We start from the raw sequence: 57,671 nt of genomic DNA on the forward strand, positions 1-57,671 counted from the left end.
AAGGAGATAATACGGGAGTAGATGTTGATGCCAAAAAAGATAATAATAATGGTTTGTCTATAAACTATAATAATGATAATGGTTCACTTTCTACACCAATAAAAATGCTTCTTGTTTTAACAGTTTTATCATTAGCTCCAGCAATTTTAATTATGCTTACATCGTTTACTAGAATCATTATTTGCCTTCATTTTGTGAGAACAGCTATTGGTACACAATCCGCACCTCCTAATCAGGTGTTGATTGGTCTTGCACTGTTTATGACTTTTTTTATAATGGCTCCAACGTTTACAAAGATAAATGATCAAGCGATAAAGCCATTAGATAAAGGTGAAATAACTCAAGAGAGGGCTATAGAAATTGCAGAAGAACCATTACGTGAATTTATGTATGGACAAACTCAGACAAAAGATGTAAAAGCATTTGTAAAAATGTCAGGTAAAGACATAAAATCATATAAAAGTTATGATGATATTCCTTTTACAACACTTGTACCTGCATTTATTTTAAGCGAATTAAGAACTGCATTTATAATAGGTTTTTTAATATATGTGCCATTTATAGTAATAGATATGGTAGTTGCATCGGTACTTATGTCTATGGGTATGATGATGCTACCACCGACAACGATATCATTGCCGTTTAAAATATTGTTATTTGTACTTGCCGATGGATGGAATTTAGTTATTTTAGGTGTTTTACAAACGTTTCAATGACAAAAAAGATTTATTCACATGGAGAGTTTTAAATATGTGAAAAGTTTTTAGGACAAAGAGGTTTTTATTGACTGAGAAAGAGGTGGGGAGAAAATGATTACAGAAGGAATTATTCTAGATATTGCGAGAGATGCTATTTTTACAATAATTATGGTTTCGGCACCTTTATTATTAGTTTCTTTGATAGTAGGTTTAATTATCAGTATTTTCCAGACAGTTACATCAATTCAAGAGCAAACACTTACTTTTGTGCCAAAAGTTATTGCAGTTTTTGTAACAATGCTCATTTGTGGTTCATGGATTTTGAATGTTATATCAAATTTTATGATAAATCTATGGTCACAATTTAGTTATTACATAAGAACAGGTAAATAGCTTATGGTTACGTATGGTGTAACATTAGGTGATGTAGAAAAGTTTATATTGATTCTAGTTAGAATTGCATCATTTTTGGTAGTAGCTCCTTTGATTGGTGGAAGAGATGTTCCTAATAAGGTTAAAATTGGATTTACAGTTGCACTTACAATTTTTCTTACACCAATAGTTGATGCTGGAAAATACACGAGCTCTGGTGTAATATCTTATTCGACGTGTATAGTATTGGAGACTTTAACGGGACTATTAATGGGATTCGCAGCATATATTTGTACATTTATTGTTGTTTTTGCGGGCAATGTCATAGATATGGATATTGGTTTATCGATGGCAACGGAGTTTAATCCAATAACTAATACAGAAGTTACAATAAGTGGAAATTTATATTTATATTTTATAACATTGATTATGATTGCATCGAATATGCATTTGTATATAGTTGGAGCAATTATAGATTCATTCAAATTAATTCCGTTGGGGGGAGCACAGTTTCAATGGAATCATTTGTTAAAAACAATGATTAAATATATGTGTGAGTCGTGTGTAATTGGATTTAGAATATTTTTGCCTTTTTTTGCATGTATAATGATTTTGAATTGTGTTTTAGGTATTATGGCAAAAGTAGCACCTCAGATGAACATGTTTGCAGTTGGTATTCAGATGAAACTTTTAGTTGGTTTGGTGGTAATGTTTTTAATAGTTTTTTTATTGCCAGATGTAACAGAATTTATCACAGATGAAATGAAAACAATGATTAAATTAATAGTTGAGGGAATGAAATCTAAATGATGACAAATGAAATTATCAGGTATTATAATGAAAAATCTAAATCAAATGAAATTACCTGGTATTATAATGACAGAACTAGAAAAATAGATAATAAATTAGAGCTGAATTTACAGCTTTTTGCAGGTGATAGTGGAGATAAAACAGAACCCGCAACTGCAAAAAAATTAGAAGATGCAAGAAAAGAAGGTAAGGTTGCAAAGAGTAAGGAATTAACGGCTGCTTTTGATCTTATTACATTGTTTCTTGTTATGAAATTTTTTTTATCGTATATAGGAGAACATTTATTAAATATATTTAAGATTGTTTATGGCGGAATAGGAAGGTATGCAGATGAAGAAGTAAATAAATTTTCTTCAAAAGTAGTAATGTCAATGTTTATGGATGTAAATATTGAGATGTTATATATTGTCTTACCGATTTTTATTTTTGGATTCGTGATCACTTTTTTATTAAGTGTCGTACAGGTAGGCTGGAAAATAGCTCCTAAAACATTACAACCTAAGTTATCAAAATTTAATCCAATTAATGGTTTTAAAAGAATTCTTTCAAAGGATTCCTTTTTTGAATTGTTTAAATCAATAATTAAAATTGGACTTATTTTTTTGATAGCTTATTTTTCTATAAAAGATGAAAGAGAAAAAATTTTTATTTTATATAAAATGCAGTTAAATCAGGCTTTAACTTTGGTTGGAGATATAATTGTTAATACAGGTTTAAAAATAAGCATATGTTATTTGATAGTAGGTTTGAGTGATTTTATTTTTCAGAAATTAAAATTTAAACGTGATATGAAAATGAGTAAGCAAGAAGTTAAAGATGAATTTAAGAATACAGAAGGAGATCCACAAACAAAGGGTAGACAAAGACGTGTTATGCAAGAAGCATCTCAGAGAAGAATGATGCAAAGTGTACCAAAAGCTGATGTTGTAATTACAAACCCTACACATTATGCTGTTGCATTGTCATATGATAAGGAATCAAAAGGAGCTCCAATTGTTGTAGCAAAAGGTGAAAACTATTTAGCACAAAAGATTAAAGAAGTTGCAAAAGAAAATAATGTAGAAATTGTTGAAAACAAGCCATTAGCTAGAACGCTATACGCTAATGTGGAAATAAATGAGGAAATACCGCCAGAACTCTATCAGGCTGTTGCTGAAATTTTAGCAAGTATTTATCATAAGAGAGAAAATAACCGATAAAAAACAATAGGAAAATTAGTTAAACGGGAGGGGGTAACGGGCACATGAAAAGAATAAATTTGTCAGATGTTGGAATTGCCGTGTATTTATTATGTGCAATTATCTTCTTTATAGTGCCAATTCCATCAATTCTATTAGATGTAATGTTGGCAATAAATATTTCTATTGCTCTTATTATTTTATTTAATGTGCTTTTCGTAAAAGAAGTTTTAGATATGTCGTTTTTCCCAACGTTGTTGTTATTTACAACAATTTTTAGAATTTCATTAAATGTTTCTTCAACAAGACTTATTTTGTCTACAGGTGATCCGGGAAATGTTGTAAGAACATTTGGTAACTTTGTAGGTGGCGGCGATATGATTATCGGTACCATTGTTTTTATTGTGCTCGTAATTATTCAATTTGTAGTTATAAACAAAGGTTCAGAACGTGTTGCTGAAGTAACGGCTAGATTTACATTAGATGCTATGCCTGGTAAGCAAATGGCGATTGATGCAGATTTGAATACAGGTGCAATTACAGATGAACAAGCTAAAGAACGTAGAGAAAAAATTCAAAAAGAATCTAGCTTTTTTGGAGCTATGGATGGTGCAACTAAGTATGTAAAAGGTGATGCGATTGCAGGTTTGATTATTACGGTTATAAATATTGCTGGTGGAACTACAATGGGAGCAACTCGTCAGGGGTTAGGACTTCAGGAAGCTTTACTCCAATATGGTATTTTAACTATAGGTGATGGACTTTGTTCGCAGATTCCATCTCTTGTGATTTCACTTTCAACCGGTGTACTTGTAACAAAAGGTTCAAATGAAGCCGACTTTAGTGGAGTTTTGGTAAAACAGTTATTTGGAATTCCGCGAGTGTTATATTTAGTCGGAAGTGTATTGTGTTTTTTGGGAATTTTTACACCACTTAATACAGTTTTATTTATTGCATTAGGAGCAGTTTTCTTAGTGACAGGTAAAAAAATTGATTCAATGCTTGGAGTAGAAAAAATCGAAGAAGAAGTGGAACAGATTGAAACCGAAGTGGAAGAAATACGAAAACCAGAAAATGTTGTTTCTCTTTTGAAAGTAGACCCAATAGAACTAGAATTTGGGTACGGTATAATCCCTCTTGCTGATATTAATCAAGGAGGAGATTTGCTCGATCGTGTTGTAATGATTAGACGACAGATAGCTCTTGAATTAGGAACTGTTGTACCAATCATTCGTTTAAGAGATAACATACAGTTAAATCCAAATCAATATATTATTAAAATAAAGGGAATACAGTTAGCAGAAGGAGAGATTTTGTTTGACCATTATATGGCAATGAATCCAGGTTTTGTTGAAGAGGAGATTACAGGTATTCCAACGTATGAACCTTCTTTTCATTTGCCAGCTATCTGGATAAGTGAAGGACAAAGAGAAAGAGCAGAAAGTTTAGGTTATACTGTTGTAGATCCTCCTTCAATAATTGCTACGCATCTTACAGAAGTTATAAGAAATAATATTGCAGAGTTGTTGACTAGACAAGATGTTCAAAACCTAGTAGAGAATCTTAAGGAAAGCAATCCGGTTTTAATTGAGGAATTAACTCCTAAGCTTTTAGGATTAGGAGAAATACAAAAAGTTTTACAGAATTTGCTTAATGAAGGCATATCAATAAGAGATTTGCTTTCGATTTTTGAGACCTTAGCTGATCATGCAGCGGTAACTAGAGATACTGATGTTTTAACGGAATATGTAAGACAAAGCTTAAAGAGAGCTATCTCTAGCAAATACTTCCCTGCAAATGAAGTGACAAGTATCGTTACACTTGACCCTAAGATTGAACAAGAAATTATGCAGTCTGTTAAACAAAGTGAGCAAGGAGCTTTTATAACTCTTGATCCTGAGCGCACAAAAAATATTATGGATGCAGTAGAAAAAGAAGTGAATAAGCTTGAAAGCTTGGGAAAAAGTACAATTATCATAACATCACCTATTGTGAGAATGTATTTTAAAAAGTTAACAGAAGATTATTTTAAAAATTTGATTGTTGTTTCATATAATGAAGTAGATTCGGGTGTAGAACTACAATCAGTGGGGATGGTGACGGCGTAAATGACAATAAATAAATATCAAGGAAAAACAAGGGAAGAGGCGCTTGAAAAAGCAAAAAAAGAATTAGGAGAAAATGTTGTTGTTATGAATGAAAAGACAGTTAAATCGAAGGGAATTTTAAGTGCATTTAAAAGTCAGATGATTGAAATAACAGCGGCAGTAGATGAGGAAAAGGAGAATTATATTAAGGATATGAAACCATTTAAAAATCAGATGAAAACACATGAGAGTATAGATTTATCAGTAGATGAAGAAATTGAAATTCCAATTAAAGAACCTGTTGGAGTTTCCTTCGAAAAAGATACAAATAATTCTTACGATAACGATTTATATCAGAATGGGGTATATTCTAATAATTTGAATAGTACATATACAAATAAAGTTTATCGCAATGAATCAGAGAGCGGATTGTTTAAGAATTTTAAAAAAGAAAAAGAGATTGATAAGGATTTTAGTACGCTAAGAGATGAAGGCGAAGTTAAAGATTTTGTATATAAAAATAGCGAAGCAAAGGAAAAAGTTCAAAAGCCAATATTTGAACAACTAAATGAAAAGGTTGCTCTTGAAAGCATAAAAAAACCTTCTGTAAGAACCGAAGAACCGGTAAAAAGAATTATTCATGGTAAAAACGAATCATCCGAGATAGATGATCGCTTAGAAAATCTTGGGAGCATGTTTGAAAAAAAACTAGGTGGTACTATTGCACAAGAAAAGATGTTTTATAAAGCTCCTACTGCAGAAGAAATTAATTTTGTTAAGATATTATATAAGACTTTGTTGAGCAATGAAGTAAGTGAAAAAAACATCAATCAAATTTTGTGTGAGGTAGAAAAATTTATTAGACCAGGAATCAGTTTAGATACAATTTTATCTAATGTATATCAGAAATTGATTCTTCGATTAGGTACACCTACTACAATTAAGTGTTCTGGGAAAACACCTAAGGTTGTGTTCTTTATTGGGCCAACAGGGGTTGGTAAAACAACAACAATTGCAAAAATTGCTTCAAAATATAAGATGGAAAAAAATAAAAAGGTAGCATTTTTGACAGCAGATACATATAGAATTGCTGCTACAGAACAGTTAAGAGTTTATGCAAATATTCTAGATGCACCGTTATCAATTATTTATTCAGTAGACGAGTTGAATGAAGCTGTCTTGCAGTTGTCAGAATATGATTTAATTTTTGTTGATACAGCAGGATTTTCTCATAAAAATATTGAACAAAAAAATGATACTAGAATTTTAATTAATCAGTTAGATGAGGAATATGAAAGAGAAGTATTTCTGGTTTTGAGTGCAACAACAAAATTAAAGGATTTAATGGAGATATCAGATAGTTTTCATGAGATATCAGATTATAGTATTATTTTTACTAAATTAGATGAGACAACGTGCTATGGCAATATTTTAAATATCAAATTGCATGCAAATGCTGATTTATCGTATGTAGCTTATGGACAAAACGTACCAGAAGATTTATCAGTAATTGATATTCAAAAAGTTGTAAAGCATTTATTGGGGGGAAAATAAACGAAAATGGATCAGGCACAGCAATTACGAGAAGCCATAAATCATAAAAAGCAAAATGCTCCGTTGAAAAAAGTAGCCCGTGTTCTTGCTGTAACAAGTGGAAAAGGTGGCGTTGGCAAATCAAATATTTCTGTAAATTTAGCAGTGGTTTTACAGAAACTAGGGAAAAAAGTAATCATTTTTGACGCAGATTTTGGTTTGGCAAATGTTGAGGTCATGTTTGGAAGTAAACCAGAGTATACTTTATCAGATTTGATATATAGAGGAATGAGCATTAGAGAAATTATAAATATTGGACCTCATGGAATTGGCTTTATCTCGGGAGGATCAGGAATAATTGGATTAAACAATTTAGGTAGAAACCAGATTTTATATATGGTCAAATCTCTTGAAGATTTAAATGAAATGGCAGATTATATAATAATTGATACAGGAGCTGGAATTTCTAATCAAGTGGTTGAATTTTTGAAATTTAGCCCAGAAGTTCTTTTGGTTACAACTCCGGATCCAAGTTCTATTGCAGATTCTTATTCATTACTTAAGGCCTTATATAAAAATCCTGGATATATAAAAGGACACACTAAGATTCACGTTATAGCCAATAAAGTTGTTTCAAAGGAAGAAGGAAACGGCGTCTTTTCTAAATTGAGTTCTGTTGTTACAAATTTTTTGGACGAAGAAATAGACTATTATGGAATGATTCCAGCAGATGTTCAACTAGAAAAAGCCGTTAAGCAACAAAAAATCGTTTCTGAAGTAAATGCGAATGCTAAATCATCAAAAGCATTTAGAGAATTGGCAAATAAACTAATTGATAAAGAAGATGTAACAGATAGGACAAAAAAATTTGGAATATCACAGCTATTTTCAGAAATTTTGAATAATAAATTATAAGATAAAATTCTTTGAACAATAGATTATAGGGCAATATCATAACTTTAAGTTTTAGTAGTGGTTCAAGCTTAAGGAGATAATTTATGACTTTTTTAAAGGATGTTGTTAATCCAGGCGATAAGGTTAAAATTTTTATGAAACAGCCTGTAAAAAAGAAAGATGGAACAGAAAAAGTGTTTTTTGAAACAGAAGTATTAGACATTACAGAAGAAGGAAATATTGCAGTTGCTATTCCAACTAGGAAAACAAAAACTGTGTTATTCCCTTTTAATGTGGTGTTTGTCTTTACTTTTTTTACAAAAAGCGGAATATACAAGTGTGAAATCGAGATAATTAACCGATATAAAATACAGAACTTGTCCTTTATGGTCCTTTCAGAAAAAACTAGAATTAAAAAAATTCAAAGACGAGAATACTATCGTTTAGCATGTACGCTAGATATGAATTACTATCTTTTAACTCAAGAAGAAAGTACCTTGAATTCTGCTGAGGAAATATTTAACAGTATGAGAGAAAATGGAATCGATCGTTTAAGGGAAAGAAAAGCAACCATAGTAGATATTAGCGGAGGAGGGTTGCGTTTTGCTTCAAAGGAACAAGTTGGTAGAGAAAATTATATCTTAATTAACGTGGCACTTTGTACAGGTGAAATGGAAAAAGAGTTTTATATTGTTGCGAAGGTTATTGCGTCATATAAAAACTCTAATGATCATGATATTTATAATCAAAGAGTTGAATTTATTTTTAAGGATAATAAGATTCGAGATGTAATTATTAGATATGTGTATCAAGAACAAAGAAGATCACGCAAAAAGAAAAAATAGGTGGCTCGAATGAGAAAAAAAATTTTAGTTATTGATGACTCTGCACTCCTGAGAAGAGTTATGTGTGATATAATCAACTCAGATAGTAATCTTCAAGTAGTTGATACATGCAAAGACGGAGTAGAAGGATATGAAAAACTAAAAAACAATACATATGATGGCGTGATTTTAGATGTCAATATGCCGAGAATGTCTGGACTTGAGCTTTTAGAAAAGTTGAAGGCTGACAATATTAAAGCCAAAATAATTATTGTAAGTACTGTAGCAAGAGCGGAATCGCAGATTACAATAAGAGCTTTAGAATTAGGGGCAATTGATTTTGTCGAAAAACCACTTAATATTATCGAAGCTAAGGGTGATGTTTTTAAAAATAGATTGCTCGTAATTTTGAATAATTCGATTGTGTCAGATGGTGTAGGAAAAACAAGGCGAAAAGATTTTACGCAGCAGTCTGTTAGTTTTCCACCTAAAGCAAGTAGCACACGAAGAGAGAGACAATCCGATAATTCATGTGTCGAGAAGTTTAAGCCGGTTGAGGTTTCATCAGATAAAAGGCATCAAAAAATTAGACCATCAAAAGGAGCAAAGAACGTATTAATTGCAGTAGCGTGCTCTACAGGAGGACCCAAAGCATTACAAAGAGTAGTGCCTTACATTCCTAGTGAAATTGATGCTCCAATTGTTATAGTTCAGCATATGCCTAAAGGATTCACACAATCGTTAGCAGAAAGACTTAATGAGATAAGCAAGGTAAGTGTAAAAGAAGCAGAAAATGGAGAAGTCCTAAAAAAAGGTGTAGTTTATATTGCACCTGGAGGTAATCATTTAGAGATAAAGAAGGTTTCTGATTCATCACATAAGATTGTTTTTAACGATATGCCTGCTATTGGTGGATTAAAACCCTGTGCCAATGTAATGTACGACTCTCTTATCACATCAGGTTATGACAAAATTGTATGCGTTGTGCTTACAGGAATGGGTGCAGACGGTACAGCAGGAATAACATCTTTAGCATCTAAGAAACCAGTATATATTATTTCACAAAACGAACAAACTTGTGTAGTTTATGGAATGCCAAGGGCAATTGCTTTAACGGGACTTGTTGATGAGGTAGTTCCATTAAATGATGTTGCAAATTGTATTACAAAAAATGTGGGGGTAAAATAAATGGATGTAGGTCAATATCTTGAAATATTTATTGATGAGAGCAGTGAACATTTACAGACTTTAAGTGACTGTATTATGACACTTGAACAAGAGCCTGATAATAAGGATACTATAAATGAAGTTTTCCGTGCAGCTCACTCTTTAAAGGGTATGGCAGGAACTATGGGATTTAAAAGAATGCAACATTTGACCCATGATATGGAAAATGTTTTTCAGGAAGTTAGAAGTGATAAGATTCAAGTTGATAGCGCGATGATTGACTTGCTATTTGAATGCTTAGATGCGTTAGATGGATATCTTGCGAATGTAAAAAATACTTCTGATGAAGGTACTGAAGATAATGAAAATATAATTAAAGAGTTAAATGATTTTTTGGCAAAAGCAAACGGGGAGGCTCCAAAATCATCAGCTCCTAAGAAAGAAGAGAGTGCACCAAAAAAAGATGATGCACCTGCTGCAAGTGGTGGAGAAGATGTACATATTCCGAATCTTGAATTAACAGATAAAGAGATTGATGATATTAAATCGGCTAAAGATAGCGGACATAAAATTTATTATATAGATGTAGCTATTCAAAAAGATTGTCTTTTAAAAGCTGCTCGTGCATTTTTGGTTTTTAAAGCAGTTGAAGAATTCGGCCAGATTCTTGTGTTCCGTCCAAGTTCACAAGAGATTGAAGATGAAAACTTTGAATTGAATTTTAGTTTTGTTTTTGCAACATCAGAAGAATTAGAAAAGATTGAAGCAGCAGCAACTAGTGTTTCAGAAATTGAGAATATAACCTCTATTAGTGTGACAGATGTTGCTATGTTAGATCAGTCACAAGCTAAAGAAGAAAAGAAAGAAGAGCCTAAAGAAGAGAAAAAAGAAACACCGGCAGCACCAGCAGCAACACCTGCACCGGCGGCACCAGCAGCAACACCTGCACCAGCAGCTAAAGCAGGCGCAGCAAATAATAAGAATACAAAGGTTGCTAAACCGGTTGCAAGTAGAACTGTACGTGTAGATATTGAAAAATTAGATGCATTAATGAATCAGGTTTCAGAGTTGATTATTGCTAAGAACTCAATTGTTTCAATGAGTAATACGGATGGAAATGGCGTTAATTCCCAAGGATTCCATGAACAGATTGAGTATCTTGAAAGAATTACAACAAGTTTACACGAATCAGTAATGAAAGTTCGAATGGTTCCAATTGAATCAGTTGTTAATAAATATCCAAGAATGATTCGTGATTTGTCTAGAAAATTAGATAAACCAATGGAACTTACAATGACTGGTGAAGAAACAGAGCTTGATAGAACGGTAGTAGATCAGATTGGTGACCCTTTGCAACATTTGCTTAGAAATTCAGCTGATCATGGTATTGAGTCTAAGGAGATTCGTGCAGAAAGAGGAAAACCAGAATCTGGACATATTTTCTTGAACGCTTATCAGGAAGGAAATAATGTCATTATTAAAGTAGGCGATGATGGCAATGGTATTGATACAGAAGCTGTAAAGAGTAAAGCTATTGAAAGAGGTATAGTTACACCAGAACAAGCAGAGTCTATGTCACAAAAAGAAATAGTTAATTTATTATTTATGCCTAGTTTCTCAATGGCTAAAAAGATTACAGATATTTCTGGTAGAGGTGTAGGACTTGACGTTGTTAAGTCTAATATCGAAGGCTTAGGTGGTGACGTAGAGGTTGAATCTAAATTTGGAGAGGGTTCAACATTTACTGTTAGGTTGCCTTTAACATTAGCAATTATTCAGGCTCTATTGGTTGAAGTACGTGGAGATAAATATGCTATTGCATTAGGTTCAATTCTTAACATAGAGGATATTGCAATTGGTGATATTAAGTATGTAGAAAATAGAGAAGTTATTAATTTAAGAGGAACTGTTATTCCTATTATTAGAATGGATAAGATACTTGGTATTGAACCAAGAGAAGAAGATCCCGATGTATTAACAGTTGTTATTGTAAATCGTGGTGATAATAATGCCGGACTTGTTGTAGATAATTTAGTGGGACAGCAAGAAATAGTTATCAAATCATTAGGTGATTACATTAAAGCAAACAAATTAATTAGTGGTGCAACAATCTTAGGTGATGGTGAAGTTGCTCTAATATTAGATGTAAATACATTAATGTAATCGGGAGGTGAACAATATGTCAGAAGCAAATGTTGCGGAATTTGAAGAAGTTGAAAAAGTACTTACACAATATATTGTAGTTAGAATTGGCAGTGAAAAATATGGAATTGATATTGGATATGTTGACAATATAGTAAGAATGCAAAAGATTACAAAAGTTCCAATGGCACAGGATTATTTTGCAGGCATAATTAATTTACGTGGTGAGATTGTTCCAGTTATGAGTATAAGAAAAAAGATGGGATTGTCAGAAGATGTTTTTACAGGAAAATCGAGAATTATTATTTTAAAAGTTGAAGAAAGAGGAAATCTCGGAATTATTGTAGATGAAGTAAGAGAAGTAATCACATTGAGTGAAGATGATATTGAAAAAGTCAGCAATGGTGGATCATCACATGGTACACCTAAGCAGAGTTTTATTAATGGAATTGGAAAAAACGGCGAGGAATTAATTTCATTATTTGAAATAAATGACATTATAAGTGAAAAAGAGAATTCTAATTCAAATTAGTAATATTTATTAAAAAGAAAGTATTTTACAGGAGGAAGTATGGCAAATTTTTCCTTAGATGATGTTAACAATATGTATATTGATGTTTTAAAGGAACTTGGAAACATAGGTGCTGGCAATGCAACAACTGCAATTGCGAGCATGATTAGCGAAAAAATTGATATGAGGGTTCCTAAAGTAGAACTTATGGAAGCATCGAAACTTGGATCTGCAATTTGCCCAGAAGATGAGACTATAGTTGGCATTTTTTTAGAAGTGCAGGAAGATATTTCGGGAAGTATGATGTTCTTAATGAAAATGCCAGCTGCTCATTATTTGGTAAACAAATTGATGATGAGAGATTTAGAATATAATGAACCTTTTACGGAAATGGATTTATCTGCCTTAAAAGAAGTGGGTAATATTATCGCTGGTTCATATTTATCAGCACTATCATCATTGACAGGTCTTGTTATTGGACCATCCATTCCATCCATTTCGGTTGATATGGCTGCAGCAATTTTAAGTGTCCCAGCAATTATGTTTGGTCAGTATGGAGACAATGCACTTTTTATTGAAACCGAATTTGGCGATGATGTAATGATTGAAGGTTATTTTATTTTAATGCCTGATGAAGACTCATATGATAAGATTTTGGGTGCATTAGGCATAAGTTTGTAAATATAAGGAGCAAATATTTTATGGGAGTAACTCTTAAAGTAGGTATGGCAGATTTAAAAATTGCAAAAGCTCCAGACTCTCTTACTACGTTGGGATTAGGTTCATGTATTGGCTTGACTTTGTATGATCCTGTGGCAAAAGTTGGGGGATTAGTGCATTATATGCTGCCAGATAGTACACAGTTAAAAACTAATACTAATATTGCTAAATTTGGAGATACAGGAATCGTAGAGCTTTATAATCAAATGATAAAACAAGGTGCATCTCCAAGAAGAATGGTGGCCAAAATTGCAGGTGGAGCTAAAATGTTTGGTGGTAGTGGTATTTCAAATATAGTAAATGTTGGGGAAAGAAATGAATTAGCAGCACAAAAAGCTTTAAAGAAATTGAATATTCCTTTAGTTGCACAAGATACAGGATTAAATTATGGTAGAACAGTAATATTAGATTGTGAAACAGGAGATTTTATTATAAAGGCAGTAGGAAAACCTCTTAAGACAATTTGAAGTGTAAGAGGATTTTAAAGAAGGCGGTAAACATATGAATACTAAATACATACCTGCGATTGTTATGCTTATAGGAGGTTTAATTGATTGTATATTTGCAATTATAAACCATCTGAATCTCTTTGATTTTACATTAGAACTGTTAATTGTTTTAGTTGTTTTCCTTGTCATCGGCGAGTGCGTAAGATATGTTTTGGATAGAAATTTAAATAATTTTTCAGATAAAAATGAAGAAGATGATGAAGAGATGGATGAAGACGACGAAGATTACGATGAAGACGACGAGGAGTATGGAGAAGACGATGAGGATGAAGCTGATAATGTGGATTCTTTGGAAGAAGATGATGATTATTAGTTAAAAAGATATAAAGAAAACTATATAGAAAATGAGGGGTTGTGCGATGATGAAGGTAGTAGAGAAAGAAAAATTATGGCAGGAATACTCAAAAAATCCAACTCAAGAGACAAGAGAGCAGTTGATAGTTGAATACGCACAGTTAGTAAAGTTGGTTGCAGGACGATTGAGTATGTATCTTGGATATAATGTCGAATATGATGACTTGGTAAGCTATGGTATTTTTGGATTAATAGATGCCATAGATAAGTTTGATTTGTCTAAAAATGTTAAATTTGAGACTTATGCAAGTTTAAGAATACGAGGTGCCATACTCGATCAGATTCGAAAGATGGATTGGATTCCAAGGACGGTACGTCAACGTCAAAAAAGGATTGATGAAGCTGTCAAACAAGTTGAAATGAGAACTGGTAAAAATGCAACGGATGAAGAATTAGCATTAGAGTTAGGTATTACTGACAAAGAATTAAATACTTGGCAGTCACAATTAAAAGTGACTAATGTAGTTTCTTTAAATGAATTTGAAGAAACAGGACCAGAGCTTGTGATGGATACTCGATGTAATTCTAAATTTGCACCACCAGAAGATGTTATTGCAGAAGATGAATTAAAGCAAAAATTATCAGATTCATTAGGAGTTTTAACTGATAACGAAAGAAAAGTTATTGAATTATATTATTATGAGGAAATGACTTTGAAAGAGATAAGTAGAATTCTAGGAGTATCAGAATCAAGAGTGTCTCAGCTTCATACGAAAGCACTTGCAAAAATGAAAAAAATAATGGGCGATTACTTGAATATTATTGTTTAGAAAAGTGTTAGCATATTCATTTTGTTAAAGGATTAATTTGATAGAACAATTAAAATGGGAGAAGTAATCATGAAAAATCAAAAATTTGAAATAGTTGTTCAGGATAAAATTGCATACCTTAAAGTAATACCACCAGAGAATGCTGGAAAAAGAGTAGATGTACAACAGGTGGTTTACTTTTTGAGTCATGAAAATCTAAATGAATATAATTTAAAAGAATTAACAAGTGTTGTTAATGATGCAACTGATGAAAAGCTAGTAAAACTAGGAGCAACAGAAAAAGAAATTTTTGATGAATATGTAGATTGTGATATTGCTTTTGATAAAATGAGTGCAAAATGTATTTTTTTCCCAGGAACAGAATCTGGGAAGAAGCTGACAAAAAAAATGGTGTTAGATGCATTATCAAATAGTAAAGTCTGTTATGGTATTTTAGAAGATGAAATTGATTTATCATTACAGAATAAAATGTTTTTTAATGAAGTTGTTTTAGCAAAGGGAAAAGAATTAGAAGAAGGAAAGAATGGAGAGGTTAAATATTTTTTTAATACTAATCCAAGTCACAGACCAAGAACAAAGCCAGATGGTTCAGTAGATTATAAGAACTTAGACACAATCAGCCAGGCTAAAAAAGGCGATGTTGTTGCAGAAATTATTAAAGAAGAAGAGGGAAAACCAGGTATAAATGTTTTAGGAGAAGAAAAGGCCCCTAAAGCAGTTAATCCTGCTACGGTTGTTGCAGGAAACGGAGTTACTTTTAATGAAACAGGAGATAAACTTATTGCTGAATTTACAGGACATATTTCTTTAGATAAGGGTGCTGTTGTAATGTCCGAGGTATATGAAGTCGCTTCAGATGTGGATAATTCGACAGGAAATTTGTCATATGCAGGAAGTGTAACTATAAAAGGAAACGTAACAAGTGGTTTTTCAGTTACGGCAAATGGTAATATAGAAATTGAAGGAATGGTAGAGGATGCCTTTATTGAAGCCACGGGACAAGTAATAATAAAAGGTGGTATTGTAGGTAAAGGAAAAGGTGTAATTAAATCAGGCGAAAACGTTATAGTAAAATATATAGAAAGTGCAAAAGTAATAGCAAAAGGCTATATTGAAACGGATATTATTTTAAATAGTGATGTTTCAGCTGGAATAGATGTTAGAGTTGCCGGGAAAAAAGGAATTATAAATGGAGGCGTTGTAAGAGCAGGTAGATATGTAGACGCAAATGGAATAGGCACATCTATGGGTTCTCCTACAACGATTATGGTTGGAATAGATCCAAAAAAAAGAGAAGAAATGTCAAGATTAACTCAAGAGTTAGTAGATAAGTCGGAAGAATTAGAAAAAATTAAAGTAACTGTTACAAATTTTAGTTCAAGAATTAAAAAAGGTGAAAATTTTCCAAAGGACAAGATTCTCTATGTGCAAAAATTGGCTTTGATTTATAAAGAACAACAAAAAGCACTTGTTCCTATGAAAGAACAATTAGAAAAACTAAAGGCAGAATTAAAAGAAGCGGATAAGTCATATGTTGTTGTATCAGGTGATGTTCAACCAGGTACCATAATTATTATTTCAGATTTAAAATATACGGTTAGAAGCAGTACGGCACACTCAAAGTTTGTAAAACGTGATGGTGAGGTTCGAATTGCTGGTATTGAGTAAAGGAGGAAATTATTATGGCTATTACACCAGTTTCCATTAATGGAGTAATTCAAAGACTTGATGATATGAATCATTTAAAACAGCATGAAGAGAGTAAACCATTAGTAGATCAGCAAAACATATCACATGAAGTAGCAAAACAACAAGAGTTGAAATATACTACTGTTCAACAGACACATAAATCAGATCAGCTAGACAAAAAATATGATGCAAAAGACAAGGGTAGTAACGAATATAAAAAGAGAAAAAATAAAAAGAAAAACGCAAGCTCTAAATCAGATGAAGAAGGTGAATTTGGAAAAGTAACAGAAAAAAATTCACATTTTGATATTACTATTTAGAAGCCTTTTTTGAAGTGGCTACATAAGTAAGTTAAAGTATAAATAAAGGTGTGGATTAAGGTTAGGTTTTAAGAGAGAAGGGGAATAATATGGGAACAGTTGAAATTAGTTTAATAGTCATGGGCGTAATTTTTATGATTGCAAGTTTTTTCATTGAAGAGAGATTGTCACAAAATGACATTGAAAAAATCAATGCTTTAAGCGAAAAACAAATGAAAATTGTTATTGAAAAACAAATGAAAAACGCGGATGTTACTATTGATGAAAAAATAACAGAACAGCTTGATTATAATCTCGAAATAGCAGAAAGAGCAATGGAAAAAGAAACTAATAGTAAAGTTATGACTATTAGTGAATATTCTGACACTGTGTTAGATTCAATGAATAAGACTCACAATGAAATTATGTTTTTATACAGTATGTTAAATGATAAACATGAGGAATTAACAAAGCTAGCAGGTGAATTATCTGAGTTTTCTGCAAATATGAAATCAACACAAGATGAGGTGTTAGCGAGACTAGCACAGACGGCAGAAGATGTTGAGGAAAAACTAAACGATACTGATAAAATTGAAGAAGATGAGTTACTTTCTGAATCTATAAAGAATGGTAAAACTAATACAGATAGTGACGATAAATCGAATCATAATGTTGATATTCTTCGTTTACACAAGAGTGGAAAAAATAATGTTGAAATTGCAAAGGAGCTAGGACTAGGTCTTGGAGAGGTAAAATTTGTAATCGGATTGTATCGAAATAATGTTAAGGAGGCGATACAATGAGATTAAAATATTTTATTAGAGGTCTAGGAACTGGCATTTTGTCGTCTACAATTATTTTGATGATTCTTTTTTCAGTGAAAGGGCCAAAAGATTTGACGGACGCAGAAATACTTCAAAAGGCCCAAAAAATAAAAAAAAGTTCAACTGAATATAATTTAAAATTAAAAAAAGATAGCAAAGAAAAATCTACAACAAATAATAAAGATTCTAAAGAATCAACGAAAAAAAATAATACTACAGAATCAAAAACAAATAAGATTCGAAACCAAGGTACTGAAAATGGTCAAGATACATCAAGTAACAAAAATGAAATAACAGTAGTCGTTAAAAAGGGAGAAACATTAAAAGAAATATGTGATGAACTACAGGATAAAGGTGTCGTAAAGAGTTCTGAATCAATGAGACATTTTATGGTTGAAAAAGGATATGATAGTTTTTTACATGCAGGTTCCTTTAATGTGAAAAAAGGTATGTCAGAAGATGAAATTGGCAAAATTTTTTCAAAATAAAAAGGACTATTCAAAAAAATGAAAGGGAGGATTATAAATGAATTCAAGATTAGATTTTAAATGTTCTTCTTGTGGGGAAGAATTTGTTTTTTTAAAAGGTGTAGAAAAATCTAGTAAAGATAAGGTTGCAATTATGAATGCAATAGAGGACTATGGAGAGCCCTTTAAAAAAGAGGTTGAAGAGTCAATTAATAAAACTGTATTCATTGAGGCTATCGCAACATTTAATCCTAAGTTTTGCCCAAAATGTAAACAAATAGTTCAAGGAATTACGATTTCAAGTATATATAAAGATGGTAAAATTTCAATAATTGAGTCTCAATGTCCTATTTGTTCAAGTGAACTAAAAAATATAGATTATAAGTTTCTAAAATGTCCAAAATGTAAAAAAGGACTTTTGAAGGTTAAAGAAGTAGATTGAAAAAGGATTATGTGTTATTATAATTCAGAGATATTATTTTTTCGTTTCTAAAAACGAAAGGAAGAGAGGAGCAGTTTAGTTGATAGCTAAACAAAAGTATTATGAAGTTTTTAGGTTATATGAAAAAAGCTATCAAAAATTATAATGACACTAATCTTGTTATAAAAATAGTTTTTGGTATGCTTGTAGGTGTTTCTTGGGCATTAGTTTTCCATAATTTATTAGGAATTAAAAGTGTCGATATTAGTATTTTAGGAGATATTTTTGTAGGTGCTCTAAAAGCAATTGCACCTATTTTAGTTTTTGTATTAGTAAGTAGTTCTTTAGCATCTGGAGATTCTAAATTAGATTCAAGATTTGGTATGGTAATTTTTTTCTATTTATTAAGTACATTTTTAGCTGCAGTTTCAGCAGTTGTCTTAAGTTTTATTTTTCCACAAAAGCTTATTTTGCATGCAACATCAGCTGTAGGAAAAGCCCCAGAAAGTTTATCCGCTGTAATGAAAAATATAATTTTTAGTATTATTCAAAACCCAATAAATGCTATAATAAACGGTCAATATTTAGGTATACTTTTTTGGGCAGTCTTATTTGGATTTGCTTTGAAAAAATGTTCAAGTAAAGTAACAAAAGATATTGTTGCGGATTTTGCAAGTGCAGTGTCCTTGCTTATAAAATGGATTATTAGTTGTGCTCCATTTGGAATTGCAGGTATTGTATATAATACAATTGTATCAAACGGATTTAGCTCTGTTTTAAAATATGGTAAAGTGTTATGTTTGTTGATTGGATGTATGCTTATAGTTGCTTTGATTATTGATCCTTTAATTGCAGGTGTAACTTTAAGAACTAATCCATATCCACTTGTATTTAAATGTTTAAAAGAAAGTGGAATTACTGCCTTTTTCACAAGAAGTTCAGCAGCTAATATTCCAGTTAATATGGAATTATGTGAAAAAATGGGATTAGATAAAGATATGTATTCTGTTTCTATACCGCTAGGTTCAACAATTAATATGGATGGTGCAGCAATAACTATTACCATTATGACTTTAGCAACAGCACATACACTTGGTATTCATGTTAATATTGGTACTGCTATTATTCTAAGTATTTTATCTGCATTAGCTGCGTGTGGTGCATCAGGTGTAACAGGTGGTTCGTTATTATTAATTCCTATGGCTTGTTCATTATTTGGTATTCCAGACACAATTTCTATGCAGGTAGTATCTATAGGTTTGTTGATTAATGTTGTTCAAGATTCTTTTGAAACAATGCTTAATTCTTCAGGTGATGTAATGTTTGCTGCAACAGCAGAATTCTATCAATGGAAAAAAATTGGTAAACCTTTACCTGATTTTATGACTAGTAAATAAAAATTTAGTGATAATTAAATAAAATTATTAAAAAAATAGTACAAAATAATTTTTATTGTTGAATGGTCGAAAAATATCATTAGAGCTGTAAGCCTATTGAAACAAGGCGTAATTTGTGATAATATATTTTTCGACTAATCACAAATTTTACGATGATTTAATGATGATTTAATATAGTTTTTTTAATATTTGTATAGATAAGAGTTCTTAAGTCTTCGTAAAATTTGTAGAAAAAAAGGAGAATCATACTATGAATGACTTTTTATTATTTATTCTTGCATTAGCCCCAATCTTATGTTTGATTGTGGCATTAACTGGTTTAAAGATGCCAGGACATTTAGCTTGTTTAGGAGCTCTTGTCATTACAGCAGTATTAGCTGGTAGCGTATGGAAAATGACACCAGCAAATATTGGATTAGCTTCGTTAGAAGGTATCTGTAATGCACTATGGCCAATCATTATCGTTATTTTGGCAGCATTATTTACTTATAACTTGACTTTAGAAACAAAAGCAATGGATTCGATTAAAGCAATGCTTGCTAGTGTTTCTACAGACAAAAGAATTTTAATGCTTTTAATAGCATTTGGTTTTGGTAACTTCATGGAAGGTATGGCTGGTTTTGGTACAGCTGTTGCTATTCCTGCTGGTATCCTTGTTGGATTAGGATTTGATCCATTACTTTCAGTTGTAACATGTTTAATTATTAACTCTACACCAACAGCATTTGGTTCAGTAGGTGTACCAACAAATACAATGCATGCAATTACAGGTCTTGATACAGTTAAAATTTCATCAGACGTTGCATTAATTCAGTCAGTAGTACAATTCATTATTCCATTTATTGCAGTAGTAGTAATTGGTAAAGGCTTTAAAGCATTAAAAGGTTTAGTATTGTTTACATTAATTGCAGATTTAGCATATATTGTTCCACAGTATGTTGTAGCACAGTTTATTGGTCCTGATCTTGCCAATATTATTGGTGCAATTATTTGTATGGTTGTAATCATTTTATATGCTATGTTCGCAAAGACACCTGATAATCCAGATTTTAAAGTTGCATCTTCAGGTGAGAAAAAACAAACATTAACAATTGTTCAGGCATTTAAAGCATGGTCACCATTTATTTTCATTTTTGTATTTTTACTTTTAACTTCAAAATTAGTACCATTCATTAATAAACCTTTACTTAAGATTGCTTCACAGGTTAAGTTTTATCCAACAGGTAAACCTTTAACATTCTGTTGGGTTAACACACCAGGTGTATTAATTTTATTAGCTGGATTTATTGGTGGAGCGATTCAAGGCGCTAGCTTTAAGACAATGTTAGGTATTTTAGGTAAAACTGTTAAATCTAACGTTAAAACTATTATCACAATTTGTTCAGTTTTAGCAGTTGCTAAAATTATGGGATATAGTGGAATGACATCTTCTATTTCAAAAGAGTTAGTAAGTGTTACAGGTAAATATTTCCCACTTATTTCTCCATTAATTGGTACAATTGGTGGATTTGTAACAGGTTCAGGTACATCAACAACTGCTTTATTTGGTAAAGTTCAGACAGAAACAGCAACAGCTATTGGAGCAAATAGTGCTTGGCTAGCAGCTGGTAACTTAATGGGTGCTGGATTAGGTAAGATGATCTGCCCTCAGTCAATTGCAATTGGTTCTGCTGCTGTAGGTTTAAGCGGTGTAGAAAGTAAAATTATGGGTAAAGTTGTTGTATGGACAATACTATTCGTTTTATTAGCTGGTATTATTTGTTATACATTCCCATTAATTGGATTAGTTTAAATGCTTAATAGAATTAAAAAATTGATTGATTTTTCTAAAAATTAATTATTTTACTTTAGATTTAGATAATGATTTTTTAAATATCGTTTTAATGAATGTTTCTAGAGCCTCAATGACAAGTAGTCATTGAGGCTCTTTTTTGTAAAAAAATATTTTAATAAATATAAAAGACATGAATTGATAAAAAAGGTGAAAAATATAAAAAGTAAAAAAAAAATAAAAAATTATTAAATAAGGCTTGACAAACTTTAGTTATAAATGTATTATATAAAACAGTTAGAGAACACTAACCGAAAGGAGCTTGTATGAGTTCAGAAATTATTGAAATTTTAAATCGGAGAGATTTAAAAAAACTTGAATTGCAGATTATTGTACAGTGCACTCCAGTATTAATAAGAGATAAGTCGTCAAATTTGTTGAGTGTTGAAGAAAAGTATGAAAAATCTGTAGTTAGAATTTGTAAAAGTGTGTTTTTGGAGACGTTTGAACTTGCACGCTTTAATGGGAAAATAATATTCTTAGTTTATGACGAATCAATTATAAAAGAATACTTTTCTCAAAAAGAGAATGTAGATGTTTTATATAAAATAGGATATAAAAAAGGAAACTTTGAATACAAATTATTAGAATTCAAAAAAAGATATAATGTGTATTTAAAAAAAAGGGATATGTTTCCACATGAGATGGGTGTGTTTTTAGGATATCCAATAGAGGATGTAGTTGGTTTCATAGAAAACAATGGAGAAAATTCGTTGATGACAGGTTATTGGAAAGTATATGCAGATGTTTCTTTTAAAGAGAAACTTTTTAAGAAATTTGATGATTGCCAAGTGCGAATACTTAAAAGTTATGCATCTGGTAAAAGTTTAATAGAAATCGTTAATAATGATTTTATTTAAAAAAATCATTAGAAAATAATAAAAAGGTCATTTAGGAGGATAAAGATGGATAAAATTAAAGTGATTTATTGGTCACAGACAGGAAATACTGCTGCAATGGCTCAGGCTGTAGCTGAAGGAATAAAAAAAGAAGGAAAAGAGGCTGAAGTGTTAGATTGCAGTAGTGTATCAGTTTCAGAATTGCAAGGAGATAAAGCTTTTGCATTAGGATGCCCAGCTATGGGGGCTGAAGAATTAGAAGAAGGTGAAATGGAACCTTTAGTAGAAGAAATATGTGGAATTTGTTCTTCTAAAACAATTGGTTTATTCGGCTCATATGGTTGGGGCGATGGTGAATGGATGAGAAATTGGGTTGACAGAATGAAAGCTGCCGGCGCAACTGTTGTAAATGATGAAGGCGTCATTTGTCAAGAATATCCAGATGATGAAGCAATATTAAATTGCGAAAGTTTAGGTCAGCAATTGGCTAGTGTATAGCAAATTTTATTTGCTTTCAAAAATGGTAGCAAGTCGAAGTATCTCCCACTTCGCTTGATATATAAATTATATAGACTCCGACAAAGATTCGCCATATCTTTTCTCTCGGAAAATTTGTTAAAAACTTAGTGTAGAAAAATAGAACGTTAAGAGTAATCTTAGCGTTTTATTTTTTTATAAAAACAAAGAATAGACACAAAATATAATTTGACTTTTTCATATACAGTTGTTAATATATAAAAGTGTGTTGATTTAATTGTTTTAAGTGCAATCATAGTATAATGGATAGAACGCAAGACTCCGACTCTTGAAATGTGGGTTCGATTCCCGCTGGTTGCATACAATGATATAATAAATTTATAAGAAATACTAGGAGGACTATTATGCAGAGTTTGCGTGATAAGATAAAACAATTTTTTTCACCAAAGGGTAAGAACGGCAGTTTTCTAAAGAGAAATTTTAGAATTATTGCTGCATCTATTCTTTTAGTTATTTTGGTTGCAGTTTTAGTATATGCTGTGGCTGTTGATAGCGGAAGACTTAAGAAAATGGGCAAAATTGAAGCTGGTAAAGCAAATATTGAAAATTTTGAGTTCGATAAGAAATTTATTAGCGATAAGAAGTTAAACAAAAAAATCACAAACTTAATGAAGAAATACTTTGATGGATATGCTAATGCTGATATTGATAAGATGAGTGAAGTTGCAACACCAATATCTAGCGAGGAAGCAGCATATATTAAATTCATTACAAGTGAATATGATTCATTTGAAAATGTAAAAGTATATGTGAAAAATGGTTTAACAGAAGGTTCGTACTTTGTTTCAGTATATTATGGATTAAAGTTTAACAAAGTTGATGCTACCGTGCCTGGTCTTGAATTCTTCTACCTTGAAACAGATAATAATGGTAAATTGTATATCAACAACTTATATAGTAGTTACAATTTCTCAAAGAATGAAAATGCAATGGATAAAACAATCTATAGTTTAATTTCAGAATATGAGAAACAAGATGATGTAGCTGCTCTTAGAAAAGACACTGAAACAGCATACAATAAAGCTTTAGCTAAGGATAAAGCACTTGCAACAGAAGTTACAAATGTTAAAGACAAAATCAAAGATTGGACTAAGAAAGAAAAAGCTAAAAATAGTGATGATAAGAAGAAATCAACAGATAAGAAGGATTCTGACAAAAAGTCTGATGACAAGAAAGATGCTGATAAGAAGTCAACAGAGAATAAGCCTGAAGAGAAGAAATCTGACACTATTAAAGTAAGTGGTACTGGTATTCTTGTAAGAGATAGAGCTGGTACTGAAGGAAGTAATTTAGTTGGATCTATTGATGCTGGTGAGTATAAGAATCTTGGTCAAGAGGGTGATTATTATTATATTCAGTTCTCAGATGACAAAGGTGTTCATACAGGTTATATCAATAAACAATTTGTAACTAACTAATGAAGTAACTATTGAAAAGGAGCGGAGACTTTATAAGTCTCCGTTTTTCTGAATAATAACAAATATTATTGAAGAAAGAGAAAATAGAATAAAAAGTTATAACATGTATTAAAAAACAAACAGAGTTTTTTTAATTAAAATTTGAAATAAATAACGATACATAATAAATAACAATAATAAATTAAAAAATAGATGAGGTAACAATGACAAATCAAGTTGAAGGTGTACGTATTAACAAATATCTTAGTCAGGCAGGCGTATGCTCAAGAAGAATGGCTGATGAACACATTTCAAAAGGTGAGGTGTTAATAGATGACGTTGTGGCTGAAAGTGGAATAAAAGTTATGCCCGGACAGAAGGTTTACTTTAAAGGTAAACTAATAAATGAAGAAGAGGAATTCGTTCTGATTGCATTTAATAAACCTGTCGGAGTTGTTTGTACAGCTGAAAAGAGAGAAAAAGATAATATTATTGATTATATTAATTATCCAAAGAGAATTTTTCCAATTGGAAGACTTGATAAGAATTCACAAGGATTAATTTTACTTACAAATAATGGCGATATTTTCAATAAAATTATTCGTGGAAGTAATGAGCATGAAAAAGAATATATAGTAAAAGTTAATAAAGTGATAACCGATGATTTTATAGAATGTATGTCAAAAGGTGTTTATATACCAGATCTTGATAAAACAACTCGCCCATGTAAAATAAAAAAAATAAATGATAAAAGTTTTAAAATTATTTTAACGCAGGGCCTAAATAGACAAATACGTCGAATGTGTAAAGAGTTTGGGTACAGAGTTACATTTTTAAAACGTGTTAGAATTATGAATATTCAATTACGAGATTTGGAAATAGGAAAGTACAGGGATGTAACACCGGCAGAGTTAAAACTCTTAACTTCAAAAATTTCTAGCTCTACAAATGGCCCACGAAGACTTCAATAATAAAGTTTAAGAAAAAATAAATAGGTGAGTGATTATGGATAACAGAAATAAAATTGAAGATTTAGTCAAAAAACTAAATAAGGCGTCTGAAGCATATTATTCTGGTGGAAATGAAATAATGTCCAATTATGAATGGGATGCTATGTTTGATGAATTAGTTGTACTTGAAAAAGAAACAGGTATAGTTTTGCTCGATTCTCCAACTCAAACGGTGGGAACGGATAAAGAAACAGGAAAAAAAGAACAGCATGAATTTCCGGCTTTGTCTTTAGCTAAAACAAAAAGTGTTGCTGAACTCATTAAATGGGCTGAAGATAAAGATATATGGCTTTCATGGAAACTTGATGGCTTGACGTTAGTATTGACATATGATGATGGGAAACTTACAAAAATTGTTACAAGAGGTAATGGTACAATTGGAACAAATATTACTCATCTAAGTAATGTAATTAACGGATATCCTTTAAAGATTAATTATAAAGGTCACTTGGTTGTTCGTGGAGAAGCTACAATTTCATATACTGATTTTAATGATATCAATGATATGATAGAAGATGATGATGAAAAATATGCTAATCCTAGAAATCTTGCTTCTGGTTCATTAAATTTAGATAATCCAGAGGAAGTAAAGAAAAGACATGTGAAATTTAATGCATTTACTTTAGTGCATATTGATGATGAGATAAATTCGTGGGGAAAACGAATGGATTATCTTAAAGAACTTGGTTTTACAGTAGTAAAAAGAGAAAAATGTACAGCATTAACAATAGCTGATGCTGTTGAAAGATGGACTAAAGATGTTGAAACTGGTAAGATGGATATTCCTGTTGATGGATTAGTTATATGCTATGATGATGTTGAGTATGCACAAACAGGAAGTATTACTGGACATCATGCTACTAGAGCTGGTTTGGCTTTTAAGTGGCAAGATGAATCAGTTAAAACAAAATTAAAATATATTGAATGGTCATGTGCAGTTTCAACAATTTCACCAGTTGCTGTATTTGAACCGGTTCAAATTGAAGGTACAATGGTTTCGCGAGCATCATTATGTAATTTAAGTGAAATCGAAAGATTGAATTTAAAGGAAGAAGCGGAAGTAGAAGTAATTAAAGCAAATAAAATTATTCCTAAGGTTATATCTTCAGAAAATGGAGTGTGCGAAGTTAAAATTCCTGAGGTATGTCCGGTGTGTGGTGCTAAAACAATCATTCATGTAAGTAAGACTGGAACCAAAACACTTCATTGTGTAAACCAAAATTGTTCTGCTAAATATGTTAAACGATTTGAGAGGTTTGTAAGTAAATCGGGAATGGATATAGAGGGATTATCAGTTCAAACTATTTTACGCTTTATGAATGAGGGATTTATAGTCGATTTTAAAGATATTTTTAAATTAAATAGGTATTATGACACAATAAAGAATCTAGATGGTTTTGGTGAAAAATCTTGTGAAAATATCGATAAAGCAATACAAAAAAGTAAAACTATAAAGGCAGTTAATTTTATTTATGCTTTATGCATTCCAATGATAGGATTAGATGCTGCTAAAAGAATAGTGACAAGTATGGGATTTGATGAATTTGTTAAAAGATTAGAGAATATGATTCCTTTTAATGATATAGATGGTATAGGAGAAGAAAAGTCGAATTCTATTCTTAAATGGTATCATGAAGGTACTAATAAAGACGAATTTGAAGCTTTATTAAGTGTTATCAATATTACAGATGGTCAAAAAGTTACTCTTGATGGAGGAAAATGCCAAGGATTGACATTTGTAATTACTGGAGATGTACATAGTTTTAAAAATAGATCAGAATTCAAGTCGTATGTTGAAGCTGAAGGAGGAAAAGTAACTGGATCGGTTTCTAAAAAAACAAATTATCTTGTTAACAATGATTTAGAATCTACTTCTTCAAAGAACAATAAAGCAAGAGAATTAAATATTCCTATCATTTCGGAAGATAGGTTTAATGAGATGTTTAGAAACTAATATTTGGTGAGTTTTAAAATGTTTAAAAAATTCTAATATATTTTGTTTAGAGGTTTTAAATAGAAATATTTTAGTATGAGAGAGAGGGATAATAATGCCAATTAAGACACAAAATGATTTACCTGCGAAAAGTATTTTAGAAAGAGAGAATATTTTCGTTATAGATGAACATAGGGCTATCCATCAGGATATTCGTCCTATTACTATTGCAATTTTAAATTTAATGCCATTAAAAGAAGAGACAGAATTACAATTACTTAGGATGTTATCGAATACTCCACTGCAAGTAGATGTTTCTTTTTTAAAGTTAGAATCACATGAATCAACTCATACATCATTTAGTCATTTAAATAAATTTTATGAAAAATTTAGTGATGTACAAGACAAAAATTATGATGGTTTGATTTTAACGGGTGCGCCAATTGAACTAATGGAATTTGAACAAGTTGATTATTGGGAAGAATTATGTAAGATTATGGAATGGTCTAAGACACATGTTACATCTACATTGCATGTTTGTTGGGGAGCACAAGCAGGATTATATTATCACTTTGGCATAAAAAAACACATTTTAGGGCAGAAGTGTTTTGGAATTTTTAAACATAGAGTAAGAAATAGAAAAATACCACTTGTTAGGGGATTTGATGATTATTTTATGGCACCACATTCAAGACATACTGTTGTAAGAAAAGAAGATATTGAAAAATGTGATGATTTAATTATTTTAGCCGATTCAAAAGAGGCTGGAGTATTTCTTGTTATGAAAGAGGATGGTAGACAAATTTTCATGATGGGTCATCCAGAATATGACAGATATACACTTGATACAGAATATAAAAGAGATATATCAAAAGGGATAGAGATGGATCCGCCACTTAATTATTATCCTGATGATGATCCTAGTCAAAAACCAGAATTGTCATGGAGATCACATGCAAGTATATTCTATACAAATTGGTTGAATTATTATGTATATCAGGCAACGCCATACGATTTTAGTTATAATCAATGTAATACTGATAAGTTGGTATAAATTTGACACTCTTATAACGTAAATAATCTGTCATAAAATAGACAATTAAAACATTATTTTTTCTTTTTTGATAAAGAGAATTAAAAATAATGTTTTCAAAAGATGTAATTTTTGTTATAATAGAATATATAATTACTGAGGAGGCATAAAATGGCTGAAAACAGAAAAACATTTAAGATAAAAGAAAGTGATTCTGGCGAAGTTAGAGTTGCGGATGAAGTAGTTGCGATTATCGCTGGACTTGCTACAACTGAGGTAGAAGGAGTTAGTTCTTTAGCTGGTAACATCACTAATGAGATTGTTAGCAAGCTTGGAATGAAGAATCTTTCTAAGGGAATTGTTGTGGAGGTTTTAGAAGAGGAAGTTAAAGTTGATGTTGCAATTAATATTGCTTATGGATATAGCATCCCAGAAGTATCTAAAAACGTTCAGGATAAAGTTAAAAGTGCTATAGAAACTATGACAGGTTTAACGGTTGCAGTTGTAAATATAAGAATTGCAAGTGTTGACATGTCAGAAAATAAATAGGACTTTTTAATCATTTGAATTTATAGTATAATCAAGGATGTCATTAGACATCCTTATTTTTTGATTATATGTAAAAATAGATAATAATATGATAATGGTATAATACTATGAATTTATAATACCAAATAGAAAGGAACCCCCAAAATGAAACGATCACAAATTAGAGAAAATATTTTTAAATTATTATTTCGTTTAGATTTTCACGATAGTGAGGATATGAAAGAACAATTAGACTTTTATCTAGATGATATTGGTTTGACCCAAGACTATCCAGAAATTCAAGATGATATCTCTAAAATGACAGATGAAGAAAAGAATTTAGTTATTGATTCAGTAAAGAATATTATAACAAATGTTACAGAAATTGATGAAAAGATAAATGAAGTGTCAGATAATTGGAAAACATCAAGGATGACAAAAGTGGATTTGACTATAATTCGCCTTGCTGCATATGAAATCTTATTTGATGAAGATGTACCAAATAAAGTAGCAATTAACGAGGCTGTAGAACTTGCAAAAATGTATGGCACAGATAAGTCGAAAGCATTTGTTAATGGTGTTTTATCTAGATTTGTAGAGTAATTATGAATAAAAATGTATATAAAGTTCAACAACTAAACAATTATATTGGCAATATGTTTGCGCAAGATTTTATGTTAAAGAACATAAGCGTTGAAGGTGAAGTATCAAATTGTAAGTATCATAGTAGTGGACATATATACTTTAGCCTAAAAGATGAAAAAGGCTTAATTAAATGTATAATGTTTAAAGGCAAAAGAGCAGGACTAGATTTTATCATGAAAGATGGAGATTGGGTTGTGGTAACAGGTTCTGTTGAAGTCTTTGAACGAGATGGAGTGTATCAGCTATACGCAAAAGAAATTGAGCATGGTGGCGATGGAGATTTATTCCTTAAATTTAATGCATTAAAAGAAGAACTTGAAGAAATGGGAATGTTTGCTCAAGAATATAAGCGCTCGATTCCTAAATATGTAAGAACATTAGGTGTTGTTACAGCAAGTACAGGTGCAGCAATCAGGGATATTCAAAATATTGTTACAAGACGTAATCCTAAGGTGAGGGTGATATTGTATCCAGCTTTAGTTCAAGGTGAAGGTGCTAAAGAAAGTATAGTTAATGGTATAAATGTATTAGAGCAAATTGGTGTAGATGTTATGATAGTTGGAAGAGGCGGTGGATCATTAGAAGATTTATGGGCTTTTAATGAAAGAATTGTTGCAGAGACAATATTTAATTGCTCGGTTCCAATTATTTCAGCTGTCGGTCATGAAACGGATTTTACGATTGCTGATTTTGTTGCCGATTTAAGAGCTCCTACACCTTCGGCGGGTGCTGAGCTTGCGATTTGTCAATATTCAGATATAATTAGTGAGTTAGAAAAATATAATGATGAATTAAATCAGAAACTAGGCTATAAAATAAATAATATTTTATATAAGTTAAAGGATCTTGAAAATAATGTCAGACTTAAGAACCCTGAAAGACTTTTAGGGGAGAAAAAAATGAGAATCAACACATATTTGGTTGAATTGAAAAATTCTATGCATAAGAAGTTTGCTGATTATGAACACAAGTTAGCTATTTTATCACAAAGTATTGATTCGAAATCTCCAACTAAACGTTTATCTGGAGGCTATGCTTTTGTATCTGGGAAAGATGATAAAAATATTAAGTCCGTTGAACAATTAGAAATTTCACAAGAAGTTAATCTTTATTTTATGGACGGAAGAGCATCGGCAAGAATAATAGATGTTGAGCAAAATGGAGAATACTATGGCAAAGAAAAAGAAAGAAGAAATTGAATCTAAATCTATAGAAGAAAGATTTAGTGAAATAGAAGAATTACTAAGTAAGATGGATTCTGATGATATTTCACTTGAAGAATCATTTGAATATTATAAAAAAGGTTTGGATGAAATTAAAGAATCCTATAAAATGTTACAGTCAATGGAAGGTGAAATGCTTAAATTGACTGAAGATGGAGAACTAGAGGAGTTATAATATGTGTTTTAAGGAAGAAATCACGAAAAGAGCAAAAGAGATAACTGAAAAAATAGTATTGTATCTTCCTAAAGAAGAAGGATATCAGAGAACAATTTTTTCGGCAATGAACTATAGTATAGTAGTTGGTGGAAAAAGAATCAGACCAATGTTGATGAAAGCAGTATATGATATGTTTGGTGGTACATCTGATTCAATTTATCCTTTTATGGCTGCAATTGAAATGATACACACATATTCGCTTGTGCATGATGACTTGCCTGCTATGGATAATGATGAATATAGACGTGGCAACAAGACAACACATGCAAAATATGGTGAAGCAATGGGTATTTTAGCAGGTGATGCTTTATTAAACTATGCTTATGAAGTGGCAATTGGTGCTTTTGATGTTGATTCGGATAACAAGGATTCAGTAATTAGAGCATTAAAAGTTTTGACCCAAAAAGCGGGTGTATATGGTATGGTCGGAGGACAGGTAGTTGATGTTGAATCGGAAAAAAGTCCAGAAAGCGTCATCACTCGTGAAAAATTAGATTTTATCTACAGGTTAAAAACGGGAGCATTGATTGAAGCTTCTATGGTAATTGGTGCTGTGCTAGCAAATGCCTCTGAAGAAGATATTACAATGGTTGAACAAATTGCTTCTAAAATTGGATTAGCATTTCAAATACAAGATGATATTTTAGATGTTGTAAGTACCTTTGAAGAATTAGGCAAACCTATCGGTAGCGATGAGAAGAATAATAAAGAAACATATGTAACATTTGAAGGAATAGAAAAATCAAGAGAAGATTTAAAAAAGCTTACCGATGAGGCTATAGATATGTTGCATTCTTTCGGAAAAGATGATAAGTTCTTAGAACAACTTTTTGTATATTTGGTATACAGGAATAAGTAAGTTATTAGAAAGGCTTTGTTATGATTTTAGATAAAATACATAAAGTTAACGATATAAAGAAACTCAATTCAGATGAATTAGAACAACTAAAAACAGAAATTCGCAATTTTTTGATTGATTCTATTTCTGTAACAGGTGGACATTTGGCATCTAATCTTGGTGTTGTAGAATTGACAATGGCGCTCCATTTGTCATTTAACTTGCCTACGGATAAGATTGTATGGGACGTCGGACATCAGTCATACACTCATAAAATTTTAACAGGTAGAAGAGATGGCTTTATTAAGTTGCGTCAATATGGTGGAATGAGTGGTTTTCCTAAATCTGAGGAAAGTGATTGTGATGCATTTGACACAGGGCATAGTTCTACTTCTATTTCTGCAGGCTTAGGTTTAGCGACAGCTAGAGAAATTAAGGGTGAATCCAATTATGTTATATCTGTAATTGGAGATGGAGCATTAACTGGTGGAATGGCATACGAAGCACTTAATAATGCTTCAAGCCTTAAATCAAATTTTATAATTGTTTTAAACGATAATAACATGTCAATTTCTGAAAATGTCGGTGGTGTTAATAAGTATTTAAATGGTTTTAGAACAGCATCGGCATATATTGAATTTAAAGATGGTGTTATGAATTCACTTAATAAGATTCCAGTTTATGGCAAAAAAATGGTTGATAGAATAAAAAGAACAAAAAGTGGAATTAAACAATTGTTGATACCTGGTATGTTTTTTGAAGAGATGGGAATCATGTATCTTGGCCCTGTAGATGGAAGTGATATTAATTCCATGTGCAAGATTTTTCAAGAGGCAAAAAGAGTAAATGGTCCGGTTATAGTACATGTTATTACAAAAAAAGGAAAAGGTTATCCACCAGCAGAAAGACATCCATCTAAATTTCACGGAGCTCCTCCCTTTGACATTGAGACAGGTTTACCGTTAACTAAAAAGACACAAGCAAATTATACAGATGTTTTTTCAAAAACCATAACAAATCTAGCTAAGGATGATGAAAGAATAGTTGCTGTTACAGCTGCAATGGAAGATGGTACGGGATTAAGCAGATTTAAAGCTAATTATAGGAATAGATTTTTTGATGTTGGTATTGCTGAGGGTCATGCTGTAACTTTTTCTGCCGGATTGGCAAAAAATGGTTTAAAACCAGTGTTTGCTGTATATTCGTCATTTTTACAAAGAGGTTATGATCAAATAGTGCATGATGTGTGTTTACAAAATTTACCAGTAGTTTTTGCAATTGATAGAGCAGGATTAGTTGGTAGTGATGGTGAAACTCATCAAGGGATTTTTGATATTTCTTTCTTATCATCAATTCCTAATATGACGATTATTGCGCCTAAAAATAAATGGGAATTAGCAGAAATGATTAAATATGCGTTTGAATATGATTCTCCTATTGCAATTCGTTATCCTCGAGGAACTGCTTATGACGGATTAAGTGAATTTAAGGAGAAAATCAGAACAGCTCGTGCTGAAGTGATATATAATGAATCACAAATAATTCTTTTTGCATTAGGAAGCATGGTTAAAATAGCACAAATTGTTCATGATAAGTTAAAAGAAAACAATATAAATTCTACACTTGTTAATGCGAGATTTGCGAAGCCATTTGATAGAGATTTTATTAAATGTGCTTCAAAAAAACATTCTCTTCTAGTAACATTAGAAGAAAATGTTGCAAGTGGTGGCTTTGGAGAACACGTTTCAAGCTTTGTAAAAGATCAAAATATTAATATTGAAGTTTTAAACATAGCAATTCCGGACATGTATGTTGAACACGGAAATGTAGATGTTTTATATAAAAGTTTACGAATAGATCCTGAATCTGTATATAATTCTGTATTAAAAAAATGGAAAAATATACAGAATTAAGGTATAATATTCAATAAAGTGTGAATAAATAATCATAGAATGAGAGATAATAAATGAAAGAAAGATTAGACGTTTTAGTTGTAAAAAATAATATCGCACCTTCTAGAGAAAAGGCAAAAACTTTAATTATGGAAGGTAAGATTTTTGTAAATAATAATAGAGAAGATAAACCAGGTAATACTTTTCCAGAAGATGCGAAGATAGAATTACATGGACAGACTTTAAAATATGTTAGTCGTGGTGGATTAAAATTAGAAAAAGCTATGGCGCAGTTTAATATTGATTTAACAGATAAAGTTTGTATGGATATTGGTGCATCAACGGGTGGATTTACTGATTGTATGCTTCAAAATTCAGCTAGGAAAGTTTATTCAGTAGATGTTGGATATGGTCAGTTTGCATGGAAATTAAGACAAGACAGTCGAGTCGTTTGTATGGAAAAAACAAATATTCGTTATGTAACACCTGATGATATTGATGACAGACTAGATTTTGCATCATGTGATGTATCATTTATTTCTTTAACTAAAGTATTAATACCAGTCAGAGAATTATTAGCGGATAATGCTGAAATGGTTTGTTTAATTAAACCACAATTCGAAGCAGGTAAAGAGAAAGTTGGAAAGAAAGGTGTTGTAAGAGACCCTAAAGTTCATGAAGAAGTTATAGAAAAAATAGTCAATTTTGCCTTAGAAAATGGCTATTCAGTTAAAAATCTTGAATTTTCTCCTATCAAAGGACCAGAAGGAAACATTGAATATTTGGTACATTTACAGAAGGCAGAAATAGCTACAAAGGAGGAGTCAGTTGACATACATGAGATTGTAAATCTGGCTCATGGTCAATTAGATAAGTAAAGTTATGAAAAATTTTGTATTGATTACAAATGAATTTAAAGACAATGATTTGGTATTATCTAAAAAAATAATAGATTATATCAATAAAAAGGGTGGAAAAGCAAAAGGTTTAATAAGTGGAGTCGAGGCAACAAAATCAAAGCAATTTGATATAACGGATATTCCTGTTGATACCGATTGTGTTTTAGTTTTAGGAGGAGATGGCACCTTAATTAGGGCTGCCACTAAATTGTCTTCCTTAGAATTGCCATTGATTGGAATTAATTTGGGAACATTGGGTTATTTGTGTGAGTTAGAGGAAAGCACTATTTTTAATGCCATAGATTTGCTTTTTAAGGGCAATTATTTTATAGAAGAGCGTATGGCATTGATGAGTAATCCATGTAATGTTTCAAATAACATGATTGCATTAAATGATGTTGTAATTCATCAAATGGGAGGATTGTCAATACTATCGTTTGATGTTTACGTTAATGGAGAGTTCCTTAGTACATATAATGCTGATGGAATTATAATTGCAACACCGACTGGGTCTACAGGATATAGTATGTCAGCGGGCGGACCTATTGTTGATCCTAAAGCTAATATGATAGTAATAACACCTATAAATGCTCATAATTTAAATTCCAAAAGCATTGTTATTGGAGATGACGCTGTAGTAGAGGTTAAATTACGTAGAAGATGTGCACAAAAGGATGATAGAGCTCAGGTTAGTTTTGATGGTGATTTTGTAAAAGAATTATATTCAGGCGAATCTTTTATGGTTACAAGAGCAACTTCAAATATAAAAATATGCAAATTGAATCGTAAGAGCTTCCTAGAGATTTTGAGGAAGAAAATGGCAACATTTAATTAGCTCCGACACACTAAAAATATGAGAGGAGATTAGCTTTAAAGCTAATATATAAAATGAAAACTAAGAGGCAAACAAAGATTATAGAATTAATTAAAAAAAATGACATATGTACACAAGAAGAGTTATCTGATTTTTTGATTAAAGAAGGTTACAAGGTAACACAAGCGACGGTTTCTAGAGATATTAGAGAATTAAAACTAACGAAAATTCAGACAGTATCCGGTAAGCAAAAATATGTAGCGTTTAGCGAAAAAAATGAAGGGATGCTTGAAAAATACCATAGAGTTTTTAGAGATGGTTTTGTTTCTATGGATTTAGCACAAAATATTTTAGTGATTAAAACAGTTTCTGGCATGGCTAATGCAGTATGTGCTGCTATTGATGCAATGGATTTTAGCGAAATAGTTGGTTCCATTGCAGGAGATGATACTATAATGTGTGCAGTTCGAACAACAGTTGATGCAGAAGCTTTAATTAAAAAACTTAGAAAACTTGTTGATTAAAGAGATGAGTATTGGGAGAGTGAATAGGATAATATGTTACAGAATTTGCATGTAAAGAATTTAGCATTGATTGATGAGGCAGATGTTGAATTTGGAGAGGGATTAAATATTTTATCAGGGGAAACAGGTGCTGGAAAATCAATAATTATTGGCTCGATAAACATTGCTCTTGGAGAAAAGGCTCCTAAAGATATTTTACGAAAGAATGCTGAATTTGCTCTTATTGAATTGACTTTTGAAGTAAAAAATCCAAATACAGTGAAACGATTGAAATCATTAGGTGTTGAAATTTCAGAGGATAATATTGTAGTTATTAGTAAAAAAATAAAGCCTAATAGAACAATAGGTCGAGTTAATGGAGAGACAGTTTCTACTAGTAAAATTCAAGAAATATCTTCAATTCTAATAGACATACATGGACAACATGAACATCAGTCACTTTTGAACAGGAAAAAACATCTTTTAATTTTAGATGAATTTGCAAAAAAGAATATTTGTGATATTAAGGAAAAAATATCGGAGGCATTTTCAAATTATAGGAAGTTGATTAATGAACGAGAGAATGCCAATATGAATGTTGAGGAAAGAAATAGAGAATTATCGTTTTTAGAGTTTGAAATCAATGAAATAGAAAGTGCTGATTTAAAAGAAAATGAAGATGAAGAGTTAGAAGAAAAATTTAGATTCTTTTCTAACGGGAAAAAGATACTTGAAAAGTTAAATAGTGTTAGAGAGATAACGAACGGAGAACTCGGTGGTGTTGCAGAACTTTTAGATAAGGCAATGTATGACGTTCAGTTTGTTGTAAATTATGATGATAAAATTCAAAATTTATCAAATGAATTATCTGAGATAGAAAGCTTAGTCAATGATTTTAATTATGAATTATCAAATTATATTTCAGAATTAGATTTTGACGAAGCGCAGTTTTATGAAATTGATTCTAGATTAAATCTTATTAATTCATTAAAAGCAAAATATGGACGTACCATAAATGATATTTTAGAATCTTATGAAGAAAAGACAGAACGAATTCAGGTTTTGCAAGAATATGATGAATATATTAAGAATCTAGATGAAAATATAAAAAAAGAGAGAGACAATTTAGAAACATTATGTAATGAATTGTCTTCAATTAGAAAAAAAGCATCCGTAAAACTAGTCGAAAAAATTAAATCAGCATTATTAGATTTAAATTTTCTTGATGTTAAATTTGAAATGAGTTTTAATAGAACAAAAGATTATACCAATGAAGGATTTGATGATATAGAATTTTTGATTTCTACTAATCCTGGTGAACCTGTTCGACCTTTACAAGATGTGGCCTCTGGTGGTGAATTGTCAAGGATAATGCTTGCAATTAAGGCAATTATGGCAGAAGATGACGAAATTGAGACGTTAATATTCGATGAAATCGACACAGGAATTAGTGGTCGTACAGCTCAAATGGTATCTGAAAAAATGGATTTGTTAAGTCAAAGTCATCAGATTATTTGCATAACTCATTTACCACAAATAGCAGCAATGGCTAACCAACATTTTTTAATTGAAAAATCAATTGAGAAGGATTCAAAGAAAAATGAAATGACTGTTTCTAGGATACATTCTTTGGATTATGATCAAAGTGTAAACGAATTAGCTAGGATGATAGGTGGGGTAGAGATAACAGAAAAGGTAATTGATAGTGCACGAGAAATGAAAAGCTTGGCAAAAAGCAAAAAAATAGGCCTATAGTTATTGGCTAAAAAACATATATTATAAAAAAACTACGTAATATAAATATATTATTCAGAAACTTTAGTTTAGATATAATATTTGCTTGAAATAAGTATATAATAATATTATAATTAGAATAGTTGCTTTTTTTGTGTGAATTAAATCATAATTCACGAAAGAGTATAACTATTCTAATTTTTTGTTGGAATAATATAATTATTATAGGAGTATATTGTAAGGAGAAGGAGTTATGGTTAATATTGTTTACGCAACATCGGAAGCTGTTCCATTTATTAAAACAGGAGGTTTAGCAGATGTTGTTGGTGCTATGCCTAAGTATTTATCTAAAAAAAAGTACAAGGCATTTGTTTTTTTGCCAAAGTATCAGTGTATTGATGAAAAATTGAGTAAAAATTTAAAATTTGTTTGTAGTTTTTACATGGATTTAGCTTGGAGAAAACAGTATGTTGGTATTTTAGAGGGCAATTATGAAGGTATTAAATATTATTTTATTGATAATGAATATTATTTTGCCGGCGATAAGCCATATAATATGATTCATGAAGATGTTGAGAAGTTTTCATTTTTTTCTAAGGCGGTTCTAGAAGCATTGTTTTATCTAAATTTAAAACCAAATGTAATTCATTGTAATGATTGGCAGACTGGATTAATTCCTGTTTATTTGAAAGAATTATATAAAGATAATTATTTTTATAATGGAATAAAGACAATTTTTACGATACATAATTTGAATTTTCAAGGTAGATGGGCTGTTAATGCGATACAAGATGCTACGGGTTTGCCAGAATATGTTTTTACTGATAAAGGAATAGAAGCATATGGAGAGGCTAATTATTTAAAAGGTGGTCTAGTTTATTCCGATTATGTTACAACTGTAAGTCCTACATATGCTAGAGATATTTGTACACCTGAAGGTGGCGTTGGATTAGATGGCGTGCTTAGAAATAAGGGAAATCATTTATTTGGAATAATTAATGGAATTGACTATAAAATATATAATCCTAGACAGGATAAGAAGATTAGCGCAAATTATGATGCACGAGAATTAAAAGGGAAGAAGAAAAATAAACGTGATTTACAAAAGATGTTAAACCTTCCACAAAAAAGTGATGCGTTTGTTGTAGCTATGGTTTCAAGAATGACGGATCAAAAAGGATTTGACTTAGTAAACTACGTTTTAGATGATTTGGTGAATAATTATAATATTCAGTTTGTTTTTTTAGGAACTGGAGAAAAGTATTATGAAAACAGTTTAAAGTATTTTCACGAAAAGTATCCAGATAAAGTTAGTGCACAAATAGGATATGGCGAAGAAGTTGCACATAAATACTACGCGGGAGCAGATGCATTTTTAATGCCATCTATGTTTGAACCTTGTGGTCTAAGTCAACTTATTGCCATGAGATATGGCACAGTTCCAATTGTTCGTGAAACAGGAGGTTTGATTGATACAGTGGAGCCATATAATGAATTTGAAAATAATGGAACAGGATTTTCGTTCGCAAATTATAATGGAGAAGAATTAGCCAGTACAATTAAATATGCTTATGATGTATTTTGTAATCATAAAAGAATGTGGAACAATATAATACGTAGAGATATGACTTTCGATTTTTCGTGGAAAGCTTCAGTACAAAAATATGAAGAATTATATGATAGCTTGTTATAGCATATTATGATATAGATATAGTATGCTATAACATATATATAACAGATTATAACAAAAACATAACAATTTATAATATATACATAATAAAATGTAAAAAATACCGGCCAATATTAGTTAGAATTTATAACTAACTTTTAAGGCCGGTATTATATATTTATGTTTTGATAAATAATGTTTTATTATTTATTTTAATAGTTATTAAATTAATCAATAATTTAATGTTTAAATTTTCTGATAAACTAGTGTTATTATGTTTTAAACTTTATGCTTTTTAAGAAATAATTGATTTTTGACATTAATACATAAATATAATACATAGATTTGATTAAGAGATGTGATTATCTACAAAACAGAAATTTTTTGAAGTGTAGACGTGATTATAGAATAAAGATAGAACATATACGTGTAGACGTGATTATGGAATAAAGATAGGACATATATGTGTAGACATAAATAGATAAATTAGATATATTAGATATATATAATTAGATTTTCTGCTGTTTTCTATAAAAATTAAAGAAAATATTTACATATTAATAAATTTTTAATTATATTAGAGAAATTATTTGAATTAAGACTTGTAATATTCAAATAACAAAAAAAGAATTTATATGAACAACATAAAGTATGATGAACATAAAGGTTTAAAACATTTAATCCTATATAAAACCCCCAATACGATAACTTGTTTTAAAGAAATTGATAGCAATAGTAAGCTAATCAAATTATTCTAGAATAGAAGAAAAGTAATATTCTTCTCTAAATAGAATATGGACTAGAATAGTGAGATATTTAATTAGAATTGACTAGTTATCGTATTAATAGTGGTTTTTATTTTTTTCAGTAAAAAATTAAATATAAAATATAGGAGATTTGTTAAAATTGTAATAACCAGTGATTCAATGAATTACTAGAATAATCTACTAAAAATCTTATAAAATATATGTATTAATAAGATAGTATATTAATAAATTAATAATCGAGAATATTCTTTTGAATAAAAATATGCATTATCTGATAAAATCTGTTCATCTTTTAGAACAGTAGAATTTGCATCAGAAATCATTGTATTGATAGTTTTTTTATCAAATTTTCCATCGTCTGGAATAATAATTAATAGTGATAGGTAAGATTTGAATCTTTTTTATTTAGTTTTATATTACAAATGTATTTAAGATTTAATACAAATTATAATACTTAAAATAATAAGATTTTCCACCTTTTCCCCCACTCCACACCGTACGTGAGATTTTCACCTCATACGGCGTTCCATCAAATCTGTTTTACAAGTCGATTTTCAAAAAGCTATTTCAAAGATCTATTTTATAAACCTATCTTCTTTATAAACCTATCTTCACAAATTTGTTTTAAAAATCACTCAAGCTTATAGTTTATTTTTGTAAAAACATTATTTGACTAAGGGCTGTCCCTCAACAAGGTATTATAGTTGTTTCATCGGTATATTGCCCTCGCTCTCACTGATATAAACTGTGTTACCACAGAACGTTTTAACGAAGTTGCACCTTCTATACGTTATCAGCTTTCCACGTTCCTATTTCTCTATCTTTGCATATATCCTTAGATGCTCTCTTTAGACCTGTAAGCTTGACTGCAAAAATTCGTAATAATATTTTTTACAGTATGGATGTTCAGAACGAAGATTTTACTTATCCACACTTACTTGACAAAATGTCAATAATGCATTTCTACATTTGTATTTTTAGATCTTTTCATTCGAGAGTTCGTCAGTTACTTGAAAAAACATTCTCATCATAGATATTTTGTAGACTTCCGACCTATCATCCACTCGACTACCTCTAGTTCGCATTTCCTCACCATAACGTGATAGGGTGGCTCTCAGTCGACTTTACCGAGCTTATAACATCTTATAATGTGCAAAATAAAGGATGCTATTCGGAGTATTAAAGGAAGCACTTTGTAATATAAATGTTTATTACGCATTTTACTTCTCGAGAAATAAGTTATAAATAATAATAAGAATAATTATTTACTCGCCTTTTGTTGTTTTTATATGGCGAAACATGTCGCACCTTCGTGAATACTAGATGGAATAACTATCAAATTTGTATTTTTTTCTTTTGCAATTTTTTTTAGTAAACCACGATATAGAATGCATGATGCACCATTAATACCGTATTTATTTGTTAATATAAAAAAGTTATTATTTGATTTTGTTTTTTCAAAATCTAACTCGGAAAAGTCAAGTTCATTAAGAGAACCAGGGGATATTTTTTCACTTAGAGAAATTACAGTATCAAATAAATTAGATATTTTATGTGAAAACAAATTTGGAGTGTTGTATAATGCAATTTTATATAGATCATCTGTATTGATTTCCCAATAGTTTAAATGTGAATTATGAATTAAAATGGATGCAAAATCTGAATTATCTGATTCAACAAAGAAGCCAAATACTACAGCTAAATCAAGAAATTTCATATGTGGAAGATCCTGTAGTAATTCTTTATTTCTTTCATAATTGACTAATTTGAAAAAGATATGATTCTTAGCTTCGTCGAAGTCAAGAAATTGATTAGTATCAAAGCCTTTATAAACTTTATTTGAGTTATTAATCTGAATTATTTCTCTTACAATTTCTTTTATTGGTAATCCTTCTAAGTATCTGTGATATAAAGGGTTTAGATAAATTGTTGGACTAATATTAGAATCATTCGTTGAAATTATAATGCCATCAAGTTTTTTGCCATTATTTTTTATGAAAGATTTAATTGTAATTGAGGCTTCGCCTTCAAAATGTTTTTTTAGTTCTATAAGAACGTCACTTTTAAAATTATCGTACGTCATAAGTATTTCATTGTTATCCTTTCTAAATATTGTGCTATATTTAATATTTTTGTTACAATATTTTTATATGTATAATTTAATAAAATGAGTTTGTGCTTTTATTGTGAAAATAAATTATACTATATTTTTTCAAAATTAAATATGGAATTAATAGATTAAAAATGTAATTACACCAAAATATGATTTATAAAATTTTATATAATCAAATAGATCTACAAAAGATCTGCAACAGAACTGTCTCAAAAAGATTATCATAACTCATTTAAGAATGCAATAGAAAAAAACAAAATAATTTGTTTTTGGAAATAAATTACAAGATAGTTTGCTTGAAAATAATATTTTATAGTTAATAATAAATAAACAAATATAAAAAAGCAATCGCATAATATTAATTATTTCGATAAAAAATATCTTTTAATGCGGATTGCTTTTTATATATTTTTTTAGTGCAACATATTTTTGTTGTAAGTAATGAAACCTTATTAGTAGAAAATATTAGAAAATCTTATTATATGGTGTAAATTTTGATTTTAATATGCTTTGAGTTTCATCCATAAATCAGAATAATAATCAGTTGTTTTTTGATTAAGCATAGTAAATATTTCGCAATTTTCCAAAGTCTTTTTTGAAGGAAAGACAGCCTCATTTTCCAATACATCTTTAGGTTGTTTTTTAACAACTGATTTAATAGGTGAAGCATAATAAACGTAATCAAAATTTGCAGTTGCTATGTCATCTCTACAAAGAAAATCTAAAAATTTAATTGCATTTTGTTTACTTTTACATGTTTTTGGAATAAACCAGGAATCAACCCACACATTTGATCCTTCTTTAGGAACAGTATATGCAAGAGAAGATTTAGATTCCATAGCAGTAGCGGCCTCACCAGAATAACAAAGAGCTATTTTGGCATTGCCTGCAACCATTTCATCAGCTGTTTCATCAACCATATATGCGTAAACATGTTCTTTTTGCTTTTCGAGAATTGATAAAGCTTTATTTAAATGTTTTGGATTTGTGTCATTAATGGAATAATTAAGTTTTTTTAAAGCAGCTGCAAATGTATCACGAACCGAGTTTTCCATTATTATTTCATTGTTATATTTTTTGTTCCATAAACAATTCCATGATTGAACATCAGCTTTAGATACTTTTTTTGTATCATAAAGAATACCTAGTGTTCCATAAAAATATGGTAAAGCATATTGATTTTTCGAATCATATGATTGATTTAATTCTAAAACGTTCGAATCGATATTATTGTAATTACTAAGTTTTTTAAAATCAATCTTTTTTAGTTCATTTTCTGACATTAATTTTTGAATCATGTATTCTGAAGTGCAAATTACATCATATTTTATAGAACCAGATTTGTACTTAGTATACATTTCTTCAGGATTTTCATATTCTTCATATTTTATATGAATTCCAGTTTCTTTTTCAAATTTTTTGATAACATCTTCATCCATATATTTACCGTAGTTTAAAACAGTAATTGAATTTACATTATTTTTAATCGGTGTTGCGTGTGAATCTCTATTTTTTGTTTTACCACAAGCTGAAAAAACTTGTGATAAAGATAAAACTAAAACTAAACATAAGCTAATTTTTTTTGTTTTATGTGAAAAATCTTTTTTAAAAAAATGTTTCATACCCATTATCTCCTATGTTGCTTTTGATTGTTTTTTATATTTATAGCTAATAATAAAATAAATACAGTAAAGAATAGAATCGTTGATAGGGCATAAAGCTCTGGTTTAATGCCCTTACGTAATTCTGTATATAACATTGTTGAAAGAGTGTTAATTCCTGGTCCTTTAGTAAAATATGTTATACTAAAATCATCGAGTGACATTGTTACCGCCATTAAAAATCCACTAAAAACTCCAGCTCGTATTTCAGGCCAAGTCACCTTGTAAAATGCATAAATAGGTGAAGCACCTAAATCTAGAGCGGCTTCATATGTATATTTATTTGCTTGCTGTATTTTTGGTAAGACATTTAAAATGACATATGGTATGTTGAATGTAATGTGAGCTATTAAAACAGTTACAAAGCTTAAATTTGTAAATTTTACAAATAATAGCATCATTGATATACCGGTAACAATATCTGCATTTAGCAAAGGAATATTTGTTGCACCAAGATATATAGTTTTACTTTTTTTCTTCATTGAGCTAATACCAATTGCAGCAAGTGTTCCTAATATAGTAGATAATAACGCAGCAAGTAATGTAATCTGTATTGTTGTAAAAAATGCATTCATTATAGTTTCGCTTTTGAAACATCTAGAATACCATTTTAAAGTAAAACCACCCCATATTACTTTTGACTTTGAATCGTTGAATGATAAAGTCATAAGAACAAACAGAGGTAAGTATAAAAATAAAAATATTAATACAAGGTAAATATTGGATAACGTTTTTTTTATCATATTACACCAGTTCCTCCTTTTTCATCTTCTCCAAATTTAGAAGATAATATCATGCTAATAAATACGAATACCATTAATACAAATGATAGACCACTTCCAATTCCCCAACGCATACCTTGCATAAAGTTATGCTCAATAACATTACCAATCAGAAGGACCTTTCCACCACCTAGGAGTTCTGATATCGCAAAAGATGTAAGAGTAGGAACAAAAACCATTACGATTCCACTAACTATACCAGACATTGTTAAAGGTATAATTATTTGAAATAAAATTCTTGTCCTTGAAGCGCCCAAATCCAAGGCTGCTTCAATATAATCTTTTTTTACGTGAGCCATAGAATTATAAATTGGCAAAAGCATAAAAGGTAAATAATCATATACCATACCAAAAATAATAGCACTTGGAGTATTTAAAATTTGAATTTTTGGCAAGTTTAGATTAAATAATAATGTATTAAGAATACCATTTTTAGATAACAATATTTTCCAAGCTAGAATTCTTAACATAAAATTCATCCACATTGGTAACATAAACAAGAAAACTATAAAGTTTTGGTTTTTAAACTTTATGTTTTTTAAAATAAGGGCCAATGGATAGGAGAGTAGTAAACAAATCAAAGTACTTAATATTCCTACTTTTAATGATAATAAAATTGCTTTAAAATTTACCTCTGAAGTTATTGCTAAAACGTTAGATAAGGTAAATTTATGATTACTAAAAAACGCATAATAAACAATTAATAACATTGGTAAAATAATAAATCCCAACATCCACATAAGATAAGGACCAGCTAAAAGCTGTTTTTTAAAGTTCTTCATCTATTTCCACCGCCTTTTCATCAGAGTATTCAGCTTTTTTCATGATTTGAATATCAAATGGATCAATAGATAAACCAACAATATCTCCGACATTTGCAAATTTAGTTGTGTGGATTAACCACTTATAATCTTTTGCAAGTACTTCGATTTCGTAATGAACGCCTTTAAATATTGTTGATATAATCTTTCCTGTAATAAATCCATGTTCAGGCGAAGTAATGACTAAATCCTCAGGACGTATTACTACGTCAACTGGTGTATTAGTGCCAAATCCTTCGTCAACGCAAGGAATTTCAATACCAAATATAGAAACAAGTTTGTCTTTTATCATAATGCCATCCATTATGTTACTACTACCAATAAAATCTGCAACGAATGCATTTTCTGGTTCATTATAGATATCTTCAGGAGTGCCAATCTGCTGAATGTATCCCTGATTCATTACAACGATTTGATCAGACATTGTAAGTGCTTCTTCTTGATCATGAGTTACATAAATGAAGGTTATTCCTAGTTCGTTCTTTAATCGAATCAACTCATATTGCATGCTTTGTCGTAATTTTAAATCAAGAGCACCTAAAGGTTCATCTAAAAGTAGAATTTTAGGCTCATTAACTATAGCTCGTGCAATTGCAATACGTTGTTGTTGTCCGCCACTTAATGAGTCAACACTACGATTTTCATATCCATCCAAGTTTACGAGTTTTAATGCATATTTGATTTTGTCATTTATATATTGTGTACTTTTTTTACTAATTTTTAAACCAAAAGCTATATTTTCTTCTATTGTCATATGAGGGAAAAGAGAATACTTTTGAAAAACAGTATTTAGTTTTCGTTGATTTGCAGGTAAATTAGTTATATCTTTTCCATCAAATAAAATTTTTCCTGAGTCAGGAGTTTCGAAACCACCTAACAAACGTAATGTAGTTGTTTTTCCACAACCAGAAGGACCAAGTAAAGTGACAAATTCATTTTCTTTAACTGAAAGATTAAATTCATCTAAAACTAAATGATTCCCATATGATTTTGAAATATCTATAAATTTAATTAATTCCTTTTTCATGATTTTTATTACCTCGTAGTATTGATGTAGTATTTTTTTAAGACCCTCTCCAAGGTCATTATCTTTTAAAAACTTGGTGGAGTAGTAATCCATAAGATAACAGCATTCTTTGAACTTATGTTTTCCACATGGTGTTTTTTTGACGAATTAAAATAAAATGATTCTCCAGATTTAACTGTAATAGAACGTCTTCCATAAATTAGTTTAATTGTACCCTTTAAAACATATCCAAATTCTTCGCCAGAATGTGGAAGATAGATTTCTGAACGCCCTCCAGGTTTAAGAGTCAATCTTACTGGTTCCATGATATCTTTTTGGGCATTAGGTACGAGCCATTCAATTATTTTATTGTTTTCATCGTCCGTTTTTTTAAAGTAATCTTGCGATTTGAAAACTATTTGTTCAGGCTCATCATTAGCGAAAAACTCTGCCGGGGTAGTGCCTAAACACTGAATAATGTCAAGAAGAGTACTAATAGAGGGGGTGTTTTGATTTCTTTCTAATTGAGAAATAAACCCTTTAGTAAGTTCTGCTCTATCAGCTAATTCTTGTTGAGTTAGTCCGTATAAAACTCGGAGTTCTTTCATCCTCTTTCCGATATCCATTATATTCTCCTCTTTATTATTGAAATAAATTATTTGTTTACAATTACTATTATAATATTAATCGTAGATTTATAGTTTACTATTAATAAACTTAAGCAAAATATATTTTAATAGATTTTTTTATAAAGTCAATAGTTTTATTAAAATAAAATAAAAAAATTATAAAAAACCAGTATACTTTATAACAACTAAGTGTTTATAAAAAGTATACTGGTTTAGTATAGTCAATTAATCGATAGTATTTTACATTTATTTAATTTTATTAACATATAATTATTTAATTAGCTAATATTATACTAAATGTATAATTGTTTAATCATATTATTACCTCATACCTTTATCATAAGGTATACCTTCAGCTTTTGGAGCTTTAGAGTTTTTAGAAGTAAACATCAATACAACTAATGAAGCAATAAATGGCATCATATTATATATTTCTTTTGTAAGATGAAAACTAGCAAGGAATGTTGAATCATAAATGTTTGCTAATGATTTAAATACAGCAAAGAATAGAGATCCTAGGAAAATATATCCTGGATTCCATTTTCCAAAAATCATAACAGCAAGGGCTAAGAATCCCATTCCGCCTACACCAACTTCGAAATTCCATTCTTGTACAGATGGTACAATATACGCCATTCCACCAATTCCTGCAAGAGCACCGGAAATTAAAACACCAGCCCATCTCATTTTATATACGTTGATACCAACTGAATCTGCAGCTTGAGGATGCTCACCACATGCACGTAAATGTAATCCAAAACGTGTTTTATATAAAACAAAATATGAAAGAACAAGTAATACAATTCCTAAAATTATGAAAACATTTAATGTAAATGGACCAACATTAAAAATAAACAAACTGTTATCATAATTCAATTTAGGCGATTGTGCATTGTTAGTTGTAATTGTACTATTGTAATGTTTTACAACAACTAAAGCAATAGCAGTAGCTAAAATGTTAAGTGCTGTTCCACCTATTGTCTGATCTGCTTTTAAATTTATTGAAGCAAATGCTAACAAAGATGAATAAATCATTCCAGATATCATTGCTACTAGAATTGAAATTGTCACTATTAAAAAGCTAGGTAAGTTTTTTGGAATACAACAAACTGTTAGAATTCCGAATAAACCACCAATTACCATTACTCCTTCAAGTGCAATGTTAATTACACCTGAATGTTCAGAAAAACATCCACCGAGAGCAACATACATTAAAACAATACCACTAAGTAAAGTAAATTTTATTAAAATAAGAAGTCCTGCTGACATTTATTTTTCCTCCTTATTAACGTCGTGTTTTATTTTTTTATGTGCTTCGAATAATTTTGTCAATTTTTCTTGCATTATTGGTGAAAAGGCACATAAATAAACAATTAATCCTGTGATAAGCTGAGATATTTCACTTGGGAAAATGGATTGTTGCATCATTGTTCCACCAACGCTAATATGTGAAATAAATAATCCGGAAAAAATGCAGCCAATAGGATTAACTAAACCAAGTAAAGCCACTGTGATACCATCAAAACCTGCTGCTGGAAGAGCAGTAGAATCTAAAGGATTCCATTGAACTGTACCTGATAAATAGAATAGTCCAGCACCAAATCCAGCTAATGCACCAGAAATAACCATTGCTAAAATGATATTACGTTTATCATTAATTCCTGCATATTTTGCAGCATCTTTATTATATCCACAAGCTTTTAATTCGTATCCAAATGTAGTTTTGTTAAGAACTATTAAAATGATTATTGCAATGACTACTGCGAATATAATACCAGTATTTGTTGCAGCATAGTTAAATGTTTCGGAGATATTCCATCCAAATATACTATCAGGTATTAAAGCTGATTTATTAACTACACCTACCTGATAAGCTTTAGCCTGGCTAGAGTTAAACATTTTGTCGTTTGAGCACATTATAGTATTAACTCCGTATAGACCAATCCAGTTTAGCATAATACAACTGATAACTTCATTTATATTTAAATATGCTTTTAATAAACCAGGTAACATTCCCCAGATAGCGCCTAAAAGTGTGGCAGCTAAAAGACAAACGTACCATGGACATTTTAAAACAAGTGCGCAATATAAAGCTCCAAATGCGCCTAATGTGTATTGACCAGCAGCACCAATGTTAAAAAGTCCCATTTTAAAAGCAAATGCAACAGATAAACCTGTCATTATAATAGGCATAGCATTTGCAATTTCTTGACCAAGCTTCATTAGATTAGTTCCAGCTGCAATCCAATTTGGATCAAAAGCAGTTGAAAGACCTGATAAAATCAATGGAGAAAATCCTAAGCTTATTGAATCAGCCGGATCAATAATACATAATAAAATTAAACCAAATAATAATCCTACTAGGATACATACAATAGAGGATATTATTGCAATTCCTTTTTTCATTATTTTGTTGCCTCCTTAGTAATGTTATCTCTTTTTGCACCTGTCATGTATAATCCAAGTGTTTCAGTATCAACTTCAGAGCTCTTAAATTCACCAACTAATTCGCCCTCGTACATAACAAGAATTCTATCAGATAAATTCATTACTTCATCAAGTTCTAAAGAAACAAGAAGAATAGCTTTACCAGAATCTCTTTGTTCAAGAATAGCTTTATGAATATATTCAATAGCACCAACGTCAAGTCCACGAGTAGGTTGAACCGTAATTAAAAGTTCAGGATTTTTATCAATTTCACGAGCTATAATAGCCTTTTGTTGATTACCACCTGACATTGAACGAACAATAGTTTCTGCTCCTTGACCACAACGAACATCGAATTTTTGAATAAGTTTTTCGGCGTATTTCTTTACAGCATCAAACTTAATAAAACCAAATTTTGAAAACTCTGGTTCTCGATATCTTTGTAAAACAATATTTTGGGCAAGATTATAGTCAAGTACCAATCCATGTTTATGTCTATCTTCTGGAATGTGACTCATTCCATGTTCTGAACGATAGCGAATTGATTCATGAGAAATATCTTTATCGCATAAAGTAAGTTTTCCTTTTTTTTGTTTAGATAATCCTGTAATAGCTTGAATCAACTCGGCTTGGCCGTTTCCTTCAATTCCAGCAATACAAACGATTTCACCACGTTTTACATTAAAAGATACATTTTTTACAGCATCTTTTTTCGAAGAATTAGACGCAACAGTAAGATTATTTACATCTAATATTACCTCACCAGGAGTGGCTTCCTTTTTTTCAAGTTTCAAATTAACCTTACGGCCAACCATCATTGTTGATAATCCTTCAGCAGTTGTATCTTTAATGTCAACAGTTCCAATGTACTTACCTTTTCTTAAAACAGAACAACGATCTGCAACTGTCATGATTTCTGCCAATTTATGAGAGATAAATAAGATTGATTTACCTTCAGTAGCTAATTTTTTCATGATAGACATTAATTCTGTGATTTCTTGAGGTGTAAGCACAGCTGTTGGTTCGTCAAAAATTAATACATCATTATCACGATATAACATTTTTAGAATTTCAACACGTTGCTGCATACCTACAGTAATATTTTCTACGATTGCATCAGGATCAATTTGCAATCCGTATTTTTCAGATAATTCCATAATTTTGCTACGAGCTTCTTGTTTTTGAAGTATGCCTGCAACATTTGGTTCAACACCTAAAATAATATTGTCAAGAACAGAATAGCATTCAACAAGTTTGAAATGTTGATGAACCATACCAATTCTTAAATCATTAGCATCATTAGGGTTGTTGATTTTAACGACTTTACCGTCTTTCTTAATTACACCTTCATCGGGTTGATATAATCCAAATAAAATACTCATAAGAGTAGATTTACCGGCTCCATTTTCACCAAGTAAAGCATGAATTTCTCCACGTTTTAATTGAAGTGTAATATTGTCATTAGCCTTAATGCCTGGAAAATATTTGCTTATTCCTAGCATTTCAATTACATAGTCAGCCAAAATAGTCACTCCTTCTTTAAAATTTTACACAAACACTCTTATTTTATCGTGTATGATATAAATAAGCAAGAAAAATTTTATTTATTTTTAATAAAATATAAGTATATAAGGAAGAGTAATATATCTTCTTAAAATATAGTATCGGAAAATATTATAAAAATAAACAAAGCTCAAGAAAATGTCTATAGAATAAACATAAACTTAAGCTTTGTTAATTTTTCTTTACCTTATATAAATTGTTTGAATTTACAAAAGATTATTTGATTAATGAAATTTTAACATTGTTGTCACTTAATTTTTCGACATCAATATTTGTGCTATCATCAATCTTGATAGAACCGTCTTTTACTTTAGCTTCGATTGCGTTGTATTCATCTTTTGTGAATTTTTGGAAGTTCCATGATTTATCATCAGTTGGAAGACCAACATAATCACCATCTTTTAAAGAGTAGTGCATGATATTTCCACCATATTTTTTCCATTTTCCATCTTTGATATCATTTAAAACTGAAACAGTTGTATTCTGTAAACCTTTCATAGCTGATGTAACAAATGGATTGTAACCGTGTTGTTTTTCACATTTTTTACCTTTAGAATACTGATCAACATCAACACCGATAAGTTTACCTTTGTATTGGCCACATGCTTCAAGTGGAGAGCCATAAATTCCACCACCGCAAGCGAATACTACTTCTGTACCAGCAGAATACCATCCTTGCATTTTTGCAGTAATTTTATCATCAGCAGCAAATTGTCCACCGTATGTGTATTTTACATCAACTTTTGTATTTGTTTCGTTTGCAGCATTCTTGATACCTTGTAAATAACCGTATCCATATCTTTCAACTGAAGGTACTTTCATACCACCTAAGAATCCTAATTTAGAATAACCATCTTTAACAGCAGCATAACCAGCTAGGTAACCAGCTTGTTCTTCAGCAAATGTGAAACATACAACATTTTTGCTAATATTTTTCTTTAAGTCACCCTTTGAAACATCAATTGCGATGAATTTAACATCTGGGAATGAATCCTGAACCTGTGCTAAAGCATCACCAAACAAATAACCTGGTAATACGATTGTTTTATAACCCTGGCTACAAGCTTCTGTTATAGAAGAAACACGAGCATCAGTAGAATCTGCTGTTGGTTTCTTATAATCACATTTAAATCCGTTTTCTTTACAATATTGTTTTACACCTTGCCAAGTGGCTTGGTTGAATGACTCATCATCAATTGTTCCTACATCTGTGATTAAAGCTACATCATTTTTTGAGATTTTTTTTGAGGCTTTAGAACCTGATTTAGAACCACATGCAGCTAAACCTACAGCCATAGTTGCAATCAATAGTATAGAAATAATTTTTTTCATATTTCTTTCCTCCTATTTGCTAATATGAACTTAAAACGCAAATAAATACTAGCAAAATTAGTAGTAATAGTCAATGAATTATGATAATTTGACTTATTATGTTTTTTAATAAAAGTTATTAAAAAAACTAATTCTTTAGTCATTAAGAAAATAATTATTGATTTTTTTTAATATATTTGATAGAATAACATAAGAAAACAGCAGTAAATATAATTTAATAGGAAGATAAAGAGTATTACTGATGTGTTTTGTTAAAGATTTAATAATTGTTGTATGTGCCGATATGGCTCAGTAGGTAGAGCGACGCACTCGTAATGCGTAGGCCACCGGTTCGATCCCGGTTATCGGCTTTTCCCGTCAGTATGTGCTGGCGGGAATTTTCATGTTTACACATATAAACATACATACCAATATGAATATAAAGGAGAAATAATTATGATTTCTACAAAATATTTTGATCATACTATTTTAAATGCAGATGCAAGTGAAGCAGATGTAAAGAAGGTTTGTGATGAAGCAAGGAAATATGACTTCGCATCAGTTTGTGTTAATTCATATTATACTGCTTTTGTTGCAAAAGAGTTAAAGGGCACTGATGTAAAAGTTTGTACAGTTGTAGGATTTCCGTTAGGACAATCTACTACAGAAGTAAAGGCTTTTGAAACACAAAAAGCGATTGAAGCTGGTGCTACAGAGATAGATATGGTTATTAATGTAGGAGCTTTAAAAGATAAAAAATATGAATTTGTAAAAAAAGATATAAAAACATTAAAAGATGTTTGCGGAAAAGATATTATTTTAAAGGTTATAATTGAAACATGTTTATTAACAGATGAAGAGAAAGTTATTGCTTGTAAATTATCTAAAGAAGCTGGTGCAGATTTCGTTAAAACATCGACAGGTTTTTCTAAGGCAGGAGCTAAGGCAAGCGATGTTAAAATTATGAGAGAAACGGTTGGTACAGAAATGGGCGTTAAAGCCTCAGGCGGAATTCATAGTGAAGAAGAAGCTTTAAGTATGATTGAGGCAGGCGCTTCAAGATTAGGAACAAGTGCAACTTTGGCAATTATTGGCAAATAAAGATAGAGTAGGATGAATATGGATACAATTGTAATAGGAATAGCCGGTGGAACCGGAAGTGGAAAAACGACTTTGGCTGACAAATTGGTCGAAAGTTTTGGCCTAGATGAGGTTTGCATTCTTCGACATGATAATTATTATAAAAGACATGATGATATGCCTTTTGAAGAACGTAAAAAACTTAATTATGATCATCCAGATGCATTTGATAATGAATTATTAAGAAAGCATATTGAAGATTTAAAAGCAGGAATAAGTGTTGAAATGCCAATTTATGATTACAAAGAACATAATCGTTCTAATCAGATTGTTAAAATTAAACCTGCACCAGTAATAGTTTTAGAGGGTATTTTGATTTTTGATGAGCCTTCAATATGTGGCTTGATGGATATAAAGGTGTTTGTTGATACAGATGCTGATGTTAGAATTCTTAGACGAATTGTTCGTGATGTGAAAGAAAGAGGAAGAACTCTCGAAAGTGTTATAGAACAGTATTTGACTACTGTCAAACCAATGCATGAGCAATTTGTAGAACCTAGTAAAAGAAGAGCAGACATTATAATACCAAACGGAGGCGAAAATATTGTTGCTCTAGAAATGCTTATTGAAAGAGTAAAAAAACAACTTAAAAAACATAATATATAAAATGTTATTGTACTTTTTGGTTTATATGTTATAATTCTAATGATAAAATTTTTACTAAAGGTGGTTTAGATGAGTAGAGAAAATGCATTAAATAAAAGTAAAAACAATACACTATTATTGTTTGTTCCAATTTTGATTATAGCTTTTTCTGCGGTTGTTATGAGCTTGGTTTCAACAATTGCATTGAGTTATTTAGTTGCGCCGGTTGCTCTTGTGATGCTTCTGGAAGTTATTTTGGGATTTTTGTTACATGATGCAGAGATATGGTTGCATGGAATTATCGTAACTATTCAGTTTGTGGCTGCAATTCTATGTTATAAAGAATTGTTGATTATTTGCTGTTTAGTAACATATGTGACAACTATTCTAGCATTACATATTTCTAGACAAGGAGCAACAAAATGATAGATGATGGTGGCGTTAGTCAACGCTGGTTAGATGCATTGTGCCAAAAGATGATGGAATATTATAGTGGTGATCCAAAGAGAGTATTGCATTTCCTTGAGGTTCACAGTTTAGCTAAAATGCTGGGAATGAAAGAAAATCTAGATGAAGATTCATTATTCATTTTAGAGGCTGCAGCATATGTTCATGATATTGGCATTAAACCAGCAGAAGAAAAATATGGAAAATGCGATGGCAAACTTCAAGAACAAGAAGGACCAATTGTGGCTCAGCATATGCTTTCAGAGCTTGGTTTAGAAAATTATATAATTGATAGAATTTGTTTTTTGGTGGGGCATCATCATACATATAATAATATTGAAGGTTTAGACTATCAAATTTTGTTGGAAGCAGATTTCCTTGTTAATATGTACGAGGACGATTTTAGTAATTCTGCTAAAAAGAATGCGTATACTAAAGTCTTTAAAACTGACAGTGGAAAAGAAATGTTTAAGATTATGTATAGTGTTGAGTTTTAATAAACTTAGTTTTTATATGATGGGGTTCTAGAGAAATTGTTCTCTAGGACCTTTTAAAATATAGGTTAAAATCATTTATAATTGGAGATATTATGAACAAAATTAATTATCAAAATATTATGGAACAAATAATAAAAGAGAATATAGAGAATAATAAGGTGCCCAAACTATTATTGCATAGTTGTTGTGCCCCATGTAGTTCCTATTGTATAGAATTATTATCAAAGTATTTTGAAGTAACAGTTTTTTATTATAATCCGAATATATATCCTGAAGAAGAATATCATTATAGGGCTAAAGAACAAAAAAGGTTTATAGATGAGTTTCAAACAAAACATAAAGTAAGCTTTATAGAAGGAAATTTTGATACTCAGAGATTTTATGATATGGCAAAGGGATTAGAAAATGCAAAGGAAGGGCATGAACGTTGCTTTAAATGTTATGCATTAAGACTTGATGAAACTGCAAAAATGGCGGATAAACTAGGTTTTGATTATTTTACAACAACATTGTCAATTAGCCCTTTAAAGAATTCTCAAAAACTAAACCAAATTGGAGCAGATATAGAAAAAAATTATAATGTAAAATATTTGTTTTCTGATTTTAAAAAGAAAAATGGATATAAGAGGTCTACTGAAATCTCAAAAGAGTATGATATGTATAGGCAGTATTACTGTGGATGTGTATACTCAAAAAGAGACAGAGATAAAGAAATTGAATTAAAAGGTTGTTAAGTGATATAATTTTTATAATCACTATCAATATAGAAATTATTTAAAATGAAAGGATGTTTAGTTATGGCACAATTATGGGGTGGACGATTCACCAAAGAAACAGATCAATTAGTTTATGATTTTAATGCCTCTATAAAATTTGATAAAAAGTTATATAGAGAAGATATTACTGGCAGTAAAGCACATGTAAAAATGTTAGCTAAGGTTGGTATTTTGACAGATGAAGAGGCAATTGATATAGAACATGAACTAGATAATATTTTAACAAATATAGAAAATGGAAATCTTGTAATTGATGAAACATGTGAAGATATTCATAGTTTTGTAGAAACATGTTTAATAAAAAAATTAGGAGATGTTGGAAAAAAACTACATACAGGAAGAAGTAGAAATGATCAAGTTGCTTTAGATATGAGATTATATACTCGTAAACAACTTGAATTAGTTGATGCTGATTTAAAAGATTTTCTTGAGGTTATTTTAAGAATAATGAAAGAAAATATCACAACTATAATGCCAGGATTTACTCATTTACAAAAGGCGCAACCAATAACAGTTGCACATCATTTTGGCGCATATTTTGAGATGTTTAAACGTGATAGACAAAGAATTTTTGATATTAGAGAAAGAATGAATTATTGCCCTCTTGGTTCTGGTGCATTAGCTGGTACAACATATAATCTTGATAGAGAGTACACTGCAGAAATATTAGGATTTAAAGGTCCTACTTTAAATAGCATGGATGGTGTATCTGATAGAGACTATTTAATTGAGTTTTTATCTGCATTGTCAATAATTATGATGCATTTAAGTAGATTTTCAGAAGAAGTAATTATTTGGAATTCTAATGAATACCAGTTCGTGGAAATAGATGATGCATATAGCACAGGAAGTAGTATAATGCCTCAGAAAAAGAATCCAGATATTGCTGAATTAGTCAGAGGAAAAACAGGACGAGTATATGGTGCATTAATGAGTCTTTTAACTACTATGAAAGGAATTCCTCTTGCGTACAATAAAGATATGCAAGAAGATAAAGAGTTGGCATTTGATGCAATTGAAACAGCTAAAAATTGTATTGTTTTATTTAGAGGTATGATTGATACGATTAAATTTAATAAAGAAATTATGAGAAACAGTGCAAAAAATGGATTTACAAATGCAACAGATGCTGCAGATTATCTTGTTAAGCATGGTGTTCCATTTAGAGATGCACATGGTATTGTTGGTAGAATAGTATTGTATTGTATTGAAAAGAATATTGGTATAGAAGATATGTCTTTGGACGAGTTAAAAGAGATTAGTGAAGTGTTTGAAGAAGATGTATATGATGCAATTTCTTTGGAGACTTGTGTCAATACAAGACTAACAATTGGTGCACCATCTGTCAAATCAATGGAATATTCAATTAAAAAAGAGACAGATTATTTAAAAAATAGTTAATTTGCCTATAATATATTAAAAAAAAGTTTTAAAATATTGCTTTTTAACTATTGTAATTTTTGAGAAAGTCCATTATTATATTTGTTGTAAAGACATTTGTACGTCTCACAAAGACAACAAAGCCTTTACATAGGGATTATAGTTATGATTAAAGTCAGAGTGGCTGGCTGCTCGTGATATGTATCTAGATTATTATTGCTTTTTTAATCTAGGTACACACGAGTTTTAGATATGCGTGATATCTAAATATAAAAGATTAAAAGAATAATTATGGAAGAGGAGATTTTATAGAATGAGTGAGAAATTAAAAGTTGGTATTCTTGGTGGAACAGGTATGGTTGGTCAAAGATTTATTTCTTTGTTAGATAATCATCCATGGTTTGAAGTTACAACAATAGCTGCAAGTCCAAGAAGTGCTGGTAGAACATATGAAGAAGCTGTTAGAGGACGTTGGAAATTAGACAAACCAATGCCAGAAGCTGTAAAAAATATCGTTGTTATGGACGTTAATCAGGTTGAAGAAGTTGCTTCTAAAGT

Annotated in this window: 57 protein-coding genes and 2 tRNA genes (2 of these 59 cut by a window edge); 48 read left to right on the forward strand and 11 right to left on the reverse strand. The window is 30.5% G+C overall.

The features are described 5' to 3' along the window. The 40 genes from fliP to glgA form a co-directional block, all read left to right on the forward strand. On the forward strand, positions 1-716 hold the 3' portion of the coding sequence (gene fliP, locus BLV79_RS00280; RefSeq protein ID WP_074714849.1) for a flagellar type III secretion system pore protein FliP. Its footprint begins 187 nt before the window's first position; the window shows 716 of its 903 coding nt (coding positions 188-903); the start codon falls outside the window, past its left edge; the stop codon is at positions 714-716. 93 nt (positions 717-809) lie between these two features. Then, positions 810-1,091 (forward strand): flagellar biosynthesis protein FliQ, encoded by a 282-nt coding sequence (gene fliQ, locus BLV79_RS00285; RefSeq protein ID WP_074714852.1) that lies wholly within the window; start codon positions 810-812, stop codon positions 1,089-1,091. Positions 1,092-1,094: 3 nt separating this feature from the next. Further along, positions 1,095-1,880, forward strand: coding sequence for a flagellar biosynthetic protein FliR (locus BLV79_RS00290; RefSeq protein WP_074714855.1), 786 nt, complete (start codon positions 1,095-1,097; stop codon positions 1,878-1,880). Then, the gene (gene flhB, locus BLV79_RS00295; protein WP_242871403.1) at positions 1,877-3,079 is read left to right on the forward strand and encodes a flagellar biosynthesis protein FlhB; all 1,203 of its coding nucleotides are present in this window, start codon (positions 1,877-1,879) and stop codon (positions 3,077-3,079) included. The genes BLV79_RS00290 and flhB overlap by 4 nt, the downstream gene beginning before the upstream one ends. A 44-nt stretch (positions 3,080-3,123) precedes the next feature. Beyond that, positions 3,124-5,166 carry a flagellar biosynthesis protein FlhA gene (gene flhA, locus BLV79_RS00300; protein ID WP_074714858.1) on the forward strand — a complete coding sequence of 681 codons (2,043 nt, stop codon included), beginning with the start codon at positions 3,124-3,126 and terminating at the stop codon, positions 5,164-5,166. Further along, the gene (flhF, locus tag BLV79_RS00305; RefSeq protein ID WP_074714861.1) at positions 5,167-6,699 is read left to right on the forward strand and encodes a flagellar biosynthesis GTPase FlhF; all 1,533 of its coding nucleotides are present in this window, start codon (positions 5,167-5,169) and stop codon (positions 6,697-6,699) included. Between the two features lie 6 nt (positions 6,700-6,705). Beyond that, positions 6,706-7,593, forward strand: coding sequence for a P-loop NTPase (locus tag BLV79_RS00310; RefSeq protein WP_074714864.1), 888 nt, complete (start codon positions 6,706-6,708; stop codon positions 7,591-7,593). A gap of 83 nt (positions 7,594-7,676) precedes the next feature. Next, positions 7,677-8,417, forward strand: a complete 741-nt coding sequence (locus tag BLV79_RS00315; RefSeq protein ID WP_074714867.1) for a flagellar brake protein — start codon at positions 7,677-7,679, stop codon at positions 8,415-8,417. Between the two features lie 9 nt (positions 8,418-8,426). After that, positions 8,427-9,584, forward strand: a complete 1,158-nt coding sequence (gene cheB / locus BLV79_RS00320) for a chemotaxis-specific protein-glutamate methyltransferase CheB (protein ID WP_074714869.1) — start codon at positions 8,427-8,429, stop codon at positions 9,582-9,584. Further along, positions 9,585-11,726 (forward strand): chemotaxis protein CheA, encoded by a 2,142-nt coding sequence (locus BLV79_RS00325; RefSeq protein WP_074714871.1) that lies wholly within the window; start codon positions 9,585-9,587, stop codon positions 11,724-11,726. A 16-nt stretch (positions 11,727-11,742) separates the two neighbouring features. Further along, positions 11,743-12,237 carry a chemotaxis protein CheW gene (locus tag BLV79_RS00330; RefSeq protein WP_074714873.1) on the forward strand — a complete coding sequence of 165 codons (495 nt, stop codon included), beginning with the start codon at positions 11,743-11,745 and terminating at the stop codon, positions 12,235-12,237. 39 nt (positions 12,238-12,276) lie between these two features. Beyond that, positions 12,277-12,897 (forward strand): chemotaxis protein CheC, encoded by a 621-nt coding sequence (locus tag BLV79_RS00335; RefSeq protein WP_074714876.1) that lies wholly within the window; start codon positions 12,277-12,279, stop codon positions 12,895-12,897. A gap of 20 nt (positions 12,898-12,917) precedes the next feature. Next, positions 12,918-13,403: a chemotaxis protein CheD gene (locus BLV79_RS00340; RefSeq protein ID WP_074714879.1), complete on the forward strand. Its 486-nt coding sequence runs from the start codon at positions 12,918-12,920 to the stop codon at positions 13,401-13,403. A gap of 34 nt (positions 13,404-13,437) precedes the next feature. After that, on the forward strand, positions 13,438-13,758 hold the full coding sequence (locus BLV79_RS00345) for a hypothetical protein (RefSeq protein ID WP_074714882.1): 321 nt from the start codon (positions 13,438-13,440) through the stop codon (positions 13,756-13,758). Positions 13,759-13,807: 49 nt separating this feature from the next. Then, entirely contained in the window at positions 13,808-14,569 is a 762-nt protein-coding gene (locus BLV79_RS00350) for a FliA/WhiG family RNA polymerase sigma factor (RefSeq protein ID WP_074715343.1), read from the forward strand. A 69-nt stretch (positions 14,570-14,638) separates the two neighbouring features. Further along, on the forward strand, positions 14,639-16,237 hold the full coding sequence (locus tag BLV79_RS00355; RefSeq protein ID WP_074714885.1) for a DUF342 domain-containing protein: 1,599 nt from the start codon (positions 14,639-14,641) through the stop codon (positions 16,235-16,237). A gap of 14 nt (positions 16,238-16,251) precedes the next feature. Continuing rightward, positions 16,252-16,578: a hypothetical protein gene (locus BLV79_RS00360; RefSeq protein WP_074714887.1), complete on the forward strand. Its 327-nt coding sequence runs from the start codon at positions 16,252-16,254 to the stop codon at positions 16,576-16,578. A gap of 89 nt (positions 16,579-16,667) precedes the next feature. Continuing rightward, on the forward strand, positions 16,668-17,360 hold the full coding sequence (locus tag BLV79_RS00365) for a DUF6115 domain-containing protein (RefSeq protein ID WP_074714890.1): 693 nt from the start codon (positions 16,668-16,670) through the stop codon (positions 17,358-17,360). After that, positions 17,357-17,869, forward strand: coding sequence for an endolytic transglycosylase MltG (locus BLV79_RS00370; protein WP_074714893.1), 513 nt, complete (start codon positions 17,357-17,359; stop codon positions 17,867-17,869). The genes BLV79_RS00365 and BLV79_RS00370 overlap by 4 nt, the downstream gene beginning before the upstream one ends. Positions 17,870-17,906: 37 nt before the next feature. Continuing rightward, positions 17,907-18,290: a hypothetical protein gene (locus BLV79_RS00375; protein ID WP_074714896.1), complete on the forward strand. Its 384-nt coding sequence runs from the start codon at positions 17,907-17,909 to the stop codon at positions 18,288-18,290. A 101-nt stretch (positions 18,291-18,391) separates the two neighbouring features. Then, positions 18,392-19,666 (forward strand): serine/threonine transporter SstT, encoded by a 1,275-nt coding sequence (gene sstT, locus BLV79_RS00380; protein ID WP_074714899.1) that lies wholly within the window; start codon positions 18,392-18,394, stop codon positions 19,664-19,666. A 250-nt stretch (positions 19,667-19,916) separates the two neighbouring features. Next, on the forward strand, positions 19,917-21,458 hold the full coding sequence (locus tag BLV79_RS00385; protein WP_074714903.1) for an L-lactate permease: 1,542 nt from the start codon (positions 19,917-19,919) through the stop codon (positions 21,456-21,458). Positions 21,459-21,763: 305 nt separating this feature from the next. Continuing rightward, positions 21,764-22,357: a DUF3793 family protein gene (locus BLV79_RS00390; RefSeq protein ID WP_074714905.1), complete on the forward strand. Its 594-nt coding sequence runs from the start codon at positions 21,764-21,766 to the stop codon at positions 22,355-22,357. Positions 22,358-22,402: 45 nt separating this feature from the next. Continuing rightward, positions 22,403-22,834 (forward strand): flavodoxin, encoded by a 432-nt coding sequence (locus tag BLV79_RS00395; RefSeq protein WP_074714908.1) that lies wholly within the window; start codon positions 22,403-22,405, stop codon positions 22,832-22,834. 267 nt (positions 22,835-23,101) lie between these two features. Further along, a tRNA-Arg gene (locus BLV79_RS00400) sits at positions 23,102-23,173 on the forward strand. A gap of 44 nt (positions 23,174-23,217) precedes the next feature. Beyond that, a complete protein-coding gene (locus BLV79_RS00405; RefSeq protein ID WP_074714911.1) occupies positions 23,218-24,291 on the forward strand; it encodes an SH3 domain-containing protein in 1,074 nt (357 codons plus the stop codon). Positions 24,292-24,494: 203 nt separating this feature from the next. Then, on the forward strand, positions 24,495-25,241 hold the full coding sequence (locus BLV79_RS00410; protein ID WP_074714913.1) for a pseudouridine synthase: 747 nt from the start codon (positions 24,495-24,497) through the stop codon (positions 25,239-25,241). A gap of 34 nt (positions 25,242-25,275) precedes the next feature. Next, complete coding sequence (gene ligA, locus BLV79_RS00415; protein ID WP_074714916.1) at positions 25,276-27,234, forward strand: NAD-dependent DNA ligase LigA; 1,959 nt, start codon at positions 25,276-25,278, stop codon at positions 27,232-27,234. 94 nt (positions 27,235-27,328) lie between these two features. Further along, on the forward strand, positions 27,329-28,267 hold the full coding sequence (gene metA / locus BLV79_RS00420; RefSeq protein ID WP_074714919.1) for a homoserine O-acetyltransferase MetA: 939 nt from the start codon (positions 27,329-27,331) through the stop codon (positions 28,265-28,267). Between the two features lie 150 nt (positions 28,268-28,417). Next, a complete protein-coding gene (locus BLV79_RS00425; protein ID WP_074714921.1) occupies positions 28,418-28,795 on the forward strand; it encodes an Asp23/Gls24 family envelope stress response protein in 378 nt (125 codons plus the stop codon). Positions 28,796-28,939: 144 nt separating this feature from the next. After that, positions 28,940-29,377: a transcription antitermination factor NusB gene (gene nusB, locus BLV79_RS00430; RefSeq protein ID WP_074714923.1), complete on the forward strand. Its 438-nt coding sequence runs from the start codon at positions 28,940-28,942 to the stop codon at positions 29,375-29,377. A 2-nt stretch (positions 29,378-29,379) separates the two neighbouring features. Beyond that, positions 29,380-30,618 (forward strand): exodeoxyribonuclease VII large subunit, encoded by a 1,239-nt coding sequence (gene xseA, locus BLV79_RS00435; RefSeq protein ID WP_074714926.1) that lies wholly within the window; start codon positions 29,380-29,382, stop codon positions 30,616-30,618. Further along, the gene (gene xseB / locus BLV79_RS00440; protein WP_074714928.1) at positions 30,590-30,817 is read left to right on the forward strand and encodes an exodeoxyribonuclease VII small subunit; all 228 of its coding nucleotides are present in this window, start codon (positions 30,590-30,592) and stop codon (positions 30,815-30,817) included. Before xseA ends, xseB begins: the two co-directional genes overlap by 29 nt. 1 nt (position 30,818) lies before the next feature. After that, positions 30,819-31,718 carry a polyprenyl synthetase family protein gene (locus BLV79_RS00445; protein WP_074714931.1) on the forward strand — a complete coding sequence of 300 codons (900 nt, stop codon included), beginning with the start codon at positions 30,819-30,821 and terminating at the stop codon, positions 31,716-31,718. Between the two features lie 20 nt (positions 31,719-31,738). Further along, positions 31,739-33,610 (forward strand): 1-deoxy-D-xylulose-5-phosphate synthase, encoded by a 1,872-nt coding sequence (dxs, locus tag BLV79_RS00450; protein ID WP_074714935.1) that lies wholly within the window; start codon positions 31,739-31,741, stop codon positions 33,608-33,610. A 53-nt stretch (positions 33,611-33,663) separates the two neighbouring features. Continuing rightward, on the forward strand, positions 33,664-34,467 hold the full coding sequence (locus BLV79_RS00455; RefSeq protein ID WP_074714937.1) for a TlyA family RNA methyltransferase: 804 nt from the start codon (positions 33,664-33,666) through the stop codon (positions 34,465-34,467). A gap of 4 nt (positions 34,468-34,471) precedes the next feature. Continuing rightward, a complete protein-coding gene (locus tag BLV79_RS00460) occupies positions 34,472-35,323 on the forward strand; it encodes an NAD(+)/NADH kinase (RefSeq protein WP_074714940.1) in 852 nt (283 codons plus the stop codon). Between the two features lie 53 nt (positions 35,324-35,376). After that, positions 35,377-35,826: an arginine repressor gene (argR, locus tag BLV79_RS00465; RefSeq protein WP_074714943.1), complete on the forward strand. Its 450-nt coding sequence runs from the start codon at positions 35,377-35,379 to the stop codon at positions 35,824-35,826. A gap of 33 nt (positions 35,827-35,859) precedes the next feature. Further along, positions 35,860-37,560, forward strand: a complete 1,701-nt coding sequence (recN, locus tag BLV79_RS00470; RefSeq protein ID WP_074714946.1) for a DNA repair protein RecN — start codon at positions 35,860-35,862, stop codon at positions 37,558-37,560. A gap of 232 nt (positions 37,561-37,792) precedes the next feature. Further along, positions 37,793-39,232 (forward strand): glycogen synthase GlgA, encoded by a 1,440-nt coding sequence (glgA, locus tag BLV79_RS00475; protein WP_074714949.1) that lies wholly within the window; start codon positions 37,793-37,795, stop codon positions 39,230-39,232. A gap of 964 nt (positions 39,233-40,196) precedes the next feature. Here the strand turns inward: glgA and BLV79_RS12965 are convergent. The 11 genes from BLV79_RS12965 to BLV79_RS00525 all read right to left on the reverse strand — a co-directional run bounded on the left by BLV79_RS12965 (position 40,197) and on the right by BLV79_RS00525 (position 52,309). Beyond that, the gene (locus tag BLV79_RS12965) at positions 40,197-40,346 is read right to left on the reverse strand and encodes a DUF5688 family protein (protein WP_330389902.1); all 150 of its coding nucleotides are present in this window, start codon (positions 40,344-40,346) and stop codon (positions 40,197-40,199) included. Between the two features lie 914 nt (positions 40,347-41,260). Then, positions 41,261-42,058: a DUF5688 family protein gene (locus BLV79_RS00480; RefSeq protein WP_074714952.1), complete on the reverse strand. Its 798-nt coding sequence runs from the start codon at positions 42,056-42,058 to the stop codon at positions 41,261-41,263. Positions 42,059-42,588: 530 nt separating this feature from the next. After that, a complete protein-coding gene (locus BLV79_RS00485; RefSeq protein ID WP_074715344.1) occupies positions 42,589-43,710 on the reverse strand; it encodes an ABC transporter substrate-binding protein in 1,122 nt (373 codons plus the stop codon). Between the two features lie 5 nt (positions 43,711-43,715). Beyond that, on the reverse strand, positions 43,716-44,492 hold the full coding sequence (locus BLV79_RS00490) for an ABC transporter permease (protein WP_074714956.1): 777 nt from the start codon (positions 44,490-44,492) through the stop codon (positions 43,716-43,718). Beyond that, positions 44,489-45,313: an ABC transporter permease gene (locus tag BLV79_RS00495; RefSeq protein ID WP_074714959.1), complete on the reverse strand. Its 825-nt coding sequence runs from the start codon at positions 45,311-45,313 to the stop codon at positions 44,489-44,491. The genes BLV79_RS00490 and BLV79_RS00495 overlap by 4 nt, the downstream gene beginning before the upstream one ends. Continuing rightward, entirely contained in the window at positions 45,300-46,379 is a 1,080-nt protein-coding gene (locus tag BLV79_RS00500; RefSeq protein ID WP_074714962.1) for an ABC transporter ATP-binding protein, read from the reverse strand. Before BLV79_RS00500 ends, BLV79_RS00495 begins: the two co-directional genes overlap by 14 nt. A gap of 65 nt (positions 46,380-46,444) precedes the next feature. Continuing rightward, positions 46,445-46,984: a helix-turn-helix domain-containing protein gene (locus BLV79_RS00505; protein ID WP_074714965.1), complete on the reverse strand. Its 540-nt coding sequence runs from the start codon at positions 46,982-46,984 to the stop codon at positions 46,445-46,447. A 324-nt stretch (positions 46,985-47,308) separates the two neighbouring features. After that, positions 47,309-48,256: an ABC transporter permease gene (locus tag BLV79_RS00510; protein WP_074714968.1), complete on the reverse strand. Its 948-nt coding sequence runs from the start codon at positions 48,254-48,256 to the stop codon at positions 47,309-47,311. After that, complete coding sequence (locus tag BLV79_RS00515) at positions 48,257-49,393, reverse strand: ABC transporter permease (RefSeq protein ID WP_074714970.1); 1,137 nt, start codon at positions 49,391-49,393, stop codon at positions 48,257-48,259. Beyond that, entirely contained in the window at positions 49,393-50,916 is a 1,524-nt protein-coding gene (locus tag BLV79_RS00520; RefSeq protein ID WP_334292633.1) for an ABC transporter ATP-binding protein, read from the reverse strand. Before BLV79_RS00520 ends, BLV79_RS00515 begins: the two co-directional genes overlap by 1 nt. A 277-nt stretch (positions 50,917-51,193) precedes the next feature. Then, positions 51,194-52,309: a BMP family ABC transporter substrate-binding protein gene (locus BLV79_RS00525; RefSeq protein ID WP_074714975.1), complete on the reverse strand. Its 1,116-nt coding sequence runs from the start codon at positions 52,307-52,309 to the stop codon at positions 51,194-51,196. 277 nt (positions 52,310-52,586) lie between these two features. Here BLV79_RS00525 and BLV79_RS00530 point away from each other — a divergent pair. The 8 genes from BLV79_RS00530 to asd form a co-directional block, all read left to right on the forward strand. Next, a tRNA-Thr gene (locus BLV79_RS00530) sits at positions 52,587-52,659 on the forward strand. A gap of 85 nt (positions 52,660-52,744) precedes the next feature. Next, a complete protein-coding gene (gene deoC, locus BLV79_RS00535; protein ID WP_074714977.1) occupies positions 52,745-53,389 on the forward strand; it encodes a deoxyribose-phosphate aldolase in 645 nt (214 codons plus the stop codon). 18 nt (positions 53,390-53,407) lie between these two features. Beyond that, a complete protein-coding gene (gene udk / locus BLV79_RS00540; RefSeq protein WP_074714980.1) occupies positions 53,408-54,034 on the forward strand; it encodes a uridine kinase in 627 nt (208 codons plus the stop codon). Positions 54,035-54,103: 69 nt separating this feature from the next. Then, positions 54,104-54,439 carry a hypothetical protein gene (locus BLV79_RS00545; RefSeq protein ID WP_074714983.1) on the forward strand — a complete coding sequence of 112 codons (336 nt, stop codon included), beginning with the start codon at positions 54,104-54,106 and terminating at the stop codon, positions 54,437-54,439. Beyond that, the gene (locus BLV79_RS00550; RefSeq protein WP_074714986.1) at positions 54,436-54,957 is read left to right on the forward strand and encodes an HD domain-containing protein; all 522 of its coding nucleotides are present in this window, start codon (positions 54,436-54,438) and stop codon (positions 54,955-54,957) included. The genes BLV79_RS00545 and BLV79_RS00550 overlap by 4 nt, the downstream gene beginning before the upstream one ends. Before the next feature lie 92 nt (positions 54,958-55,049). After that, the gene (locus tag BLV79_RS00555; protein ID WP_074714988.1) at positions 55,050-55,691 is read left to right on the forward strand and encodes an epoxyqueuosine reductase QueH; all 642 of its coding nucleotides are present in this window, start codon (positions 55,050-55,052) and stop codon (positions 55,689-55,691) included. A gap of 63 nt (positions 55,692-55,754) precedes the next feature. Next, a complete protein-coding gene (gene argH, locus BLV79_RS00560; protein WP_074714991.1) occupies positions 55,755-57,134 on the forward strand; it encodes an argininosuccinate lyase in 1,380 nt (459 codons plus the stop codon). Positions 57,135-57,426: 292 nt separating this feature from the next. After that, a protein-coding gene (gene asd / locus BLV79_RS00565; RefSeq protein ID WP_074714994.1) for an aspartate-semialdehyde dehydrogenase crosses the window boundary here: on the forward strand, positions 57,427-57,671 show its 5' portion. Its footprint extends 847 nt past the window's final position; the window shows 245 of its 1,092 coding nt (coding positions 1-245); its start codon is at positions 57,427-57,429; its stop codon lies off the right edge, out of view.

Origin of the sequence: Lachnobacterium bovis DSM 14045 (assembly GCF_900107245.1) — a bacterium.
GTDB lineage: Bacteria > Bacillota > Clostridia > Lachnospirales > Lachnospiraceae > Roseburia > Roseburia bovis.

Excerpts from the sequence above, each read along its gene's own strand:
- fliQ (WP_074714852.1), top strand. The coding sequence starts at position 810 with ATGATTACAGAAGGAATTATTCTAGATATTGCGAGAGATGCTATTTTT.
- BLV79_RS00290 (WP_074714855.1), top strand. The coding sequence starts at position 1,095 with ATGGTTACGTATGGTGTAACATTAGGTGATGTAGAAAAGTTTATATTG.
- flhB (WP_242871403.1), top strand. The coding sequence starts at position 1,877 with ATGATGACAAATGAAATTATCAGGTATTATAATGAAAAATCTAAATCA.
- flhA (WP_074714858.1), top strand. The coding sequence starts at position 3,124 with ATGAAAAGAATAAATTTGTCAGATGTTGGAATTGCCGTGTATTTATTA.
- flhF (WP_074714861.1), top strand. The coding sequence starts at position 5,167 with ATGACAATAAATAAATATCAAGGAAAAACAAGGGAAGAGGCGCTTGAA.
- BLV79_RS00310 (WP_074714864.1), top strand. The coding sequence starts at position 6,706 with ATGGATCAGGCACAGCAATTACGAGAAGCCATAAATCATAAAAAGCAA.
- BLV79_RS00315 (WP_074714867.1), top strand. The coding sequence starts at position 7,677 with ATGACTTTTTTAAAGGATGTTGTTAATCCAGGCGATAAGGTTAAAATT.
- cheB (WP_074714869.1), top strand. The coding sequence starts at position 8,427 with ATGAGAAAAAAAATTTTAGTTATTGATGACTCTGCACTCCTGAGAAGA.
- BLV79_RS00325 (WP_074714871.1), top strand. The coding sequence starts at position 9,585 with ATGGATGTAGGTCAATATCTTGAAATATTTATTGATGAGAGCAGTGAA.
- BLV79_RS00330 (WP_074714873.1), top strand. The coding sequence starts at position 11,743 with ATGTCAGAAGCAAATGTTGCGGAATTTGAAGAAGTTGAAAAAGTACTT.
- BLV79_RS00335 (WP_074714876.1), top strand. The coding sequence starts at position 12,277 with ATGGCAAATTTTTCCTTAGATGATGTTAACAATATGTATATTGATGTT.
- BLV79_RS00340 (WP_074714879.1), top strand. The coding sequence starts at position 12,918 with ATGGGAGTAACTCTTAAAGTAGGTATGGCAGATTTAAAAATTGCAAAA.
- BLV79_RS00345 (WP_074714882.1), top strand. The coding sequence starts at position 13,438 with ATGAATACTAAATACATACCTGCGATTGTTATGCTTATAGGAGGTTTA.
- BLV79_RS00350 (WP_074715343.1), top strand. The coding sequence starts at position 13,808 with ATGAAGGTAGTAGAGAAAGAAAAATTATGGCAGGAATACTCAAAAAAT.
- BLV79_RS00355 (WP_074714885.1), top strand. The coding sequence starts at position 14,639 with ATGAAAAATCAAAAATTTGAAATAGTTGTTCAGGATAAAATTGCATAC.
- BLV79_RS00360 (WP_074714887.1), top strand. The coding sequence starts at position 16,252 with ATGGCTATTACACCAGTTTCCATTAATGGAGTAATTCAAAGACTTGAT.
- BLV79_RS00365 (WP_074714890.1), top strand. The coding sequence starts at position 16,668 with ATGGGAACAGTTGAAATTAGTTTAATAGTCATGGGCGTAATTTTTATG.
- BLV79_RS00370 (WP_074714893.1), top strand. The coding sequence starts at position 17,357 with ATGAGATTAAAATATTTTATTAGAGGTCTAGGAACTGGCATTTTGTCG.
- BLV79_RS00375 (WP_074714896.1), top strand. The coding sequence starts at position 17,907 with ATGAATTCAAGATTAGATTTTAAATGTTCTTCTTGTGGGGAAGAATTT.
- sstT (WP_074714899.1), top strand. The coding sequence starts at position 18,392 with ATGAAGTTTTTAGGTTATATGAAAAAAGCTATCAAAAATTATAATGAC.
- BLV79_RS00385 (WP_074714903.1), top strand. The coding sequence starts at position 19,917 with ATGAATGACTTTTTATTATTTATTCTTGCATTAGCCCCAATCTTATGT.
- BLV79_RS00390 (WP_074714905.1), top strand. The coding sequence starts at position 21,764 with ATGAGTTCAGAAATTATTGAAATTTTAAATCGGAGAGATTTAAAAAAA.
- BLV79_RS00395 (WP_074714908.1), top strand. The coding sequence starts at position 22,403 with ATGGATAAAATTAAAGTGATTTATTGGTCACAGACAGGAAATACTGCT.
- BLV79_RS00405 (WP_074714911.1), top strand. The coding sequence starts at position 23,218 with ATGCAGAGTTTGCGTGATAAGATAAAACAATTTTTTTCACCAAAGGGT.
- BLV79_RS00410 (WP_074714913.1), top strand. The coding sequence starts at position 24,495 with ATGACAAATCAAGTTGAAGGTGTACGTATTAACAAATATCTTAGTCAG.
- ligA (WP_074714916.1), top strand. The coding sequence starts at position 25,276 with ATGGATAACAGAAATAAAATTGAAGATTTAGTCAAAAAACTAAATAAG.
- metA (WP_074714919.1), top strand. The coding sequence starts at position 27,329 with ATGCCAATTAAGACACAAAATGATTTACCTGCGAAAAGTATTTTAGAA.
- BLV79_RS00425 (WP_074714921.1), top strand. The coding sequence starts at position 28,418 with ATGGCTGAAAACAGAAAAACATTTAAGATAAAAGAAAGTGATTCTGGC.
- nusB (WP_074714923.1), top strand. The coding sequence starts at position 28,940 with ATGAAACGATCACAAATTAGAGAAAATATTTTTAAATTATTATTTCGT.
- xseA (WP_074714926.1), top strand. The coding sequence starts at position 29,380 with ATGAATAAAAATGTATATAAAGTTCAACAACTAAACAATTATATTGGC.
- xseB (WP_074714928.1), top strand. The coding sequence starts at position 30,590 with ATGGCAAAGAAAAAGAAAGAAGAAATTGAATCTAAATCTATAGAAGAA.
- BLV79_RS00445 (WP_074714931.1), top strand. The coding sequence starts at position 30,819 with ATGTGTTTTAAGGAAGAAATCACGAAAAGAGCAAAAGAGATAACTGAA.
- dxs (WP_074714935.1), top strand. The coding sequence starts at position 31,739 with ATGATTTTAGATAAAATACATAAAGTTAACGATATAAAGAAACTCAAT.
- BLV79_RS00455 (WP_074714937.1), top strand. The coding sequence starts at position 33,664 with ATGAAAGAAAGATTAGACGTTTTAGTTGTAAAAAATAATATCGCACCT.
- BLV79_RS00460 (WP_074714940.1), top strand. The coding sequence starts at position 34,472 with ATGAAAAATTTTGTATTGATTACAAATGAATTTAAAGACAATGATTTG.
- argR (WP_074714943.1), top strand. The coding sequence starts at position 35,377 with ATGAAAACTAAGAGGCAAACAAAGATTATAGAATTAATTAAAAAAAAT.
- recN (WP_074714946.1), top strand. The coding sequence starts at position 35,860 with ATGTTACAGAATTTGCATGTAAAGAATTTAGCATTGATTGATGAGGCA.
- glgA (WP_074714949.1), top strand. The coding sequence starts at position 37,793 with ATGGTTAATATTGTTTACGCAACATCGGAAGCTGTTCCATTTATTAAA.
- BLV79_RS00480 (WP_074714952.1), bottom strand. The coding sequence starts at position 42,058 with ATGACGTACGATAATTTTAAAAGTGACGTTCTTATAGAACTAAAAAAA.
- BLV79_RS00485 (WP_074715344.1), bottom strand. The coding sequence starts at position 43,710 with ATGAAACATTTTTTTAAAAAAGATTTTTCACATAAAACAAAAAAAATT.
- BLV79_RS00490 (WP_074714956.1), bottom strand. The coding sequence starts at position 44,492 with ATGATAAAAAAAACGTTATCCAATATTTACCTTGTATTAATATTTTTA.
- BLV79_RS00495 (WP_074714959.1), bottom strand. The coding sequence starts at position 45,313 with ATGAAGAACTTTAAAAAACAGCTTTTAGCTGGTCCTTATCTTATGTGG.
- BLV79_RS00500 (WP_074714962.1), bottom strand. The coding sequence starts at position 46,379 with ATGAAAAAGGAATTAATTAAATTTATAGATATTTCAAAATCATATGGG.
- BLV79_RS00505 (WP_074714965.1), bottom strand. The coding sequence starts at position 46,984 with ATGGATATCGGAAAGAGGATGAAAGAACTCCGAGTTTTATACGGACTA.
- BLV79_RS00510 (WP_074714968.1), bottom strand. The coding sequence starts at position 48,256 with ATGTCAGCAGGACTTCTTATTTTAATAAAATTTACTTTACTTAGTGGT.
- BLV79_RS00515 (WP_074714970.1), bottom strand. The coding sequence starts at position 49,393 with ATGAAAAAAGGAATTGCAATAATATCCTCTATTGTATGTATCCTAGTA.
- BLV79_RS00520 (WP_334292633.1), bottom strand. The coding sequence starts at position 50,916 with ATGCTAGGAATAAGCAAATATTTTCCAGGCATTAAGGCTAATGACAAT.
- BLV79_RS00525 (WP_074714975.1), bottom strand. The coding sequence starts at position 52,309 with ATGAAAAAAATTATTTCTATACTATTGATTGCAACTATGGCTGTAGGT.
- deoC (WP_074714977.1), top strand. The coding sequence starts at position 52,745 with ATGATTTCTACAAAATATTTTGATCATACTATTTTAAATGCAGATGCA.
- udk (WP_074714980.1), top strand. The coding sequence starts at position 53,408 with ATGGATACAATTGTAATAGGAATAGCCGGTGGAACCGGAAGTGGAAAA.
- BLV79_RS00545 (WP_074714983.1), top strand. The coding sequence starts at position 54,104 with ATGAGTAGAGAAAATGCATTAAATAAAAGTAAAAACAATACACTATTA.
- BLV79_RS00550 (WP_074714986.1), top strand. The coding sequence starts at position 54,436 with ATGATAGATGATGGTGGCGTTAGTCAACGCTGGTTAGATGCATTGTGC.
- BLV79_RS00555 (WP_074714988.1), top strand. The coding sequence starts at position 55,050 with ATGAACAAAATTAATTATCAAAATATTATGGAACAAATAATAAAAGAG.
- argH (WP_074714991.1), top strand. The coding sequence starts at position 55,755 with ATGGCACAATTATGGGGTGGACGATTCACCAAAGAAACAGATCAATTA.